We start from the raw sequence: 57671 nt of genomic DNA, 5'->3' as shown, positions 1-57671 counted from the left end.
TTGTGTATAGGATGTTAGCAATGGGCACCATACCTTTAACTCTTTAGCAGAGTGAGGGTCAGTGCTGGCAGGTTTTAACTCTGTCCCTCTTCACGGTAATTCATTAAGGGACAGAGACCATGCTTTTTAAATCCGGATCAGGCAAAGAGTCTGACTAATGGGGACAGAGCTTTCATTCATTAGCGCGGCTGGGGACAGGGGCTTAGCATTTTATGGTGACAGAGACCTTTTTCATTCAGCAAATCACTCTTTTCCATTAAACTAATGAAAGAACACAAAATAAGGAATCCTATTAAATACGGGGTGTTAAAAATGGAATTAAGACAGCTGCGTTATTTTCTCGCTGTAGCAAAACATAGAAATTTCACGAAGGCAGCTGGGATCCTCCTTGTATCTCAGCCGGCTCTTAGCAAAATGATCAGAAGTTTAGAGGAAGAACTTGGCGAAAAGCTGATTGAACGAACCAATAAAGTGACTGAGCTTACAGATGCAGGAAGAGTTGTATACGAGTATGCGGCGAATATTTTAAGCCTGACGGAGGATTTATCCCGTTCTCTAGAGGATATGACAGATTTAAGAAGAGGCGAGATTTCAATAGGGATTCCCCCGATTATCGGCAGTTTGTTTTTTCCTAGGGTGCTTGCTGCGTTTCATAATGAATATCCCAATGTGAAAATTGATATTAAGGAATACGGTGCCAAAAAGGTGGCAGAAAGTATTCTGACGGGAGAAATAGAAATAGGTGTCGCTGTTATTCAAATGATCAGCCTGGAGGATTTTGAAGTCTATCCTATTGTGAAAGAGGATATGGTTGTACTGGTGAACGAGAACCACATTCTAGCTAAAAGGGACAGTGTAGCTTTGAAGGACCTCAAGAATGAGGAATTCATTTTCTATAATGAAGATTTTGCTCTTTTTGAGCTTGTCAGGCAGCATTGCATCAGTGAAGGCGGCTTTGAACCGGATATTCTTTTTCAAAGCTCCCAGTGGGATTTTATGTCGGAGATGGTGGCAGCTGGAATGGGAATTACAATTCTTCCCCAATCCATTTGCAACAGAGTGCAGAACCGTTCTGTTGTCCAGGTTGCCTTAAAAGACACCACGCTTAAATGGAAGCTTGCCATTATTGCTGCAGAAGGCCGGTATGTATCACATGCCAGCAGAGCTTTTATTGATTTTCTGATAGAAGGAAAGAAATCGTTGCTCCCCCAGCATAACCAATAGTTATCGCATGCATAATAATTATGTATTTCACGAATATTTAATTGTGTAGTACAGTTTATATTGACATTCAATACAGGAGAATCCTTATGAACGGCCGCCATCAAGTTGGTATGGATAATTAATGGAATACACAGATACATCAAATAAAGAAATTTCCACTCATTTAAAAATAGTGGAAGACCTGTAAGATATTGCTCCGGACGTTGCCGACATGATTATCGATTTCGACAAGCGAAGTATATGCAAGAGAAGGATTGACAAACATGCACTTGTTACGATCTCTTCATTGGTTAACAGGGTACTAAACCTCAGCTTAAGCTTCATTTAAATACAGGACTTACAGCTGGTATAACAAGAAAAGAAATTGTTGAGTCCATTATTCAGCTGATTCCTTATACTGGTTTCCCAAGAGTGCTGAATGCCCTTAGAGTTGCCAATAAGGTACTCGCTCAACGAGAAGAACAAACAAACTAAATGAATTTGATAAGAGGCCTTATCGGGCTCTTTCCTTTTTTAGGAGGAAAAGAATGAAACTCCTCATCATTATTGCCCAAGTAATTTTGATTAACTGTTTTTTCCTGCTCGGCATGCTTATCAATCATATGAGCGGTCTCCCAATACCATCAGGCATTATCGGAATGATTTTGCTGCTGGCAGCCCTGTATTTAAAAATCATTAAACTTAAGTGGGTGGAAATGGGAGCATCCTGGCTTCTTGCAGAATTGCTTCTATTCTTTGTGCCTTCTGCTGTAGGAGTCGTCCAAATACATGATTTGTTCAGCACGCTCGGGCTAAAGTTCCTGGCTATTATCATCATCAGCATAATAATTGTCATGGGTGCCACTGCCTACACAGCAGAAAAATTATATGAAAGGCGAATGAAATAACATGACGCTTTTATTCACAGCTTTAACCTACTTCATCTATATATGGACAAAGCGGATTAACGGCAAGTACAAAAGAATTTGGACTCATCCTCTTATTTTGTGTCCGGTTGCACTCATCTGCCTGTTAGCTGTCTTCCGATTTCCAGCTGCAGAGTATTTAACATCTTCCCGGCTTTTGACTGATATGCTTGGACCGGCAACCGTTGCTTTTGCCATTCCTATCTACAAACACAGACATTTAATAAAAAAATACTCATCCATCATTTTATTCAGTGTTGCTGCGGGTTCAATCGCGGCTATCATCTCTTCTTACTTTATGACCTTTCTCGTTAAGGCAAGTCCTGAGTGGATATTAAGTGTTCTTCCCCGTTCAATCACTACTCCTATTGCGATTGAAGTTTCAAAAGGAATCGGAGGGCTTCCTGCCTTAACAACGGTATTTGTGATTATTACAGGAATCGCAGGCGGAATAATTGGTCCGCAAGTCATTAAGCTGCTATCCATTCGTTCCCCTATAGCGAAAGGGCTAATGCTTGGTATGGCAGCGCATGGCGTAGGAACCTCCAAAGCTATGGAATATGGTGAGCTTGAAGGAACTTTCTCAAGCCTTTCTATGATCCTGGGTGGATTTATGACTCTTTTATGGTCCTATTCCCTTATACCTATGCTGATAAAGGTATTTTCTTAATAAAAGGCTGTTTTCGCAAAGATTATTGCTAATAGTATGGTCTTATAACGCGTATAAAGATTAGCATCGTCGCATCTTTTCTTAAAATACGCGGGGTATTCATGCTCTATATTCACTTAATTGCATGAAAAAACAACAAAGTTTAAGATAAAAAACTGACCTATGTTTCCCGCATCAGATCAGTTTTATCTTTTTACTTACTATTCCGCAAAAACATTTAATTCTAATAAACTTTTTATTTCGGACAAGATCTTTAAAAGCCTGCCAGAATAAGCTTATCTCTACATATTTAGTGGATCTTGATTAAAATTTTCTGTTATTTTCAAATAAAACTATTGACTCGAAATATCATTATTCTGGCTCCAGTGTTCGCCTCTCTATGGGTGAAGCTCGGCAGCCGCCAGCCCTCTACACCTAAGAAATTCTCGCTTGGTCTTTTGTTCGCTGGATTGTCATTTTTGATCATGATTATTCCTGCTTATATGAATGGTACAGATTCTCTAGTAAGTCCTATGTGGCTTGTTCTAAGCTTCCTGCTCGTTGTAATCGGCGAGCTTTGCCTTTCCCCTGTTGGACTTTCTACAACAACAAAATTGGCGCCTGCTGCATTCTCAGCACAAACGATGAGCCTCTGGTTCCTTACAAGTGCTTCCGCACAGGCAATCAACGCACAAATTGTACCTTTGTATAATGCCAAAACAGAGATTGTATACTTTGGAGTGATCGGTGGTCTTTCCATTGTACTTGGCATTCTGCTGCTTTTAGCTGCGCCTCGTATTTCTAAATAATGAGAGGGATTCTATAATTCTTTTTTAAAAGGGCTGCGGCCGCTAGTCAAAAGACTTGCGGAGGCAGCTCTCTTATTCATTTGAGGTAAATAAAAGCCATCCGACGGTGTGTCAGATGGCTACAGGGGGCTAAGAGGAAAAAGGAAGAATAATTTTGGCTCTTGTTCCTTCAGCGGAACTCTCTACTACTTCGATATCTCCAGAATGCAGCTTCATGATTTCCTTGCTTACTGCAAGACCAAGGCCCTTGTTCTCTTTCTTTGTTGTAAAGAAAGGAGTAAACAAGTGCTTAAATACTTGCCGGTCCATTCCTATGCCGTTATCTTCAAGATAAATTTCAATCGCTTTTTTGCTTAACCGGTAATACAGTTTGATTTCATTGGCACAATCGCCATCTCTTTCCATACACGCTTCAAAAGCATTTTTTGCAATGTTCAAAAGAACTTGTGAAATTCTCTTCGTATCAACTTGTATTAGGGGATTTTGAAAGTTAGCTATATAGGAGAACGTGCAGCCGTATTTCTCAGCTTCATTTTTCGTATGGAGAACCACTTCGTCCAGAAGCTGGGACAATTGAACTTTTTCTTTATTTAAAAGCAGAGGATAATTATCAAAAAGAAATTCAAATAAAATATCATTCGCCCGGTCCAAGTCGGAATAGCCAAATGAGTTGCCTTCCATTTTGACTAAGTGAGGTTTAACCTGATTGAAAAAACCTTTTATATTACCTGAGTTTCCTGACATTTCCTTTGATATGTTCGAAGCCAGATTCTTAAAGGTACTTAAATTCTCTGGAACGGCAGTAATTTCTCTGAGTTTTTTCAATGATTCTTCCAGTTCGGCATTTTTTTCCAAGAGGGATATGTTTGCATCAATTAAATTCATCTCGAGATTTTTCATTGCGTTATAAACTGGTTCTAGTGATTCCTCTTTATTAACACAGAAAATATGAATGAGATCCTTCGTTTCGTATTGAACGTAGAGATCAAATAAGCATAATGTTTTTGTTTTAGTCTTCAGATTTAATTCAAACTTTGATATGGAAGGTGTATCCAGAAGGAATTTTATAGCTTTTTTCTTGCTGCCGATTCCTACTATATCAAGAAAGGAAATCGCTTCATCAAATTCGAGAAACGTCTTTCTTGAGACAGCCAGAATGTTTAATTTTCGATCCACCAAAAAATAAGGAAATGGGATCTTTTCATATTTATTACCCACTAATTGCGTTTCCATGCTGAACAGCCCCTGTATTTATAATGAGCTCTTCCAGTTGAGACAGATCCTGTATAATCATCACATTTGGAGGACAATGAAATTCTAAATCATAATTGGAAGCAAGTCTTCCTCCTACCATAATCGTCGGAAAGAAGTCAAGTTTTTCCAGTTCATCAATATATTTTGAAATGAGCGGCAAATAGTATGCGATATTGGCCGAAATGCCAATAACTTCAGGCCTGAATTTTTCAGCAAATTCCACAGCATGCTGAAGCGGCAGGTTTGCCCCTAAACATTTTGTCTGCCAGCCACTTTCCTCAAAAATATTGGAAGCAATCTGGATGCCAAGATCATGCTGCTCTCCTTCTACACAGAAAAACATGGCTTTTCTTAAACCTGCTTTGCGCGTAAAAGAGTTTCTCTTCATTGTTTTATATTGCTTATAAATAAGAAGATTTTTGCACACTTGTGAAGCTACGTGTTCTTCGGCAACGGTTATCGCATTTTCTTCCCACTGTTCCCCAATATAATACATGGCTTCTTTCAGCGCTTCATAAAATCCTGAGCCTCTTTCCTTCTCTGGGAATTCTTCTGCTAAATACTCCCACACCTGGTTTACTCTGCCGCCCAAAAGCAGATCTCCCAGTTTTTCTATTTCTATACCCACACTATCACCTGCCTCTATATTTTTGAAATTTTATGTTAACTTTTCAGCTAATTAAAGAGTAACATAATTTCAAACCAGAATAAACGGCAATCTGGGGAATAACACACATATAAGATTTCACTCTGCCCTGCATATATTGACTCTTATTTCTGCCTATTTTCACATATTTTTCATTAAATGACAAAAGATAAACTATCGCAATGTTGAACGGATAAACTTCATAAAAAGGTTTTATCAGAGAAACTAAATGAAAATCTCCATTTACTGGATCTTTAGCTCCATACATTTTGTTGAGACTGCAAGAAGCAATACCGCCCTTGTCAGAAGAAGGTTACGAACATCGGAACTAAAGCTTGAGAGCTTTACTGTCGGTGAGTACTCGCATACTAAAGTCGAAGACATGTATCTTGAAAACAAAGCAGATAAAAAAACACTTCAGACAATCAGACAAAGACTGAATTCAACAGTAAACAACATTGTCATTGAATCCGGATACATTGAAAAAATACTGCAAGACAACCAGACGATACTTTTCCCGACCATAAACCATACGGAAAGACCTGATGAAGCAACTGGCAGTCTGCTGGCTGGCCGCATCGCCATTTTTACAGATGGCACCCCTTTGTCTTGCTTGTTCCGACAAGCTTACATCATTTTTTCTATTCGACAGAGGATCAATTTCGGAAAATCTTTGCGTATTTTGAGGTTTGCTGCGTTTTTGCTCTCTCTTTTGGCACCGAGTCTTTATATTGCCATGATGAATCACCATCAGGGGCTTATTCCAACTTCACTTTTAATAAGTCTCTATGATTCTGACAAACTCATAACAAATTACATAAGAAAAATTACTTTTATTAACCTCGAATATATTTCTTCGTTTCTCCTGCTGCTAGCTCTTGGACTTTTCTATATGATCAAAATGAGAAAGAAAATTCCAAAGTAAAACCCCGGGAATTCCCGGGGTTTTACTTTATTTATGCCGACATCCGCTTCTCTGCAGCCACGGCAGGGTCTTCTGCTTTTTTTGCATTCTTTATTTTTGGTACAGGTATGAAAAAGCTGCTGAAAGGAATGAATTGAATAATCCGTATGCCTGCAACTGCAATGAGAAGGACAGCCACGAACATGACGGCCACATATTTCATATCCCAATAGCTTTGAGGCAAGTGTCTCGCCATTAGATAAAGAATCAATGGATGTACTAGATAGATTCCCATGGAATATTGTCCAAGAATGACCAATGGCTTTTTGATCACAGCCCATTTAGATAGAAAAGGATAGATTCCGACTACAGCTAGTGACAGCAAGGGAATATTTATTAAGTTGGAGATTCTGCGGTTTGAGACATAGCCATTCAATGTGTACTCCACAATCGCTCCTGCGAAAATGGCAATTGAAATGAAGAGCATGAGCCATTTCCGTTTTTTCGTTAGAGCGACAATGCCTTCCCAGTAAAACGCCATAAAACCGCCAAACGCAAAATAGAAAATCCAGATCGGCATAAAGGATTTGCCTCCGAGATAATCACCCAGCGGACCTTCAATGTTCGGATGAAATCCATAAAGTTTATAGCTGATGATAAAGGAAATGAAAGCAAAGACTAAAATAAGCGATTGAGTCTTAAAAATCTTTTGGATAATTGGAAAAATAATATAAAATTGCACAACAATCGCGATAAAGTAGAGATGGTAAAACGCATTTCCGCTTAAAATGGTGCCTGCCTCTTTCCAAGGATCTGCAAATTCCCATTTTTCATAGTAAAATCGCAAATAGCGGTATATGGCACTCCAAAGAAGAAAAGGAATTAAAATCTTTGAAATACGCGTTTTCAGGAAATAGCCTAATTTGAACTTCTTCCTTGTCAGAGGATAAAATAACAGAAACCCGCTGATCAGTGCAAAAATTGGTGTTCCGAATCTTCCTATCTGATTAAGGAAGTACGTAAAGCTGTTGTATGTATCATTGTTCATCGCGGAGTTCGTTGCAGAGACATGGACGCCAACCACCATCAAGCATGCTATTGCTCTTAAAAAGTGAATCTCAAATAGATAGGTTTTCTTTTGGCCTGTTTCGGATTTAGCCATCTTTTTTCATCTCCTCTCCTTTACTTTCTTTTTTCGAATCCTCTCTTATTTTAAAGAGAAATAAAGGAGATATGGGGGCAATTATGGAAAACTGTCCATTGGTCTCGGTTTTTAAAAGGGGACATATGCTTCAGTAACAGGGAAATGAAAGCGCTTTTCCTTTACACATCAGAATAAGGATATAGTCCCCTTTATTAAAATAAGATTAAAAATAAGTGAAAAAGTCGTATTTTGCAGATTAAAGGAAAATGAGGATGATATTGGTTAATTTCGAGCGAAAGAAGAATTAAGATTTAGTCATCTGTCTATTCTAAAGATTGTTCAACAAAAAAGAAGCAAGAACATCCGCGATGTTCTCGCCTCTCATTTACAATATTTTGCGTCTTCCTTTTCTCGTAAGGGCATAAACTAAATATAAAATAAACCCAATAACACTTCCGGAAATAATCGATCCGATGAATACAGCAGCAATTTCCTGCAAGCCTGCTGGACTTTTAAGCTGCGTTAAATGGAAAACGAGGAAAAGTACAGAAGGGACAAGCAGCCATACATAAATTTTTTTCATGATGTATCTCCTTTTAAATACATCTATTTTATCTTATTTTCAATTCATTTCTCAAACTTTATTATCCAAAATAAAAGATTTATCTTGCCTAAATCAGATAGGATTATTTGTTTTCATATTCTAAAATTTGACCATATGAAAAACGATGACAAAGAAAAGTAATCTATGCTGCATTCTAAAGCAAGTCGGAGATGGTGCAAGCCAGATGAAAAGGGATAGATAAAAAAAAATGAAGAATTATAAACGATGCTTCTTATCCAGAGAGACGGAGGGACTGGCCCGATGATGAATCTTTCATTACCTTAAAAGGGATTTGGCTCAAAATCAAACCAAACTTATCGGATTTATAAAAGGCTGTTTTCTCAGAGATTGTTGCTGTTCATAAATGCTTTTATCACGCATTTTAACTTGCTTCGAGGCATCTTTTCCTAAAGTTTCTGCAAAATCAAGGTCCTCCAGCTGAAATTTAGAGTGTGAAGCAACAAAGTTTAAGAAAAGAGCCTTTTAAAAAGCCTCTAAAACCTATTTACCAATTGCTTACCGATCTGTTTTCTGAAACGTAATGCTTTTCACACCTTCTGTTTCTGTATCAAATTCCACCGTAACATAAAGGCCGTATTCTTTGCCGTCTTCTCTCATCCATAGCTTGAACTTTTCTTTTGCCGTGCGAAAACCAATTTTTTCTCTACCTATATGAAGATAATCAACAATTTCTGCTTTTGGATATTTTTCTTCTGTCTTTTTTAGTGCAATTCTGGACCATTTTGCATATTCAGGGGGCCTGGTCTCTGTAATTACCGGTTTTACAGCTGCAGTACCGGGGGACTGACAGAGCATGTTCAGACAAATAATCCACGTAATCATGGACAGTTCCCTCCCGTTTTTTTATTAGGGTGTTTTCGCAAGGATTGCTGCTATTCGTATGCTTTTAGAAAACGTATGAAAATAGGCTTCGTGCATCTTTTCTTAAAATTTCCGCCTAACTGGAAGGTATATTCAGTAAAAAGAGGCGAGAAAACTGCAAGGTTTAAGAAAAGAGCCTTTCTATATATTTACATTTGTATTCTTGTTAGGAATTTATCTAAATAGAAAAGATCCTTTATTAGTGTGGCACTTTTCCTTTAAAACATGTATGAATCCTTCAATGCGCTCAATTTCTCAATTAATTGAAAATTAACCGTATACCTTTCTTTTTAACCATGCTATACTTAAAAAAAGATTGATAATGATTCTCATTATTAAAGGAACGATGCACATGAACTTATATCAATGCCCAAAAGGCACAAAAGCTACGATAAAAGATCTTCCGCAAACAGATGATCTCACATACAGACGTTTTGTCTCACTTGGAATGAACATCGGCTCAAGTATTTGCCTGAAGCAAAAATCAGCTTTTGGCGGTCCGTGCATCGTTGAATGCAACGGAAAATGCATTGGGCTTAGAAAACTGGATGCCCTTCGAATTGAGGTTGAAAAAAGATGAATACCATCGCCCTTTTAGGAAACCCCAACACGGGAAAAACAACTTTATTTAATGCATTGACGGGTTCCTACGAATATGTCGGAAACTGGAGCGGTGTAACAGTTGATAAAAAAGTAGGCCAATTAAAGCAGAATGCGGGCCAGATTGTTGATCTGCCCGGTGTATATAGCTTAAATCCCCTTTCGAATGATGAAGCAGTTGTATCCAGATACTTACTGTCAGAAGAATTTGACGGGTTCCTGAATGTTGTAGATGCCTCGCAGCTAGCTCAAAATCTGCACCTTACTCTGCAAATGCTTGAATACGGCAAGCCTGTTACGATTGGTTTAAATATGATCGATGTAGCAAAGCTCAGAGGAATAAAAATAAAGCACGAACAATTAGGAAAACTGCTAGGCGTTGAAATTGTTCCGGTCATTGCCAGAAATGAAAAAGGCTGTAAGGAGCTTGTCGCCTCGTTAGGTAAATGGAGCAAAGAACAATCCTTTGTAATTGACTATGGACAAGAAGCGGAAACCATTCTTTCTGAAATGATGGTGCTGCTCGAAAATACCGAACATGCCAGATGGAAAGCTATACAGTTTATCATCGGCAACAGTGAAATGGAGAAGCATCTATCAAAAAATCAGCATTACAGCCAATTACAGGAACTGCGAAGCACGCTGTCGTCTTCTCTCAAGCAGCCTCCTGAAGCTTATTTTCACCACCAGCGCCAGCTGAAAATTGATGCACTGCTTGAAAAAGTCCTTACATATAGTGCACAGGAAAAAACAGCTCTTTCCGAAAAGATTGACCGGATTGTAACGCATAGATTTCTTGGAATTCCGATTTTCCTTGGAATCATGTATCTTGTGTTTCAGCTCACGTTTGCATGGGCCGGTACCCCGCTTTCTGATCTTTTGGATGGAATCTTTAATGGGACCTTAAAGGATTGGGCGCTTGCTGGCCTTTCAGCCGTTGGTGCATCTGAATTTATCAAAGCACTTGTAACAGATGGTATTATTGCAGGAGTCGGCGGAGTCCTTGTCTTCCTTCCGCAAATCTTTGTCCTGTTTTTCTTCATCTCCTTGCTTGAAGATTCAGGGTACATGGCAAGAATCGCGGTTGTGATGGACAAATTTATGGAGTATTTCGGTTTGAACGGAAAAGCATTCATCCCAATGATCATCGGGTTTGGCTGTAATGTGCCAGGTATCATGGCGGCAAGGACGATTGAGCAATCAAAGGAAAGGCTGCTCACCATATTGGTTACTCCCTTCATGTCCTGCTCAGCAAGACTTCCAGTTTACGCCTTGTTTGTAGGAGCCTTTTTCGACCAGAATCAGGCGCTTGTTGTTCTCTCGCTTTATGTACTCGGTATTGTACTGGCACTCGTCATTACAAAAATCCTTTCCATGACGATGCTGAAGGAAGAGCGTTCCTTCTTCGTTATTGAACTCCCCCCTTATCGTCTGCCGCAAGGAAAAACACTACTGCGCAGCACGTGGGATAAAGGAAAAGGCTTTGCACGAAAAGCCGGAACTTTCGTTTTTGGAGGTTCCGTTGCCATTTGGCTCCTGACTTACGCAGGACCAGGGGGATTGAATGTATCAATGGACCACAGCTTCCTTGCCTTGATTGGAGGTTTGCTGATTCCAATCCTTGCGCCAATCGGATTTGGCACTTGGCAGGCAGGGGCTTCTCTTCTGACAGGCTTTTTGGCCAAGGAAGTTATCGTTTCTACCATGTCCATTATTTATGCCGTATCTGAAAGCGAATTGGGAAAATCACTGCAATCCTTTTATACGCCATTATCAGCCTACAGCTTTATGGTTTTCGTTCTATTATATATTCCATGTCTTGCAACGGTTGCCGTTATCAAACGAGAAACGGGCTCTGCAAAATGGACAGCATTCTCAATCATATACCCGCTCGTCATTGCTTACGGATTGTCCCTTCTGATCTTCCAAATCGGTAGCTTTGCGGGACTCGCTTAATCCATTTAAAAGGTGGTAGAAGAACATGCTCATTAACATACTGATCGGTTTATTGATTTTCGGCTATGCCGGATACACAATCTTCAGGCACGTCCAAAAAAGCAAAAAAGGAAAATGCGCTGCATGCGAGCTGAACAAATCCTGCAGCAAGCAAGTTTGCACCATCCCTGAAATCAAACGTGAGGATGATGGCCATTCGTTATCGAAGCCGAATGCGCTTTAATATAAAGGAACAGTCTTCCAGATGAACCTAGACCTGTCAAGTAGACTTTGTTAAGAAACTGCCTTATGCGGCATGAGTTCGATATTCCACTGAACTCATGCCGTATTTGTTTTGAATTCGGATTTCGTTATGGATTTAGAGACTTCTTCAAAGGTTTCTGGTGAACAGAAGCAGGGCATCTCGCATTGAGATGGCTGAAAAAGTTCTCTACGCATTTGTCTAAGCAGTTGCCTCTGGTAAGTCCATAACTTTCTACTGTTTGAATGTAAGTTGGATTCGTAAACTGGAAGCCTTGATCACTGTGTAAGATGGCTCCTTTTTCGAATCCTTTTTCTTTTAACTGGCGTATGGTTTCCATAACGAGAGTTATTCCTTGATGCTGGCCAATTGTATATGCGACAATCTCGTTATGGTACAGATCCTTTATAGCACGGTCATAAATCCATCTGACAAAACTGTTCGGTAATGGCATTTCTCGAATGCCCTTCCAGATAAAGTTCAACAGCTTGCTTCTTTAAAAGTGTGAAAAGAATTAATTAGTTTTTTCTCCATAAAAAAAGAACCTCCAAGAAGACTACCTAAAATCTTATCACTTCTAGATAAGGGTCAGGTTTTTTTATGTCTATTTGAGAGGTACTATATCACAGAGTAGGCAGGCTTTTTTTCATTCTTTCGGTCTACTCCTGCAATTACATATTTAATGCGATGTTTGTTAATAATTCCCTTAAAAAGATATCTATAAAATATTATATTTAAATTGGCATTTACCTACTTGAAAAAATATATTTTTAGGTTACATTTAGTAAAGTGCCTTAGAAAGGTTTATGCCCTTTTATTAGGGATGATAACTTACTGCAAGGTTGTCTGAAAAGTACAGGATTAGGGTATTAATCCACAAACACAGTGTAAGATCTTTTTTAAGCAATTCATTATGGTGGTGAACATTTTGTATTCAACTCTAAAAAGAATATTGATCGGGAAGCCTTTAAAATCCAATCAATTGGCAGAACAGCGGCTGAACAAGCTGAAAGCCCTTGCCGTATTATCCTCTGATGCTCTTTCTTCCGTTGCTTATGGAACAGAGCAAATATTGATTGTATTGGCCACCATAGGTTTTATCGCCTTCTGGTATTCCATACCAATCGCAATTGCCGTTTTGGTGCTGCTAACCGCCCTGATCTTTTCTTATAGACAGGTTATCTATGCTTATCCTCATGGCGGCGGAGCTTATGTCGTATCAAAAACAAATCTTGGCGTCACTCCTGGATTGATTGCCGGCGGCTCTCTTCTTGTCGACTATATATTGACTGTAGCTGTTAGTGTGACTGCAGGAACGGATGCTATTACATCTGCATTTCCTTCACTGCATGCTCATAGGGTTGCCATCTCGGTCATTATGGTTATTATTATTACAATTCTAAATTTAAGGGGTTTGACGGAATCTGCTACATTCCTTGCCTACCCTGTTTATTTATTTGTTGTCGGACTTATTATTTTGATTTTATTCGGCATCTTTAAAGTCGCAACAGGTCAGGTGCCTCCTGAAACTCATGCACCCCTAGGAGCAGCCGTTCCAGGGATCAGTTTATTCCTCTTATTGAGAGCATTTGCATCAGGCTGTTCAGCTTTGACCGGTGTTGAAGCGATCTCAAATGCAATACCAAACTTTAAAGAACCGGCACCAAGGAATGCAGCCAACACCCTTTTAATGATGGGCGGTTTGCTGGCTATTCTTTTCACAGGAGTCACTCTATTGGCTTTTTGGTACGGGATTGCACCTAAAGCCGATGAAACAGTTGTCTCCCAGATTGCTTCCGAAACGTTTGGCAGAAACTTTATGTATTTTTTCATTCAGGCATCAACTGCTCTGATTCTAGTTCTTGCAGCCAATACAGGCTTTTCAGCTTTCCCGCTGCTTGCCGTTAACCTTGCATCAGACAGGTATATGCCTCGTATGTTCCTTTTAAGAGGTGACAGACTTGGATACTCGAATGGAATCCTGGCCCTTAGCATTGGATCCATTATTCTCATAGTCGCCTCAAACGGTCAGACAGAGCAGCTGATCCCGCTTTACGCAGTTGGAGTATTTATACCTTTTACTCTTGCTCAGACAGGTATGATCATTAAGTGGTTAAGGGAAAAACCGAAGGGCTGGGGCTTTAAGCTTGCAATCAACCTGCTTGGCGCGCTTATAACAGCAACGGTTCTTGCTATTTTCTTTATAACAAAATTCAACCAAGTATGGTATGTGCTGCTGTTCCTGCCTGCGATCGTTTTCTTGTTTAAACGGATTCATAGGCACTATGATGATGTTGGCCAGCAGCTTCGTATTAATGCAGAGGAAAAAATACCCCCTATAGAAGGGAACGTCATCATTGTTCCTGTAGCAGGGATTACTAAGGTAGTAGAGAATTCTCTGAACTACGCAAACAGCATTGGCGACCAGGTTATCGCTGTTTACGTTGCCTTTGACCGTGAAAGTGAAAAGAAATTCGAAGAGAAATGGAAAAAATGGCAGCCTAATGTGCGGCTTGTCACGTTTGTTTCCCAGTATCGAAGTTTGCTTCGTCCGATTGGACGGATTGTCGATGTCATTGATGAAAAAGCAGAGGAATACAATTATGAAGTAACAGTTCTTATTCCTCAATTCATTACAAAGCAAAGCTGGCATTATATTTTGCACAATCAGTCCAGCATTGTCCTGAGAACGTATCTTCTTTACCGGAAAAATATCATTGTTACCACAGTTCCATATCGTTTTACAAAATAAGAAAAGCGCACCGGATCAAATCCGGTGCGCTTTTTCTCATCCTATTTTCCGCATTGGTGGTTTTTGTTCATTCAAGCCGCTGTGTCTTCTTCCATACAGGAAGTAGACAACTAGTCCGATTACCAGCCAGATGCCGAAGAATTGCCAAGTGATTGCCGGAAGCTGAAGAACCAAATATCCGCAAAAAACGAAAGCAAGAATTGGCACGACCGGTACAAATGGTACTTTAAATCCAGTGTTAGAAGCCATTTTATTTTTTCGGATATAGAGAATCCCTACAGATACGGTCATAAAAGCAAACAATGTTCCGATGTTCGTTAGCTCTGCCAGCTGTCCAAGCGGGATAAGCCCTGCAAAAATGGATACAGCAACGAATGATACCCATGAAGAAAAAACAGGGGTATTTTTTTCCGGACTGACTCTTGACAACCGCTTTGGAAGAAGACCGTCACGGCTGATGGCATAAAACAAACGAGTCTGTCCATACATCATAACGAGCAGTACCGTTGTCATACCAGCAATCGCACCAATTGAGATGAGCCCTGCTACCCAATCCTGATGGATAAATTTGAGAGCAAATGCAACTGGGTTCGTAACATTTAATTGATCATAAGGAACGATCCCTGTAAGAATGGCTGAAACAACAATATAGAGCACTGTACAAATTAAAAGTGAAGTAATAATACCAATTGGCATATTCCGCTGAGGATTCTTCACTTCCTCAGCAGCAGATGATACAGCATCAAAGCCGATATAAGCAAAGAATACTGTAGCTGCACCGGTTGCAACACCTTGGAAGCCAAACGGCATAAATGGTGTCCAATTCTCCGGTTTTACATACCACACCCCTACAACAATAAATAAGATAACGATTGCTAATTTGAGGATAACCATGAAAGCATTAAAACGTGCTGATTTTTTTGCGCCTTGGGTGATCAGCAAGGTAATTAATAATACAGCAAAGATAGCTGGAATGTTAATGTAGGTTCCATGTGCCGGATCATACGCTCCAGATAAAGCTTTTGGAAGATGGATGCCGAAGCCTTCAAGAAATCCTTGAAAATATCCAGACCAACCTACAGCTACAGCTGAAGAAGCCAGTCCATATTCCAAAATCAGATCCCATCCTAAAATCCAGGCAATCAGTTCTCCGAATGTTGCATAGCTGTATGTGTAGGCACTGCCTGACACAGGTACAGTTGACGCGAACTCAGCATAGCATAGCGCCGCAAACACACAGGCAATGGCTGACATCACAAAGGAAATAACAAGTGCTGGCCCAGCATGTTCAGCCGCAGCTACTCCAGTCAGGACGAAAATCCCTGTACCGATAATTGCTCCGATTCCAAGCATCGTTAAATCAAATGCACCAAGCTCTTTTTTTAACGTGACGCTTTTCTGGCTAGTCTCTTTAATTAACGTTTCAATCGATTTTTTTCTAAATAGTGCCATAAACATCCCTCACCTGCTTTTACATAATATTCTGAAATCTCAAACTATACTTTATAGGAATAATTTAATCGTTCTAGGACGAAATTGCAAATGTTTTCTGGAAATTTATTAAATATATTGTTTCATACGGAGGAATCTAATTCCAGTTTCTTCAATTTTATGGACAGTTCGTCACTTAAGCTCAGTAAATGTATTTTTGAAAATATTGGAATATATCTTAATACTATTAAAACGTTATGCACATTCCTGCTCCCTAAACCACTTCTTTCTGGTTTAACTTCTTTGATAAAAAGGAACATTAATACTATTACCAGAAAGAGAAGGAGCTGTTATTGGATGAACCAGCAAGAATTAAGAGATAAAATTTTAAGCATAATTGATGAAAATAAAGTCGGAACTTTGGCTACTGTAAAAAACAACAAGCCTCACTCCCGCTATATGACTTTTTTTAATGAAAGCATGACTCTATACACACCAACAAATAAAGAAACACATAAAACAGAAGAAATCGATGAAAACCCAAATGTGCATATCCTGCTTGGATATGACGGAGAAGGTGTCGGAGATACGTTCGTAGAAATTGAAGGAATAGCATCCATTAAAGATGATAATGAAACCAAACACAAGCTTTGGAACAAGAGCTTGGAGCCATGGTTTGAAGGTCCCGACGATCCTGAATACATCGTGCTTGAAATTAAGCCTTCTAAAATTAGACTGATGAATATGAAAGATAACTCTCCTCAGACATTGGAAATGTAATGAAAAGCGCTGGACAATGGGCCAGCGCTTTTTTAGTTATGGCATTTTGTTCCCGTTTGGATAGATTATACAGAGATTTGCATAGATAATCTGAGGTTTTGAGTAGATTCTGATGGATTTTGGATAGATTTTCTGGAAATTTGGATAGATTTTCTGGAAATTTGGAGAGATTTCTGCCTTAAAGGTCCCGGGCTCGATTAATCATTTCCTTTTCAGCCGAAGCCAATACTTCCGCACCCTTTTTAAAGCCCTTCTCTTATACTCTGCTTCAAGTAATGAGCCGCTAATTCAGGATAATCTTCAATCTCTAGTTTCCCCTTCTCACTTATCGTATAAGAGCCCCTGCCTAATTTCAGAAACCAGCCATAATAATTTTTACCGAGAATCGAAAGCGTTTTTTCTCCTGTCCCCATTTCCCTCAAACCCTTTGGAGACAGAGGTCCGTACTGGTTCAGAAGAGCAGCAATATGGATGCATTTCTCTTTATAGGCAGTGAGAATCTTTTTTTTGCTGCTGCCGCCGATATTATAATCGCCGTTCCGCCCGCTGATTTCATCCAAAATCTTTTTTCTTTTTAGCTTGCTTCGCTGCATGCTTTTCTTGCGGTCAAACGGCTCTGGAGAAATCACAATTTCCATACTGGTTCTGCCTTTACTGAATGTCACAAGTATAAGTCCAAGCTCAAGCCGTTTGATCAAATGGCAAATATCATGCCACTTCTTTGAACGGCGGCTGTATTTTGGTTTCGGAATGGCGATATAAACAAGATCAGTGATTCGCTGCCTTTGAGTAGCTTGAACAAGCAAATCAATATTCAAGTTAAGTTTCAGCTCAATGATGACTAATTCATCATCCTTTAAAGCTGTGACATCACAATGGTTAACTTCCCCATTTACTGCAAAGCCTTTATTCGTAAAATACTTTCTGACAGGTTCATATAATTCTGTTTCATATCGCTTTTCTTTCATAACTGTCCCTCTCACCTTCTTGTAGACAGTATATCATTTTCATTTCTTTCAAAGCGTTACGATCCGTACAAATGTTCAGCACGTTGGCAGAATCTGCTTCATGGCTTCTTTTCTTAAGGCTGTTTTCGCAAAGATTGTTGCTATTCGTATAGTCATAGACCACGCATAAAGATTAGCTTCGTGGCATCTTTTCTTAAAATTTGCAACTGTATTCTTGCTCTTTATTTACTTAAATGGATGAAAAAACAACAAAGTTTAAGAAAAGAGCCTTTCTTAAAGCTTGAGCCCATATCATATTCAGAAAAAGAACCTGCTCGACTGAACAGGTTCTCCCCTTCTTACATCATCGCGTCCAAAAATTCTTTCGTCCGCTGTTCCTTTGGATTTTCGAAAAAATCCCTTGGATGACCAACCTCGACAATTCTTCCTTCATTCATGTAGACAATCGAATCGGCAACCTCTCTGGCAAAGCCCATTTCATGCGTTACAATGATCATAGTCATGCCTTCTTCAGCGAGTCCTTTCATCGTTTGAAGCACCTCTCCGATGAGTTCCGGATCTAGAGCAGATGTAGGTTCATCAAATAGCATGATGTCAGGGTTCATGGCCAGGGCTCTTGCAATGGCAACACGCTGCTTTTGGCCGCCGGAAAGCTTGTTCGGATACACATCTGCTTTATCCTCAAGTCCAACTTTTTTCAAAAGCTCCCTAGCCTCCTGTACAGCCTTATCTTTAGGTGTTTTTTTCACTTGAGTCGGTGCTTCTATAACATTTTCGAGAACAGTTTTATGAGGAAACAGATGAAAGTGCTGGAATACCATACCGATTTTCTGACGGACCTCATCAATTTTGTGAGTAGCCTTTGTCACTTCTTTACCTTCGATGATGATCTTGCCATTATCTTTTTTTTCAAGGAAGTTCAGACAGCGAAGCAATGTGCTCTTTCCGCTTCCGCTTGCCCCGATCAAACAGACAACATCACTTTCCTTTACTGTCATATCCACATCCTTCAGCACATGCAGCTTCCCGAAGGATTTATTCAGCTTTTCAACCCGGATCATTTCTCTATCGCTCAATTTCCTTCCCTCCTATTGATCACTGATGGCCATGCGTTTTTCAATAGCATTCACAGCGAGTGTCAAAATAGCCACAAGGATTAAGTAATAAACCGCTACAATCAAAAGATAATTCATTTCATCGAAGTTATTGGAACCGATTGTCGTTGCAACGTTAAAGAGCTCATTCATCGAGATGAATGCAGCAAGCGAGGAATCCTTAAGTCCAATAATAAACTGGTTTCCAAGGGGCGGCAGCGCTCTGCGAAATGCTTGAGGCAAAATAATTCTGCGCATCGTTAAGCCTTTTGACATTCCGAGCGACCTTCCTGCTTCCATTTGCCCTTTATCAATCGACTGAATTGTACCGCGGAAAATCTCAGCAATATAGGCCCCATTATGAAAAGCAAGAGCAAGCGAGGCTGCCCAAAAGTCAGGCAAAAGGAATATTCCGCTGATGCCGAAATACAAAATAAAAATCTGAACAATTAACGGTGTCCCGCGGACAAGGTAAATGTAAATGTCTGATATGTATCCAAGCACCTTAAACTTGGAAAGCTTTAAAAAAGCAAAAAAGAGTCCGATAACAATTCCTACAAGGATTGAAACCACTGTCAGTTCAAGCGTAAGCAGCATGGCTTGAATAAAAACATCCTTGCTTTCAATCAATGTTTGAAAAAAATGCGAAAAGCTAGGCAAATTTCACAGCTCCTTTAGGTTATTTTTTCTCATTAGGATCTTTCGTAATATCTTCACCAAAATACTTTTTGCTGATTTTAGCCAGGGTTCCGTCTTTCTTCAGCTTCTCAATCGCTTCATTCACCCGTTTTAGAAGCTTTGGATTATCCTTTGGCAAAACAACTGCCTGTGCACTGCGCTCTATCAGCTGCTGTCCTTTTACTTTGAATCCTTCTTGGATAGAACTGCGCCCTGTAACAAAGTCTGTTATTACGGCATCATGCCTGCCGCTGCTCAGTGCCTGAAGTGCTGTAATATCACTGTCATAAACCTTCACAATCCCGGTATACTTTTTCGCAATATCCGCATAAGTGGAGCCCTTTGCAGCCGCTACTTCTTTCCCTTTTAAATCATCTACTGTTTTAATGCTGCTTCCAGGTCTCGTGAAAATCTGCGGACCGGAATAATAGTATGGTGTCGAGAAACTTACTTGCTTAGCCCGCATTGCATTAATGGTATGGCTAGCCACAGCTGCATCAGCCCTGCCTGTTTTTACTCCTTCTACGATCCCTTTGAACTTAATTCGCTTCGGTACTGGCTTTAAGCCAAGTTCCTTCGCAATTGCTTTCCCGACTTCTACATCAAACCCTACCATCGTCATATCATTTTTCACGTAGCTGAACGGCTTGAATTCTCCTGATGCTGCAAAAACAAATTCTTTCTTATTGATTAATTTCGATCCATCAGAAAGCTCATCTTTTTGCGCACAGGCTGAAAGTAAACTAACGAGAAAAATGATTGACAGAATCAGCTTTATACCAGCCTTCATGCTCGTCCCCTTTCTTGCAGGTCTTGTAAAATCCCGCTAAAAATGAATGAAAATTATGTATATTCAGTTTGGGTTTTCGATACCCTATTTTCCAGAATTGTAATCATTAGCATGCCTTTAAAGGTGCAAATTAGGGATTTTCACCCATATCGTTTCAGCAATAATACGGCTTTTTAATGATTGCGCTTTCAAATTCAACTGCTATGATGTTTATAGAAACGTTTCGACAAATAAACGTATCGGGAGTGGACCATTTGAAATTGCAAAAAATGACCATGTTGATTGCTCTGTTTAGCTTTGTGCTTTCCCTCACTTTTACGCCTTACGTTTCTGCTTCAGGAGATCAATGGAAAAAAGATGATGCCAGTCTCAGAAGCATCGCTAAAAAGACTTATTCCTTTTTCAAAGATTACACCGATCCTTCAACAGGGCTTACCTCAGATACAATCAGATATGAGAAAAGTGGACTGACAGAAGCTAAGCATACTTCTCCTACCAATGTCTCTATGTATATCATGAGCACTGTTTCAGCTGATCAGCTCGGGATCATCTCCCGCAAAGAAGCTGTATCCAGAATTCAAAAAACGTTAAAGACCTTGGAAAAATTAAAAAAGTGGAACGGGCTTTTTTACAATTGGTATAATACTGACGGTTCGCTGAAAACCGACTGGGGACAATTTATTTCTCAAGTTGATAATGGGTGGCTGTCCGCAGGATTGATTGTTGCCGGTCAAGCTTATAAAGAACTTAGGGGCGAAACATCACTTCTTGTAAAAAACATGGATTATTCTAAGCTATATGATCCTGCGATCGGTCAATTTTTCGGAGGATATGACGTTGCCAAAGGAGAAATGACGGCTCATCATTATGGCCTGTTTTACACAGAACCTCGCGTTGCAAGCTATATTGCAATCGGTAAAGGAGATGTACCAAAGGATCATTGGTGGAAAATGTACCGGACGATGCCTCCTGAATGGGACTGGCAGTCTCAGATTCCTTCTGGAAAAGAACAAACATATGATGGGGTTAAGGTTTTCGAGGGACATTACAGCTACAATGGGATAAGCTTTGTACCAACATGGGGTGGCAGCATGTTTGAGGCATTAATGCCAAGCCTTGTGTTAAAAGAAAAAGAGCTTGGAAAAAAAGCGCTAGGATTAAATAATGAACGATACGTTCACATGCAAATTCAATATGCAAAAGAAAAAGGATATGCTGCATGGGGCTTTTCTCCAGCAGCGACCCCTGACGGCTATAGTGAATTTGCAGCTACACCGCTTGGAACATCCGGATACAAAGATGATGGCACCGTAACGGCACATGCTACTTTCCTAGCACTTGAGTATGCTCCAATAGAAGCGAAAAAGAATATAAAAGCCCTACTAGCTCTTGATTGCTATGGAAAATACGGCTTTTACGATTCTGTCAATGTGAAAAGCGGCCAAGTGGCGAAAGCCTATCTTGCCCTTGATCAAGGAATGATCTTGACATCAATCGCCAATTACATGAAACATGGAGTAATTCGAAACTATTTCCATCATGATCCGATCGGACGAAATCCTGAGGAGTTATTGAGGAAAGAAGAATTTTCTATTCAATAAGATAGGCAGAATGGGCAGGGACGCTTATTAGCGAACCTGCCTCTTTTTTCTAGGCTCTTTTCTTAAACTTTGTTGCTTTCTCATCTATATTAGATGATTCCGAACCAATATACCGTTGTGAATTTTAAGAAAAGATGCCACGAAGTAAGTCTTAATACGTGTTCAAGGATAGTACGAATAGCAACAATCTCTGCGAAAAAAGACTTTTTCTAATAATGCCATCAGAAAAGCTTCCCTTTTACAGAGAAAAAGCACTTATAGAGGTATTTACTGTCCAATTATAGAGTCCTTCTGTCTAAACACTGCATTGTACTTCCGGAAAACTATTTACCGGCCAAACTAGCGCTTTTATTGCCTAAACCCCTTTTACAAATATACTCAAATAAAAAAGCTGTATCCCTAATAGTCTAGTCTAATGGGGATACAGCTTTTTCGCATTTATTTCATCCCTGAAATGTTATATCCATCAATGATATGCCTTTGGAAGAACATGAAGATCACAATGATCGGTACTACCATGAACGTGGAGCCAGCCATTTGAAGGGCGAAGTTGCCGCTGTATTGGCCTTTCAGCAAGGATAGTCCAACAGACAGCGTATAGAGACTCTCATCATTTGCAATTATTAATGGCCATAAGAAACTGTTCCAGCCTGCGATAAACGTTAATATGCCTTGTACGGCTAGGATCGGCTTGGACATCGGCAGGACAATCTGCAGGAAAACACGGAATTCGCCCGCTCCGTCAAGTCTTGCTGCTTCCAGGAGCTCTTCCGGAATGGTCGACATAAATTGCCTGAAAAGAAAGATGCTAAAAGCTCCAACTAATCCCGGCAGAACGATCCCCGCCATTGTATTGACCAGATGCATCTGATTTAAAATCAAGTAAACGGGAATCATCGTTACTTGGCCGGGAATCATCATTGTAGCCAGTACTAGATAAAAAAGCTTTTCTTTCCCTTTAAACGAGTGCTTTGCAAAAGCATAGCCTGCCATGGCATTTAAGAAAAGGCCTGCAAAGGAACAGAGCACAACGATAATGGTGTTTTTTAAGTAAACGGCAAAATTCATATTCTCAAATAAATTGCGAAAGTTATCCAATGTGAATTCTTTGGGCCACAAAGTGGGCGTCAGCTGCATAACCTCATTTTCCGTTTTAAAAGCGGAGAGAATCATCCAGATAAAAGGAAGAGCAAAAAGCAAACCGCCCAGTGTTAAAATAATTCCTGCTGTCCATTGCTGAGCACGCCCTGTTCTTACTTTGGGTGCGGACTCACTTCGAATGGGGGCCATTGTATTCGGAAGGACCTTCGTCTTCATTTAAAAAACCTCCCCTTCTTCATTAATAATCCGATTCTTTCCGGCTGAACCTGAACTGAATCAAGGTGATAATGATGATTGCTATAAATAAAACAAATGACCCTGCTGCAGCGTAACCGAAATTACTTTGCTGGAAACCATTACGGTAAATAAATAGGGCAACAGATGTCGTACTGTCTAGCGGACCGCCCTTTGTCATAACGAATGGCTCTTCGAAAAATTGCAGCCAGCCGATCATCGTCGTTATTGAAACAAAGAAAATCGCATAGCGGAGGAGCGGGAGTGTAATACTGACGATCTGTCTCCAGCCGTTTGCTCCGTCAAGCTCAGCTGCTTCGTAATACGTTTTTGGGATGCCTTTAATGGCTGCCAGAAAAATAATCATATTAACCCCAATCGCCCGCCACAAGGCAAGCAAAATCAGGGATACTTTCGCCATAACAGGATCCGTCAGCCAAGGAATTCCCGGCATGTGGAGAAGTTTAAGGAGATAGTTAAATAGTCCAAACTGCGAGTTATAAAGAAAGCTCCACACGACAGCCACTGCCACAACGTTTGTAATAGAAGGCATGTAAAAAACAGTCCGAAAAACTTGAAAAATCTTCGCTTTTCCGAAGTTGATCAATAAGGCGATGGCAAGGGAGCAAATGATGACAAAAGGAACGCCAAATACAACGTAAAACAGCGTATTGAGAATGGATTTCACAAATATCGGATCCTTGAACACGTCCAGGTAATTTTGAACACCAATAAAATGGATACTTGCCCAATCCGCAAGACCAGCGAGATTGATATCCGTAAAGCTGATGACAAGTGCAACTGCAATTGGTATAAGCGAAAACAGTGTAAGCAGGATAAGGGCTGGTGCAATGAAGAAATATGGAGTTTTATTGCTGACAATACTTTTCATGAAAATCCCTTCCTTCATTTCCATGCTGGATGTAGTTTTTTAATATCTGCCGGCCGGGTTTAGTTCCCGATAATAAGAACATGAATCTAACCGTTCTTAAAAATCAGCCAGCAGGCTGTTTTACGCCTGCCAGCTATTTTTTATTGGCAGCCTATTTATTAAGCACCTCTTCTGCCTTTTGGTTAAAAGCATCCATTTCTTTTTGAGGATCTGCTCCACCGCGGTAGATCTTTTCAAAGCTTGTTAAGTAGGCTTGAGCAATGGGTTCCCACTGCTTAATAACCGGCATTGGCTTTGCATTTTCCATTTGATCACCCAATGTTTTATAATCCGGGTTCTCTTTTAATGAAGGATCTTTCCATGCTTCTTTAGCTGCCGGAAGGGAATTTGTCATCTTCATCCACTCAATTTGTGTTTTTGGCTTGCTCATGTATGCAAGAAATTTGAGAGATGCTTCTTTATTTTTCGTATATTGGAAAACAGATAAATCCGATCCTCCAAGAGCTGAAATATTGTTTTCCTTTTTAGGAAGGACTGCTGTTGCCCATTTCCCTTTCAGCTCAGGCGCCTGGTCATTAATTAGTTTGATTGACCAAGGACCGCTGATAAACATTGGAAGAATTCCGTCCCCTTTGAAAGCCTGAAGAATATCAATGTCTAAATCTTTTGGTGCTGACCCATTTTTATAAAAGCTGTTCAAATAATCGACTGCTTCAACAAATTTCTTTTCATTAAACAATGGCTTGTTCCCTGAAAGAAGCTCTGAACCATTCTGGCGTGCAAACATAAAGGAGAGAGACTGTTCTTTTGCATCAAGACTGATACCATATTTTCCTTCCCCTCGATTTGCAAGCTTTTTAGCTGCATCACTCAGCTCTTCCCATGTTTTAGGAGCTTCGCTATAGCCAACCTGTTTCAACAAGTCTGTCCGGTAAAATAATACGCGAGTATCCACGTACCATGGCACACCGACAACTTGATCATTTACCTTTGTTGTCTCTACCGATCCGCTGTAGTAATTATCTGCTCCAAGCTCAGGATACTTCTTCGTATAAGGAGTTAAATCCATTAATGCTTTCGCTGAGGCAAATTCCGGAATCCAAGTTGTCCCCATTTGAACTACGTCTGGGCCGTTTTTAGAGGCCACTGCTGTCAAAAGCTTATCATGTGCTGTTTCCCATGGAATGGCCTGAACCTTCACATCAATATCAGGATTTTCTTTTTTGAAATTTTCTGCAATTTTTGGGAGTGACTTTGCTTCCTCTCCCATTCCCCAAACCGTAATCGTCGTTTTGCCTGAGCTTGCAGAATTGGATGAACAGCCTCCAAGCAAGCTTGCGGCAAGCACGATACTGCAGCTAATAGCAGCCATAAATTTCTTATTCACTTTTACTCCCCCTATAAAAGATGGTGAAAAATCCTCTTTTGGTGTTTCGTTTCGATTTCAAAAATAATTTCTTTCTTCCAAGCCATTAAAAGCCCTTTTTTACCATTTGCTGAAAACTTTTTGTAGAAACGTTTCGACAGGGTAATTATATGTCACGTTGTAATCGTTTTCAATATTTATTTTTTTTATTTTTTTTATTTTTTTATTTTCTTCTGCCAATCCCCCTGTAAACCCTAATATAATCAGTTTTTCTGTGAACAAGAGAATAACACTGAATGAAGTCTCATTGACTCCCTTTATGAAAGCGTTTATAATCCAGATGAACAATTTATCGAAACGTTTCTATAAATCATTGCTGAAGCTTCCTTTCTTTACCCTTTCAAATTTAGAACGGAGGATGAACACATGCCATTATCTAAATTCCAACCCTTACTGAATGAAATGACTCTTACAGAAAAAATCGCCCAGCTTGTTCAGCTTGCTGCTCCTTTCTTTAAAGGTTCAAAAGATGAAGGGCAAATAACAGGCCCTCTTGCAGGTCTTGGCCTGTCTCAACAAACAGTGAAAGACGCAGGCTCTGTTTTAGGCACATCCGGTGCTGAGGAAGTGATCCGTATTCAAAAGGCCCATTTACAGGAAAACAGGCATGGCATTCCTCTCCTTTTTATGGCGGACATCGTTCATGGCTACAAAACCATTTTCCCTGTGCCAATTGCAATAGGCTGTTCTTTCGATCTTGAACTTGCTGAAAAAAGTGCTGAAATAGCTGCAAAGGAAGCAGCAGTGTCTGGACTTCATGTTACATTTGCGCCAATGGCGGATTTAGTCCGGGATCCCAGATGGGGGCGCGTCATGGAAACAACCGGGGAAGATCCCTATTTAAATAGTGAATTTGCAAGAGCTTTCGTTCGCGGGTTTCAAGGACAGAATCTCTCTCTGGAATCCAGCCGTGTGGCAGCCTGTGTGAAGCACTTTGCCGCATACGGTGCAGCTGAAGGCGGAAGGGATTACAATACGGTGAATATGTCAGAACGGGAGCTTCGGGAATCCTATCTTCCAGCCTACAAAGCAGCCCTTGATGAGGGCGCTGAGATGGTAATGACTTCCTTCAATACAGTAGATGGCATTCCTGCTACTGGGAATAAAAACCTGATGCGTGACCTGCTGAGAGATGAGTGGCAATTTGATGGAATCCTTATTTCAGATTGGGGCGCTGTCAAAGAGCTCATTCCGCACGGAGTTGCCAAAGACGAAAAAGAAGCGGCAAGAAAAGCAATCGAAGCTGGTGTGGATATCGAAATAATGAGTGCCTGCTATGCCCTGAATCTGGAGAACCTTGTTTTAGAGGGAACGATCAATGAAGCTCTGATCGATGAAGCCGTTCTTCGTATTTTTACCCTGAAGGATAAACTTGGCCTCTTTGAAAATCCTTACCGTGCTGCGGATCCAGAAGAAGAAAAGAAAGTAGTTCTATCAGATGAAAACCGCGTCTATGCCAGGACACTTGCTGAAAAATCATGCGTTCTTTTGAAAAACGATGGTCTGCTGCCGTTAAATGTTTCGAAAAAAGTGGCATTAATCGGCCCCTTCTCAACTAGCGGTGATATCCTTGGTCCCTGGTCCTGGATGGGCTCAAAGGATGAGGCCGTCACTCTCTATGAAGCAATGAAAACAAGGCTCAGCCACCCAAATCTCATAACAGCACAAGGCTGTGAAATTCATACAGGGTCGGAAGAACAGCTGGCAAAAGCAATCGAAGCAGCAACGAATGCTGATATCATCCTCCTTGCTCTTGGCGAAGCATCTGAGATGAGCGGTGAAGCTGGCTCAAGAACGAGTATTCAACTGCCGCAGGTTCAGCTTGAGCTGATCAAAGAATTGAAAAAGGTAAATAAGCCGATGGCTGCTGTTTTATTCAATGGCCGCCCGCTTGACCTGCATGTCATTGTTGAAAACACAGACGCTATTCTTGAAGCATGGTTTCCCGGCACAGAAGGGGGTTCCGCCATCGCAAACCTTCTTTTTGGAGATTCCTCTCCTTCTGCCAAGCTGACCATGTCATTCCCTTATTCCGTCGGACAGGTTCCTGTTTACTATAATTGCTATAATACCGGACGGCCGAAAGATGCTGTAGACGCTCAGGAACGTTATGTATCTCAATATCTGGATAGTCCTAATGAGCCTTTGTTTCCTTTTGGATTCGGCTTAAGCTACACAACCTTTCATTATGAAAATCCTTCACTATCATCTTCTGTAATGAATGAAAATGATACTATTGAGATTTCCGTAAAGGTAACAAATACCGGTGATGCTTCTGCGGAAGAAATCGTGCAGCTTTATATACAAGATGTATCTGGTGAAGTAGTAAGACCTTTGAAGGAACTAAAAGCATTTCAGAAGATATTTCTGCAGCCTGGCCAGTCTGAACAAGTGACGTTTCAGCTCATAGAAGAACAGCTTCGCTATTATCATTCCAATTTGAATTTTGAAAGCGACCCAGGGAATTTCCATGTTTATATTGGCGGAAACAGCAGAGATACTCTTTCTCTATCATTTGAGTTAAGGAAAAAAATGGAGGGGAAAATCAATGACAACAGCAATTCAATCAAAATATCTAATTAAGGCTGGAGATGTTTGTTTTACTTTCCTGAAAAGCGGAGATCTTTTCGAGGCGGCTCATCAATCAGTCATGATCAATCAGTGGCTTTCAAACCCGATCGATGGATCATTAAATAACCTATATGTAAGAATTCATACAGCTTCAGAAATCAGAGCCTATCCTATGCTCGGTTCAAAATCGGGCAGCACTTTTCATATTCAAGACTCACATGCGATATGGAAGGGAATGGTGGAAGAGATCAGCTATCAAGTTACCTTCAGCATGACAGAAGCAGGCATATGGTTTTGGGAGGTCGAGCTTGATGCAGAAGGGATAACGGCTGATATTATATATGGACAGGACTTGGGTCTTGCTCACCGCGGTGCTGTTAGAACGAATGAAGCCTTTGTCTCCCAATATATTGATCATCAGGTTTTTCAGGATGAAAGGAAAGGATATATCGTTTGTTCAAGGCAGAATCAGCCGCAGGACGGCACGTTTCCTTACCTGCAGCAGGGCTCCCTTACTCAAACGATTGGCTATTCAACAGATGGCTTTCAGTTTTTTGGACTTTCCTATAAAGAAACCAATGAACCGGAAGCGCTGAAAAGAACATTGCTTGCGAATGAAGTTTATCAATACGAATTTGCCTATACTGCCCTTCAATCCAAACAGGTTGATCTCAAGGGAAAAACACAGTTTGTTTTTTACGGATTATATAAAGAAGATCATCCAGAAGCGATCAGGACGGCTGAATATGAAACAGAAGTATGGAAAGCATGGAAGGAAATCTCAGTTAAAAATAACACTATCCTTTCAGCTTCTATAAACGATTCAGCTTCACAAGTGTCCGTTTTAAAAACTTATTCCATAACCCCCGAGGAACTGGATCTGTATTTCCCTTGCCGTATTCAAGAAGAATGGCAGAACGGAAAATTGCTTTCCTTTTTTACAGAAACCTATGAACATATTGTTTTTAAAGAAAAGGAACTGCTGACAGAACGTCCTCATGGTCATATTTTGATGAGTGGCAACAATATCAGAGAGCCTGAAAAAACGATGACATCCACTTCCCATATGTATGGTATTTTCAATTCACAGCTTACTGTCGGAAACACCTCCTTTAATAAAATGCTTTCTAATCAGCGGAACGCATTGAATATTATGAAAACGTCCGGACAAAGATTGTACGTTGAGATGGATGGAAGCTTTTATTTACTGGGCTTGCCTTCACTCTTTGAAATGGGTTTTAACTATGCCCGCTGGTACTATAAAACAGCAAACGATCTGATTATCGTGACGAATACCTCATCTGCAGAGCTGCCTGAAATCCAGCTGGATATCCGTTCTGCGAAAGGCTTGGAATATCGTTATCTCGTAACCAATCAAATGACAATGAACAATAATGAATACGACGCCTCTTTTCAAATAAAGAAGGAAAACGGCACGCTCATCATTCAGGCTTCAGAAAAGTCCGAAAGTGCTTCTGTTTATCCTGATCTAACTTACCTGATGAAGGTTTGGGGAACAGAGTTTGAAGTGATCCACACGTCTGATTTTGACGCTTCATCCGTATTTGCTTTTCAAACGGATACTTGCAGAGAATGGTCTGTTACCTTTCAGGGGCAGTTGGACCAAAAGGAGCCCCTCCCTCTTGTCTGCCTCTCTGCGCTTTCTGAAATTGAAAGCTACAGAGAATTTTTGAAAAAAACGATGAACGGCTTTCGTCTCACACATCCTTCAGAAAACGTGGAAAAGGTAAACGTGCTTGCCTGGTGGTATACACATAATATGCTGGTTCACTATTCTGTCCCTCACGGACTGGAGCAATACGGCGGTGCGGCATGGGGCACCCGCGATGTTTGCCAGGGGCCTGCTGAATTTTTTATGGCCACTCAAAATTATGAAGCTGTCAGGAATATCATCAAAACCATTTTCTCTCATCAGTACGAGGATAATGGAAACTGGCCGCAGTGGTTTATGTTTGACCGTTATGCTTCCATCCAGCAGGAGGAAAGCCATGGGGACATTATCGTCTGGCCTTTAAAGGTGCTTAGCGATTACCTTCTGGCAACAGACGACAGCAGCATTCTGCATGAAGATGTTCCATACACAGACCGAAAAACTTTTCAGTTTACTGAAAAAACGGTTTCCATATATGAGCATGCAAAAAAGGAAATTCAGTATATAAAAGATCATTTTCTGCATAACACACACCTTTCCATGTACGGAGATGGCGACTGGGATGATACCCTGCAGCCCGCAAATGCCGAGCTCAAGCAATATATGGTCTCAAGCTGGACAGTTGCGTTAACCTATCAAACAGTGCGGCAGTTTTCACAGGCATTGATTGACATAAACCCTCAAGAGTCAGCTCATTTAATGGAGCTTGCCTCCTCCATCAAGGATGACTTTACAGCATATATGCTGAATACTTCTGTCATTCCAGGATTTATTTATCTGAAGGATCCTCTGGAACCAGAGCTTATGCTGCATCCAGAAGATACAAAAACAAAGATTCAGTACCGTTTGCTTCCTATGACAAGAAGCATGATCGCGGAGCTCCTTTCAAAAGAACAGGCAGAAGCCCACTATCAGCTCATAAAAGAAAAACTGTTTTTCACGGATGGGGTAAGGTTAATGAACAGGCCTGCAGAATACAGAGGCGGTGTAAGCACCCATTTTAAACGGGCAGAACAAGCAGCAAATTTTGGCCGGGAGGTTGGACTTCAATATGTTCATGCGCACATCCGGTATGTAGAAGCGATGGCAAAGCTCGGTAAAACGGAAGAGGTTTGGAACGGGCTTGAAACAATCAACCCTGTTGGAATAACAGGGACAGTAAAAAATGCTGCACTTCGCCAAAGCAATGCCTACTTTAGCAGCTCTGACGGAAAGTTTCCAACCCGCTTGGAGGCTGAAAAAAACTTTGAAGATCTGAAAAATGGAAGTGTTCCTGTCAAAGGCGGCTGGCGTATCTATTCAAGCGGGCCAGGCATTTATTTGAATCAGCTGCTATCGAATTGCCTTGGCATCCGGTTTGTAAATAGGCATCTTGTTCTTGATCCGGTTCTGCCTGAAAATCTGAACGGGTTACGATTCTCATACACTCTAATGAAATACCCAGTGCAAATTGTGTACCATTTGAATAAAACAGGATTGAAAAGAGTCTCCATCAATGGCCATGCCATTCAGTATGATTTCACAGAGAACCCTTACCGTGAAGGCGGCTTGCTGATCAAGGAAGACATTCTTTCAAAATGGTTAAAGCCTGAAGACAATTTGATTGAAATTGATTTATAGGGTTGAATTAGCAATAATTGTATAATAGAAGAAAGAGCGTTTTAAAAGATAGGAGAGAAATCTGTGGTAAGTATTAAAGATATCGCCAAAAAAGCAGGTGTTTCCATCTCAACGGTGTCTTATGCCTTAAATGGCAGCACAAAGGTTACAGAGGAAACCTGTGCGAGAATTTTAGCGATAGCAAAAGAAATGAATTACATTCCAAATGCGGCAGCACGGAACTTAAAAAAGAGAGAAACAAAAATTATCGGGGTGTTTTTAACCAACTACAGCGGAGCTTTTTACGGCGAATTGCTCCAGGGCATGCAGGAATTTCTCTCACAAAAAGGCTACGATCTGATCGTTTGCTCAGGAGAACAATCCCACCGGATGCTCCCTGAACGGATGATTGATGGCGCTATCGTTCTCGATGAAACCTTCAGTTCAGAAGAGCTGCTTTCCCATGCTGATCGGGGACATAAGCTAGTGGTGCTGGACCGGGAAATCCCGCATCCTAATATTAATCAAGTCTTACTCGATAATAAAGCGGGTGCAGCACTTGCAATGGATTACCTTTTGGAAACAGGACTGAAAAAAATTTACGCCGTTACAGGTCCTGCCGGTTCTTATGATTCAAACCAGAGGCTAAAAGCAGCAAGGCAGGTAGCCGATCGGTATCCGCACATAGAATTTACCGAGATCCCTGGAGATTTCAATAAGCCATCAGGTGAAAAAGCCGCTGAACAGATTGTAAAGGAAGCAAGCGGAACAGTCGGGGTTTTTTGTCTCAATGATGATATGGCGATTGGCATGTATAACTTTCTATCTGAAAGCAGCTATGAAATTGGAAGAGACATTCATATCATTGGCTTTGATAATATTGAAGTTTCCCGCTATGCAAAGCCCCGCCTCATGACCATTGATTACTCCAAAAACAAGTGGGGTGCTTTGGCTGCTGAACAGTTACTAAAGCTGATCCATAATGAGCCTGTTGAGCATGAACGGATTTATGTCTCTCTTATAAAGGGAGATTCTGTGCAGAAAATATAAAACCAGGACCGGTTTCCTATGAAACCGGTTTTTTCTTCTCTCTTTTAATATCCTTTATTTTCCAGTAAAATACAAAAAGATTTAAGTTGCTGTCCCTAGTTTTCTATAGGACAGAAGACCTTTCCCTCAATTTCCAGTTACGTATGAAATTCAAAAAGGCTACAACGCAGAGGATACAAAGACAGACGGAAAGCTGTATATCCAATTAACAGGCAACCCAAAATTACTGCTCCGCCCCTATTCAAAGGATGATTTTTTCGTCAAGGAAGTGCCGACAATGATTCAGTTCAAGGATCTTCAAAATGGAAAATACCAAACAATGAACCTAATCTGGACACGATTCAAGAAGAATTCAACAGAATGCAGAAAACCAGCCAAACTTGCGGCTGGTTTTTTTTACATCCAAGCCTAAAGAACCATTTTTCGTTCTTCGGCAGGAAGCTCCAAAAACACAACCTCCCTGCCTCTGTCCATTTATGGAAAAAAATACTATAATAACAGCAATTCAGGAGGTGCATCATGCATATCTTAAACATTCTGCTTATTTTGGGTTCGGTTCTATTTTTGCATTTCATTATTGAGAGGGCAGTGAGAAGACGCCTGCAGATTGAAAAAAAACAGGGTTTTGCAAGCTACGAGCACGTCAATTCTTTTCATCGGCTGGTCGAATTCATTCTCATTCTGCTATATTTCGGGGCTGGCACTATAGCAGCAAACTCTTCTCATCCCATAACAAGCCTATATACAACCATGATCTTATTCTTTATTTCTTTACTCAGCTTCAGGGTATATATGGAGTGGAAAATAGACCGGAAATCCAAGCAATATCTTTTAACACTCTCCAACTCTGTCTTTTTGATCAGCTTTGCAATATTGCTAAAATGGACCACGCTCGATTTTTTCTTTTAATTTTAGGCTCTTTTCTTAAACCTTGTTTCTTTTTTGCTATATAAATGAATTTTGAACCCTTATATACCTGCTGATTTTAAGAAAAGATGCAGGCGAAGCCTTTCTTAATGCATATTCATAAATTCATAGCAACAATCTTTGCGAAAACAGCCTAATTTAATTGGAAAACCAGCCAAAAACGGCTGGTTTTCTGCTTTTAAGAATTAGCAGTCATCGCTTAGTTCGCAAGTAAAATATGTAATCTGATGATATTCCTTTGTATCCAAGCTGCCGAATCATTGTTGCTGTATTCCCCCTATGATACGTTCCGTGGTTGCATAAGTGACGAACCACTTCGTCTATATGATTCTTAAATTGGGTTCCTTCTGAGTTGAAGTAGATAACCTCTGTTAGCTCGTCATAAAATTCATCAATATAATGGACCATTTCCTTATTCAGAGCACTCAAATCTTGAATGGCAACCCCCGTATTCCTAAATTCGGAATCTCTTTTGCCATTTTGCATCTGCGCATTCAATCGGCGGAACCATAGAGAATCAACCATATAGATATGGGCAAATACGGCAGATATAGAAGAAAAGGTACCCTCAGCTTCTTGTAAAAAAACGTTTTCTGATAGCTGGCTGATATGATTTAAGATTTTCATATTGGCCCATTGATGATAATCCAATAATTCAAGAGTTAACTTTTTCATTTATGCGCCACTCTCCCTCAGACAATTAGAATCCGCTCCTTCTCTCAATTGATAATAAACACCATTAAGATCTGGAAAGGGTAAATCCTTTAAAAATTGATTCCTCCCCTCTCTTTTCATTCTATGTAGTTTGATAGTTCAATAAGATTTAAATCAGGATCTTGTATATATACGGATAGAATTTCCCCTTTGGCTCCCGTCCTTTTCACAGGGCCTTCAACCAGATCGATCTGCATTAGTTTCAAGTGTTCTATTACCTTATCGATGGGTACCTCTGTTATAAAGCATAAGTCAGCTGATCCAGGAACTGGATTAGAAGCTTTAGGCTCAAATTCTTTACCGGCTTCGTGCAGATTTATTTTCTGGTCTCCAAATGCCAGTGCTCTCCTGTTTTCAGAGAAAGTTATGGGTTCCATCCCCAGGACATCCTGATAAAATCGACAGGTTAAAGAAAGATCTTTAACTGTTAAAACGATATGATCCAGCCGCTTCACGTTCATCTATTTTCCACCCCATTCCCATCAATATCATACTTCCATAGGGAAAAAATGTAAATTTTTAAACCTCATAAGTTAATTGGAATGGACTAAAATAGAAAAGGGATGTCGATGTTTCTCATTTTATTAACCTACAATGCTCCCTAAGAAAAAGTAGACAAGATGATTGAGGCCTATACAGCAATTCTTGATAAGTACTACAGCCCAGTTTAATTCTAATAATCTATCTAAAAGAGCATTTCTGATTATTGCCCCAGCCAGGTGATACAGCTTTTCACACCAATTCAAGCATAATGGAAAAAGAACGCCGCTTTTTCCTAAAGCACCCAAGATCAATCGAAAGCGCTATAATAAAAAATCTCCTCTTCTTTTTCAGCAAATCCTTCCTCACTAGCATAAATAAAACCAGAATAAAGCAAATAATCTATTAGCGCCACGCCTTAGTTTCCAGCAAGGCAATCTTAACATGTCCTTTCTTACCGAATCCCATTAATTTCTGAAGTCTGTTTAAATGAATTGATTTTCACTGGCGGAGCAATGGTTAATAGGAGCTCCATAATCTCGACTGCCTCTTGATTAATAGATTTCATAGCATCTGTGAATTATAGGAATATAAACTAATTTTTCAGTTGAGAAATTTTCCATATTGATGCAAAATTAGTTGTAAATATGTATTTAATTTGGAGAGCTAGAATGGAAAAATTTATTGATTATTATAATATTTTAGGTATTAAAGTTAATGTGCCTAAACAAGAAATTAAAAAAGCGTATAGAGAGAGATCTAAAAGATATCACCCGGACGCTGGTGGCAGCAATGAAGCTTTTTTACTGCTGAAAAAAGCTTTTGATACTCTGTACGATGATTTGGAAAGAATTAATTACGATAAAATTTATTCAACTTATAAAGAACGGAAGACGAACCAAGAAAAAGAATTCAAACAGGATAGTAGTTCTAGAAACACTAATCAAAGAGAAGAAAGTCAAGGAGAAGCTCAGCCAAAAAATAAAAATCAATATAGGCATACAAATCAAAGTAATCCTTCACCACCTCCACGAGGTAAAAAGAATATAAAAATTTGGCGTCTTGTTGCGATTATATCTATAATTATAAATTCTTTATTACTAGCTAACCTATTAAGTTTTAATAATCAAAATAAAAATAGTGCTTTATTAGATAAGAACATTAATCTAGAACAACAAGTGTCAGACACATTAAGTGATTTCAGAAAACAAGGTAAAAAAATAGATGAATTAAAATCAAAACTTACAATCACAGAAAGAAAAGAAGGACCTGAAAATAACGTAGAAACTACAACTGTTTATGCATCTAAAGATAATACAGAAGCTGCAGCAGCTGATATATTACCTGAAGATAAAACAAAAACTACAACTGTTAATGAACCTAAAGATAATTCAGAAGCTGCAACAGTTGATATATTACCTGAAGATAAAACAAAAACTACAACTGTTAATGAACCTAAAAAAGAGATTGTATCAAATAGTAATTATTTTACACTTGGTTCTTCCAAAGAAAATGTAAAAAAAAGAATGGGAACACCGGACTCTATAATTGAAGATGATCATTGGGGATATGGGTTATCATCTATTGATTTTGATAATGGTAAAGTTGTTGGATGGAACAATATAAGTAATAACTTAAAAATTAAAATACGAAAAATAAATAAAAACCTAACAACATTTTCATTAGGTAGTTCGTATCATGATGTAGTAGATGTAATGGGAACACCGGATACAATAATTGGAGATAATTATTGGGGATACGGGTTATCAAATATTAATTTTGATAATGGTAAAGTTGTTGGATGGAACAATATAAGTAATAACTTAAAAATTAACTAAGAAAACTTTTTTGTTTGAGGCATAAAAAGAGGCAAACATTTAAAAAAGCCTAAGTATCCAATACTCAGGCTTTCATCATTTCTGCCGCCTTTTTTAAATAATCAATTTGGAGTTTGTGCTGGTCGATAATATTTTAAAACGTAATCTTCGTTAAATCGTTCATCTCTATAAATTGTGTTTTGATTTTTTGTCCTTCTTCCATTTGTTCCATCTTTGCCTTCAGCTCATTGATTTGTTCCTCAATCGCTTCCTTGATATTATTAAGATTCGCCTCAGGATTCGGAAGGTTAAGCATCGATAAGCCTGAATATAAATGAACAGGCAGATGAATAGAAGGAACACGAAAGGAATCTACTAATAATTTTTTATACTCCTTTTCTCCTTCATCTGTTATCTCATAAATGGCTTTTGAACGATGCCCGGTGGATTCTACATTGGCTACTTTGACCAGTCCCTCATTTGCCATTTTTTTTAGCGCATGATTGATGGATCCTGGAAGAATGCCGGCCCATTTGTCTACTTCACTTACTTGCATCAGCTGCTGCAATAACCGGACATTGCTTTTGTACGTAGCATCCCTAAACCATTAAGCGTGTCATATTCCACCTCAACTTTAAATATTCAATGTTTAGTATTTTGGTATAACACTTATTGAAAGTGATGTAAAATGCTTTCAGTTTACAAGCTGGTTCGATCAAATTTAAAGAAGCAATGAGAATATCCCTTAGATAGCATCTGCGGTCTTGAAAAGCTGACCCCATGCTTTTTAGGATGAAGCAAATCTCCCCATAAATCATCCAAGCTGCAAAAAGCAGGCATAACTTCAACGGCATCATGGGAAAGGAAGAAATCAAAGAAGAAACATTTTTTTACATGCAAATGATATTAATCCATTTTATGTAAATAGATACGTTGATTTTTTTAAAAAAATGCCGGCTGCTTGCAGATGGCTAAGCAGCCGGCACTTTTCATCAGGCCAGAATCTTGTTCTCCTCTTTCCGGAAGAACGTCTTCATCGCATGAAATACGTCGGCTTTTTGCTTGAGGATGTAGTAGCGGAATCTTTCGTGTTCAATGTTCTTATAGGCGGACATTAAGGTGGAGTGGCGGTTGTATTGGTTCACTTCTCCGTATCCAAACAGGCTTGATACTTTGATAAGTTCTTCAACAAGTTTCACACAGCGGGCATTATCAGAAGTCAGATTATCACCGTCTGAAAAGTGGAACGGATAAATGTTAAAACGGGATGGATCATATTTTTCACCAATGATATCAAGCGCTTTTCGGTAAACGGATGAACAGATTGTACCGCCGCTTTCTCCCTTAGAAAAGAAATCTTCCTCTGGCACAACCTTTGCTTCTGTATGATGCGCAATAAATTCTATATCGACCGTTTTGTATTTCGTTCTAAGAAAACGGGTCATCCAGAAAAAGAAGCTTCTCGCCATATACTTTTCCCAAATCCCCATACTTCCACTTGTGTCCATCATGGCAAGGACAACAGCCTTTGACTCCGGTTTCTCAACTTCATTCCAGGTTTTAAACTTTAAGTCCTCCGGATAGATTGGATGAAAAGCAGGCTTGCCTGTCATAGAATTGCGCTTAAAGGCCGTCATCATGGTTCGCTTCTTATCAATGTTGCCCATAAGGCCAGTTTTCCGAATATCATTGAACTCAATGTTCTCAACTGTATTCTGATCCATTTCTTTCCGCTCAAGATTCGGCAGCTCAAGCTCTTTAAACAGGGCTTCCTCAAGCTCCATCATCGAAACCTCTGCTTCAAAGTAATCTTCACCTGCCTGGTCCCCTGCACCTTGCCCTTTCCCAGGACCTGCTTGAGGCGATCCGCCATCCCGGGCGACTACATCACCGACTTTGCTTTCACCGTCTCCCTGGCCAACATGTTTGTTTTTATCATAGTTGTAGCGGATTTTATATTCATCCAAAGAACGGATAGGTATCTTAACAACACTTTTCCCATTGGACATTACAATGCTTTCCTCAGTAATAAGGTCAGGTAAATTGTTCTTGATCGCCTCCTGAACCTTTTCCTGATGCCGCTTTTGATCATCATGGCCTTTACGGTGGAGGGACCAATCTTCGTTCGAAATGATAAAATTGCCACCATTTCCTTTAGACATATCCCTTTCCCCTCCAAACTTTATTTATTTTTTAGGCTCTTTTCTTAAATGTTTTAATTCCTTATGGCAGCTTATAAAAAAGGTTTCTTTTCAAAAATATAAGAAAAGATTCCGCGAAGCTAGTCTTCAGCACGAATGATACATTATTACAGAAATACAACTTTTTCAGCTTTTACTTACATAAACTCTAAACATGTGGAATTGCTTTGGCTGGACTAAAAATTCATCACTTTATACTTTTTCATAAAAAATTTTAAAAAAAGATACACATAATTGCTCATTCATGCATAAAGTAAATTTGAGTGATTAATTACCGGTGACTCTTTTTTGAGATTACTCTATCCTATGCGCGAACTAAGGATAATTGACAAATAATTTCGAAAAATGGGCAGAGCCGATTGAATTTAGACAAGTCCCCATGCTGGGGTTGCATGAATGGACAAGCTATGTAAATAGAAACTTGGTCAAGATGATGAAAAAGAGTCCTCTTCCACAAAAACCACTTTGTTAAAGTGGCTTTAACAAAGTGGTTTTTGATAAATATGGATTTTATTGAATAAAAAAACAGTTCTCTGAGGCTGCAGTGTGATCTGCAGAAGGCTAACTGTCCAGATCCTCCTCCTAACTGTCCGAAACCCGCGTTTAACAAGCCTTTCTCCCTCTTTCACAAGCCGAAACCCCTTTCTAACAAGCCAAACACTAGATTTAACTGTCCACCCCCAACCCCAGATCATGAGCCATCCCCGAATATTCATCCTACATCGTTTTCCAACACCCCCCATGATCAAAATAATAACCCCCTCCGGAATACGGAAGGAGGTTACTGATTGATCCTTACTCTTTATAACGGTCCGCTAAACGTTCAATATCGCTGACTCTTTTAACCTTTTGATCGGTTTTCATATGCTCAGCCTGCTGAGAATAATCATTATTTTTCTGATCTTCCTTCAGCTTCTCATTTTTCTCTTTATTGTCTTTATCTCTTTCTAACATGAGCTTCACCTCCGAAGTATCTTACAGGGTTGTTTCCCTTTCTGCAGAGGAATAAACAAAAAACGGGCATTTCTGCCCGTTTTTAAGTCACGCTATCTGTTTAAGAGACTGCCTACATAGCGGAGGAGATCGTTGGCAGAGGTTGAGTTGTAGCCGTGTTCATCAACGAGTCTTGCAACAACCTCATTGATTTTCTTAAGCTGCTGTTCATCCGGCGTCTTGGAGGACGTCGTAATTTTGACAACATCCTTCAGATCAGCAAACAGTTTTTTCTGAATCGCTTCACGGAGTCTTTCGTGTGAATTATAGTCAAAGCGCTTGCCTTTTCTGGCATAAGCTGAGATCCTAATAAGAATTTCCTCGCGGAACGCTTTTTTCGCATTTTCAGAAATGCCGATCTGTTCTTCAATGGAACGCATAAGTTTGTCGTCCGGATTCATTTCCTCTCCTGTCAGCGGATCGCGCAGTTTATTTTTGTTGCAATAAGCTTCAACGTTATCCAAATAATTATCCATCAGTGTTTTCGCTGATTCTTCATAAGAATAAACAAATGCCTTTTGGACTTCCTTCTTCGCAATATCATCGTATTCTTTACGGGCGACAGAAATGAAGTTCAAATACCTCTCGCGGTCTTCGTTGGAAATCGACGGATGCTGATCAAGCCCTTCTTTCAGAGAACGCAATACATCGAGCGCATTTATAGAAGGAATTTCTTTTCTAATAATAGTAGAAGAAATCCGGTTGATGACATAACGGGGATCAATTCCGCTCATGCCTTCATCCTGGTACTCTTTTTTGAGTTCTTCGAGATCCACCGTATTGTAGCCTTCAACGCTCTCGCCGTCATACAATCTCATTTTCTTCACAAGATCAATATCGGCACGCTTTGCTTCCTTAAGACGCGTCAAAATAACAAATGTTGCAGCGACCTTCATCGTATGTGGAGCAATATGGACATCTGCCACATCACTTTCTGAAATCATTTTCTGATAAATGCGCTCTTCCTCTGAAACTCGCAGGTTATATGGAATCGGCATCACGATGATCCGTGAATGCAGGGCTTCATTCTTTTTATTGGAGATAAATGAACGGTATTCCGTTTCATTCGTATGGGCAACAATCAGTTCATCTGCTGAAATTAGAGCGAAGCGGCCGGCTTTAAAATTCCCTTCCTGTGTTAGAGACAATAAGTGCCAGAGGAATTTCTCATCACATTTCAGCATTTCCTGGAACTCCATCATTCCGCGGTTTGCTTTGTTCAGCTCGCCGTCAAAGCGGTATGCGCGCGGATCTGACTCTGAGCCGTATTCAGCGATTGTGGAGAAGTCGATGCTTCCTGTCAAATCAGCAATATCCTGTGATTTAGGATCTGATGGACTGAATGTTCCAATCCCCGTTCTTTTATCTTCAGAGAAGAACACGCGCTCAATCATGACGTCTTCGAGCCTTCCTCCGTATTCCTTTTCAAGTCTCATCATATTTAAAGGCGACAAGTTTCCTTCTATGCGGATGCCGTATTCTTTGTAAAAGTCATCTCTTAAATGATGCGGGATAAGGTGAAGCGGATCCTCATGCATCGGGCATCCTTTGATCGCGTACACAGCGCCTTTGTCCGTATGCGTGAATTTTTCCAGTCCTCTTTTCAGCATGGTTACAAGGGTTGATTTCCCTCCGCTGACAGGTCCCATTAAAAGCAAAATCCGCTTTCTTACGTCAAGCCGTTTAGCAGCCGGATGAAAATATTCTTCTACAAGACGTTCAAGCGGTCCCTCCAGTCCAAATAGCTGCTGATCAAAAAAGGAATATTTTTTAACACCGTTTACTTCATCAATACCTTGTTCCTTGATCATATTGTACACTCGTGAATGAGCTGATTGTGCCACCCATGGTGATTCCTTCAGGATTTCCAGATAGTCAACGAAGGTTCCTTCCCACTTTAAACGTTCCTCATCTTCTCTAAACTGCTCGATTTTTTTTAAGATATCCATAAGGACCTCCTCTTACTTACATTTATACAATCTATGTAGGGACACTGGGTTAAATTCTATATTTTGAAGACAGCTGACAATTGAAAATAATTGGAAAACAGGATTCACAGCGCTTACAAGATCGTATATAATGAGGCTAACCATAATAAGAGCCCGGTCCCTAACTATTTGTGTCCGGCAAGACATCATTTAAAAAGGCTATTTTCGAAAATGGTCAAAACAGCCTAAAAAAGCCCTACTGGAGGAAAAAGAATGACAGTATTTCTGCTATTATTTATTTGTCTGACTTTCCTTGTATCCATTTTAACTGCAGGCTATGATGACAAGCCTGGCCTCAAGAAAAAAAAGCTATAAGAAAAGCAGCCTCCGGAATTGAGGCTGCTTTTCTTATAGCTTTTTAAGCAAGTCGCGGTAATTTTGCTGTCTTAATGCTTCGTAAACTAGAATCGCTGCAGTATTTGAAAGGTTTAATGAATGCACATTTTCCGTCATTGGCAAACGCAGGCAGCGTTCCATATTTTCTTCAATCAGGCTTTTTGGCAATCCAGTTGTTTCCCTGCCGAAAACAAAGAAATAGTCCTTCTCAAGCTCGCTGTAATCAAAGCTTGTATAAGGCTTTTCCCCGAACTTTGTAATGAGAAAGAACTCTCCCGACGGATATTTCTCAAACAATTCTTCAAGTGAATCGTAATAATTTATATTCACATATTGCCAATAATCAAGTCCAGCGCGGCGGAGCATTTTGTCATCTGTGGAAAAGCCAAGCGGCCGGATCAAGTGAAGGGTTGTATCCGTTGCGGCGCATGTGCGTGCAATATTCCCTGTATTGGCAGGAATCTCTGGCTGGTAGAGTACTACATGCAGTCCCAAAAATGTCACCTCATCTAAATTTTCGTATGGAGATTATCTTCGCGGCATCTTTTCCTAAAATTATAAGCGTTTCTCTCGGTTGGATAAAAAATTTGCCCTTCATATTATAGCACTCTTAGGAGGAGTGCGTACTGTCCCGCAAATGATAAAATTTGTATTTTATATTGGTTGTATAAGCGGTGGAATCCTCATACGACCAATACCTCATTCTGCTGTTATACGTGTTGGCATTCACAAGCGGCATATTGTCCGAATCCTTTGCAACGATAATGGTCGTATGATCAAAGCGGCCGTCTCCCTGAAAGTCATAGCAGATCACGTCCCCTTTTATCAGCTGCTCAGGTGAGGACACTTCCGTTGCCGTCAGTCCTTTTTTGGAATACGCCATGTATGTTTTCATCGAATGGGCAACTGTCCAGCTGTAGCTCCAGTTCTTCGACTGCATCCACCAGCCCTTCCCGCGACCGGGATATCCATGCATTGGTGCTTCTCCTGCATGAAGGCATTGGGAGATAAAATTTGTGCAATTGTCGGTAAAACTTTTGTACTTTGGATTCTCGGTATTCCAATAACGCTCGGCATATTGAATTGCAGCCATACGGTCATATTCAAATTGCAGCCGTTCCTCATAATCCGCTTCAAAGGCAACTGTCTCTTCCATCTCAGGCTTTGGCAGCACTGCATCTTCCACAAGCTCGTCGCCATCGAAAACAGCCCTTCTTTTCTCCACAATTTCCTCTAGGTAAAAATTATCCTGATCCTTATAAAAAAGCTGGTTATGACCGTCGTAATAAATCGCCTGAAGCCTGTCTTCCTGATCCAGATCAAGCTCCGTAATATTCACCTTCACAATTCCTTTCACCGCATGAATTCCGCGGCGGTCCATCACTTGGATTTTGCGTTCCAGTATCTCAAGATCTCTTAGAGAAATGCTTCGGTCTGCTTGTCTTCTGTTTATCAAATATTCCAGTCTGTCATTTGTTCGCTTCTGCAGTTGTTCCTTCAATTCATTTCACCTGCCATATCGGTTTTACTTAAACCATATGAGTGAAACAAGTCTCATTAGTATCAAGGTTTTGCGAGAAACGCCATTCCTTTTTCAATTTCAGCTATTACAGCTTCATCCTTCTCTGCTTCCATCGCTCTCTCAAGCCTTACTTTCGACTCTTCCCCGCCGATTTTTCCAATGGCCCATGCCGCGGTTCCCCGAATAACAGGTCTTGGATCTTCTTTCATTAATAAGTACAAATCAGGAAGGGCTGTTTCATCCTTAAAGTGAGCGAGAGCAATAATCGCATTTCGCTGAATCGGCTTTTTTCCTCTCCAAGAGCCTGATACAGGACCAAACTTTTCTTTGAACTCTCTATTAGAAATCTTCAAAAGAGGCTTAAGCTTCGGTTTCGCGAGTTCAGGATCCGGCTTCATTTCCTCGTGCAGCAGAAAATCCTTCCCCTTATTTTCAGGACAAACAGTTTGGCATGTATCACAGCCGTACAGCCTGTTTCCGAGCTTCATCCTGAATTCCTCCGGCAAAAAGTCCTTCGTTTGCGTCAGGTAAGCGATGCACTTTTGAGAATTCAGCTGTCCTCCCTGTACAAGTGCTCCAGTCGGACAGGCATCCACACATTTGCTGCATGTGCCGCACTGGTCCTCCATCGGCTGATCTGGTTCAAAGGGAATGTTCGTCACGATTTCACCTAGATAGACGTATGAACCGAATTCCTTCGTAATGATCGCGCAGTTTTTCCCGCTCCAGCCGATTCCCGCTCTTTCAGCAACTGCCCTGTCGGAAAGCTCGCCTGTATCAACCATCGATTTCACGTTTGCCTCAGGCAGTTTTTCTTCTATAAATGCTTCAAGATTTTTTAGGCGGCCGCGGAGAATATCATGGTAATCACTTCCCCACGAAGCGCGGCAAAAAATGCCTCTTCGGTCTTCCTTCGTGCTTTTTGGGGGATTTTTAAGCTTTGAGGGATACGCGAGGGCAATTGATATAATGGAGCGTGCTTTTGGTAAGAGGAGCGACGGATCCGTTCTCTTTTCAATATCCGGTTCTTCAAAGCCTGACTGATACCCCAGTGCTTCACTGACCTTCAGCCGCTGCTTTAAGGATTCAAACACATCTGCACCGGCAAAACCGATTTTATCAATTCCGATCGTTTTGCTGTAGGCAATGATTTCTTCTTTTAATGCTGCATAATTCATATTAGTAGCCTCCTTTCTCTCTGTTGTAAAAAACGTCTTCCTCTATGATAAAATAAAGCTTATCTAAACTGGGAGGGTAATGTATGGAAATCTCGATTGATCGTAAAGTAAAGGAATTGATCCCCGATTTTAAAGTCGGAGTTCTTACCTATCATCATATCGAAGTCGGAAGTTCACCTCAAATGCTCAAAGGGCGCTTCCGTTTGTTTCAAGAATCACTTGTCCTTGATCTTGAAGGTATGGAAGTGAATTCGCTTCCGGGCATTTCAGAATGGCGCGATGTTTTCAAAAAAACAGGTACTGACCCTAACCGGTATCGGCCAGCAAACGAAGCTTTATACCGCCGTATTCAAAAACAGCAGTTTTTAAACCCTGTTCACTCAGCTGCAGATGTAAACAACTTCTTTTCATTGCGTTATGAAATTCCTCTTGGCATCTATGATCTGAATGAAATTAATGGAAATGTCACGATAACAATCGGTGATGCCGACTCAAGCTATCCTGCCATTAACGGCCGTGATGTAAGCATGGGAGGTAAATTGCTTTCAGCTGATGACATCGGCCCCTTTGGCAGCCCTTATGTGGATTCAAAAAGGACAGCATGTACAGAAGAAACAACCAAGGCTCTGCAGATTGTTTACTTGAAGCCTTCAATGAAGGAAGAAGAAGCAAACAAGCTTTTGCGGTCTCTGTCTGACATGTTTACTCAAGTTCATGGCGGAACATCAGACATTCAAATCATCCGATAACATAGAAAAAAACGCAATGCTTCGTTTTCAGGAGAAACGGAACACTGCGTTGTTACTGAAATTATGTATGGAGCGGGTGATGGGAATCGAACCCACGACATCAGCTTGGAAGGCTGAGGTTTTACCATTAAACTACACCCGCATTTGTTGACAAAGATTATTTTATCAGATATTTGAATGTTATGCAACAATAATTTAAAAAATCCTCCAGATATAGTGTCTGGAGGATTTTTATAAGGGTTTTTCTCAAATGTTGCTGCTATGAATGCTAACTGGCACCTTATCCTTCAGCTTTCCTTCGTCACCAAGAAGCGTCACATGCTTCATTTCAAACTGAGTCGGCGATTCAAGACCAGCCGCTGCAGCCAAATTGAAAAGACCTTCTCTTAAGGAAACGACATAATTGCACACCCTGTATTTTTTCTCCTCAATACTCAGCGCTTTTTGAAGCTTTGGATCTGTTGTCGCAACGCCTGCCGGGCAGTTGTTCGTATGGCAAACCTGAGCCATAATGCAGCCGACACTCATCATCATTCCTCTTGCAATGTTCACGAGATCGGCCCCTAAAGCAAGGGCAACAGCGATTTTATCCGGTGTCAAAAGTTTCCCGGAAGCAAAGATTTTCACGTGCTCCCGAATCCCGTATTTTAAAAGCGTTTCATGAACGATAGGCAGTGCCTGATGAATCGGCAGTCCCGTAGAATCAGCCAATTCCTGAAAGGATGCTCCAGTTCCGCCTTCTCCTCCGTCCACAGTGATAAAGTCCGGAAAGCTGTTTTTCTCTTTCATTTTTAGAAAAAGATCCTCAAGGTCCCCTCTATTGCCAACGACGATTTTCATTCCAACCGGTTTACCGCCAATTTCCCGAAGCTCTTCGATAAAATGAAGCAGGCTCTCTGCATTAGGTAAATGCTCAAACCGGTTTGGACTGTCAACCGTTTTCCACGCCTCCACATTTCTGATTTTCGCGATTTCCTCTGTTACCTTTTTACCGTCAAGATGGCCTCCGCGCACTTTAGCTCCCTGCGCCAGCTTTAGCTCAAAAGCTTTAACTTGCGGAATGCTGCTCTTTTTCTTAAATTCCTCGTAGGAGAAGTTACCTGCCTTATCCCTCACACCAAATAATCCAGGTCCAATCTGGCAAATAATGTCCACATTTCCCTCCAAGTGAAAATCTGACAAACCGCCTTCCCCTGTATTCATCCATGTTCCGCCTGCCATGCCAAGCCCTTTTGACAATGCAGTGATGGCATGGTCGCCGATCGATCCATAGCTCATCGCCGACTGGCCGACGAGACCTTTTACGTGAAAAGGCATCCGTGTACTCTTTTCCCCGATCACAATTTCATCTTGTTCAGAAAGATAAAATGGCTTAATCTTCTGATCCTCTCTGTGCTCCTTCCTGTTAAAAAGCTTTTCCTTATCAATGCTGTAAACCTTTGTATCGATAAGCGGCTCCTGGCGAATTCTAAGCTCCCTGGCTTGTTTTGGAAAAAGAGAATTGTTTATGTAATATCCTCCTTTATCAAAATCCCGCTCCGATCCGAATCCCATCGTCCGGCTATTGTATTTGCCGGCTAACACCACATTCAAGTAATCACGTCTTGAAAATGGTTTTCCTTCATTATCATTGTTATATAAATATTGGCGAAGCTCAGGCCCCATTTTTTCAATAATGTAGCGCATTTTCCCGAAAACCGGATAGTTCCTTAAGATCGCGTGTTCCTGCTGTCTCTCATTCTGAAAAAAGAACCACGCGAACATACCTACAATTCCGATTAGTGAAAGCAGCACCAGCCCAATCAGAATAACTGCCGCAATGTCTGCAATACTCATTCTCTTCTCCCCCTTAAGATATATCTTTAAGGAATGATTTCCCTTTCAGCTGTTCCGTTAATCCTGCATGGGGGAGGAAGTTATAACCAGGAGTTAAAATTCATTTCATTTGCCTGTAAGCTCTTCTTTCTGCATATTCTCAAATTGTAATGAAATCGCATCATATATATCCCAGGTTTTTCTTTTGCATCTAAAGGGAATCTATTAATTACACTTATAAAGAATCGAAAGGAGTGGTGATAATGGAGCTTACCCGTTCAAGAGCAGGAGGAGCGGTCGCTGAAAAAGCATCATACGAAACAAAGCCTTGGATTCGCCGTATGGGCCGCGCAGGATATATGGCCCAGGGGTTTGTATTCGGTCTTATCGGAATTCTTGCTTTTATGACTGCCATCGGCGCAGGAGGAGAAACAACGGACACAAAAGGCGCCCTTCAATCTCTAAAAGGAATGCCGCTCGGAGAAGTTCTTCTATGGCTGATTGGAATTGGATTGTTCGGTTATGTGATCTGGTCTTTTGTGAAAGCCATTAAGGATCCGGAAAACAAAGGAAAAGACACCAAAGGAATTGTTACCCGCATTGGTTATGGTATCACAGGTATTATTTATGCAAGTATCGCATTCACTGCTATCAAAACAGCTTTAGGCTCAAGCGGTTCAGGCGGCAGCAACGAACAATCCATGTCAGCTCAAATGCTGTCTCATCCTTTTGGAAAATGGATTATCGGAATCGTTGGACTTATAACACTTGGATACGGGGTTTATGAATTTATAACCGGCTACAAAGAAAAATTCATGAGTGATTTCAACTTAAGCGACATGAAACCGAAAGAAATAAAAGCAACGAGAAGATCCGGTAAAATCGGTCTTATTGCACGAGGCATCGTCCTTGCGATGGTCGGATTCTTCTTGATCCAGACAGCCGTTACAGCCGATCCGGATAAAACTAAAGGGCTTGATGGCGCTCTTGCTGAATTGTCCAATCAGCCATATGGCCACTGGCTGCTGGGTGCAGTGGCACTCGGGTTGATTCTGTATGGTATTTACGGTATTTTCCGCGGAAGATATGTGTATATGGGGTATGGAGGGAAATAACGTTTAGAGAGTCTGATCGATCCAGGCTCTCTTTTTATGTTCTTCCCTGATCAGTAATGAAGCAGGCTTCCCAGCGAATGGGCTTAAAAAAAAGGCCGATTGCTTGAGGAAGCTAAAAATTGGGATATTATAAGTGGTTTGAAAACAGCGGGGGTGGCTTGTTCTGGGAGGAGTGGGACAATATTAATCGGGAGCTTTTTGGGAGTGTTTGTGGGGTAATGGTAAATAGTAAAGAAGACTACTATACGATGAAGTCTTCTTTTAATCAGGCACTCCAATATAATCTCCTGCCCTGGCTTTTAAAATATCAATTAAGTCCTCGTCCATATACCCGTAATCGTCAGGGATATCGAGATTATAGACTTTCTGGTTGTTTAATATAACACCGAATTTATCTTTCATCCGTCTCATATGCTTTTTCTCCATAAATATACAGTCCGCCCATCCAATGTGGCCGCTGCTCACTTTACCCCTAGGCCCATCTTCTGTTCCAGCTGACCTTCCCATCGTATCCGTTAAAATGGTTGAATACTTTCTCTGCTGTCGGGCTTCGCCATTAATTTTTGCTGCAAATAAATAAAATCTTAATGTGATTTCCTCCTATACTTTCAAAAAGGTTCTGAATACCAAATTAGTTTAGCAGTAAAAAAAGAAGGATTCCACCGAATCCTTCTTTTTTAACCTTAATTAACTTTTGAAATAGTACCATCATTTTCTTCAAGCTTCCTGGAAAGTACAGGATCATCCTGAACGTCTTTCCTCGTAAAAGTCATAAATCCTATCAGGACTACTATAATTATGGTCATCACCAAACTGACAGGTCCTTCTCCAACGCCTAAACCGCCCTTGCTATGAGGAGAAGAAACCCAATCCGAAAACGACGCTCCAACAGGACGTGTCATAATGTAAGCAAACCAGAACGTGCCAATCTCATTCATGCCAATCAGCTTGTAGCCGAGTGCCGGAATAGCGAGCAATACCGCAAATACTATACCTGACGAAAAATAGCCCAAGTTCAGAGTTGTCGCAGTCATATCTCCTGCAGCTGTACCAAGTGCGAACGTTGCAAGTACAGCAGCCCAGTAAAAAACCTCACGCCTGCGGGTATTGATGCTGTGTATAGAAAGAGTTCTCTCTGCTTTATGCCAAACTGCAAAAATCACAATAAGGGCAAAGGCAAAAAAGACTGTTGATACAACATAGGAAATCCCTAGAACAACATGTACAATATCAGCTGCCATTGTACCGAAGATACTGACCATTACAACAACCAGCCAGTAGATCCAAGGCACATACCGTTTTGCTGAGAACTGGAGGAGCAGCGAGCCTGCCAAACATATTCCTCCTGCCCCTACCGCAATGATAGGGTCAATGTGCTTCACCAAGTAATCGGAGAACACCTCACCCATTCCAGTTGTCAGCAGCTTTATAATCCAAAAGTAGATTGTAATTTCCGGAACTTTAGATAGAAGATATTTTGATGGATTACTATTTATTTGATTTGATATCGTTTTATTCATAAGCAAGCTAAGCTCCTAATGATTGCCCTTGTACCGGGACAACTTTATTTTTGTTACGATGTGTTCAATTATCCATTCTACTGGTTAAAAATGAAAAACTTCTGTGAGTCAAATAAAAGTTCTTTCATCTGTAATGAAACAAGTACAAGTTTTTTCACAAACATCGAGTAGGAGGGAGTTATTAACTCCCGACCTCTCACACCACCGTACGTACGGATCCGTATACGGCGGTTCAATTTTATTCTAGGCATGTACTTTCATGTAGTGTTGCACCCCAGAGACTAGCCCAAATGCAGCTAGTCTCTTGTTTGTTATGGTCATGGTCAGAATCCACGAGTAGGCAGTGCGAGCTGCCCCTTTGCTTGTGTGGCTATTTTTGTATGCCTCAAGTCTGTTCATCCCCAATTTGATCAGGTTCTTGCGGCGATTCTTAGCTGTCTTCCATTTCTTCCATATGCACATTCTAAGTCGGAATCGTGTATGGGAGTCGATGTTTTCAAGGAGCTTTTTCATATAACCTATTTTAAAGTAGTTGATCCAGCCTCTGAGTAGTTGGTTAATCCGCTCAACCTGATACTTCGTATCCACGCTCCAATTCTTCCTAGTCAATTGTTTTAGTTTATACTTAATGTTTTCCACCGCCTTTTGATGCGGTTTCGTTTTGTATAAATCTGTTTGGAAGTCTCTAAAGAAGCCAAAGCCCAAGAACTTCATATTGGGATCATTCGGTTTGGTGATTCTCGATTTGTTGGCGTTGACGATGAGACCTAGTTTCTCTTCAATGAATCTTGTCACAGATCTCATCACCCGTCTGGCTGCCATTTCACTCTTGACCATGATGATACAATCATCTGCATATCTCACGAACTTTAGCCCGCGGTTTTCAAGTTCCCGATCTAGTTCATTGAGCATTATGTTGCTAAGTAGAGGAGATAAGTTTCCACCTTGTGGTGTTCCTATTATGGTTTCTTTGTACTCATCGTTTATTTGGACGCCGCTTACTAGGAATTTTCGGATGAGTGATATAACATCTCCATCGTCCACCGTTCTTGAGACGAGGTTCATCAGCCGGTCGTGGTGGACGGTGTCAAAGAAACGTTCCAGGTCTATATCTACAATCCAGTCATAACCATCGTTCATGAATTCCAATGCCTTCACAATAGCCATTTCAGCATAGCGATTTGGCCTGAATCCGTAGCTATTCTCACTGAATCCCTTATCAAATATAGGGGTGAGGACTTGTGCTATGGCTTGTTGAATGACTCGGTCGGTTACGGTCGGTATCCCTAAAAGTCGAACCCCGCCAATTGGTTTGGGGATCTCTACTCTTAGTACTGGTTGGGGTTGGTATTTCCTTTGTCGGATTAGACGGATCATTTCATCCTTGTTCTTCACCAAATGTTTCTCCAGTTCTTCCACATTCATTCCGTCGACCCCGGCAGCACCCTTATTTCGTTTTACTTGTTTAAATGCTTGGTTAAGGTTATCTCTATTGAGAATTTCCTCTAATAAATTCCTTTCGTACATGCCTGTTATTTCCTTTCCTTCTCGTAGAGTCGGTATCCACTTTCTCGCCTTTCGCCAGTGGTCTATTTCCTCTCCCAATCGAGATTTCTATAACGATAAAATTGTTCAGCCCTTCGCTCCTTCTAACTTTCATTAGATATCTTTACTACTACGGCTTCTGCTGACTTCTCATGATCCAGTCCTGTATCACTACAGGATTTTGGTGTAGACCCATGAGATCTCCCCAGTTAAGGTGCGAACTCTTTCCCTCCATCTATCTGCCATATATACAACGTATGATACAGTAGCTATGGGACTTTAACTTCTTTTGCAGTCTTATCCTCATACGTTGCCTCTTATATGATTTCTGTTCGTCAGACCAGAGGTTTGCCTCGAGCTTCCTTCAGATTCCACGTCACCATGGACACCCTTGCTTTTGGCTATGTACTTACCGCTACGTAAGGTCGTACTCGGGACTTTCACCCGTTAGAGTTCGCCCATGCTGGGCGAACAAAAAGACCCCGGCTTCATGCCGAAGTCTTTCTTCTAGGAAGATTCCCCTTTTAATCCTTCGTAGTCAGTTTGATTTCATAGCTCTTTCCATCATGATTGGACGAATCTATATGGATGAGTGCCTTTTTACTGGATACAGATGTTTTTACCCCTTCACTTTCTTCCAGTACACTAGGATGTGGAAGGTCTATTTCCAGCTTCATTTTATTTAGCCGTAAGGTAGGATCTGAAACGGCAATCGTTACCGTGTTTCCGTCACTTTTCACAAGAATGGATGCTTGGTTATAAGAAGATAGATTGGCTGCCGTTGTCTTTTTATCACCAAAGAAATTGAATCCTTTTAGCTTAAGTGCTGTATTCTCAACGGCATGAACATTTTCTGTATTGGCCAGTATTTTTATAGTTGGCTTATCAGCATATTCTTTCGTTTTGGCTTCATCAAAGTTCGGAAGAATCACATACGCATATTTTGCTTGCTGTGGATTTTTTCCGTGATCCATTCCTAATGTAAAATAATTTTTTGTAACCTTTGTGTCAGGGTTGGATGTACGGACTTTCTGCAGACTGTCTGTTACGGTATTTTTAGAAACATTGATTTCAGAAGCCTCTGGAAAGTAGTACCCTGCTTGAGTTCCTTTTCCATCTGTTTTAAAGTTAATCCATTTTAAGTTGTATTCTCCATTAGCCGGATTGAATAATTTCTCATTTTCATAAGTCTCTCCAGCAATAGTACTTGTTTCGTTTGTATCAAACATTCGATTATCAATCGTTGAAATAACATCTCTCCCCAATTGATCCCTTATATTCGAACCCATTAAAACAATTTCATCATCAAACATAAAGACTGATTTATTGGCATCTGCGTTTTTATATACGACAAAGTCATCTGGTAATATCCCAGCCTGCTTATCCTTATAGCCGATTTCATCTCCAAGCTGAATTCCCGATATCCCATATTTACCAAGCTTTACCCCGCCTGAATATTGATTGGTGCCTGCCGGAAAATACACATATTTGTTCTCAGACTCTGAGGAGACATCAAAATTTAATGGATGGTTCGTATTTTCATAAAAGAGCTTTCCGTATAACTCGGGAATGGTTTTTCTCTCTTCTACTGGGACAGTTGTTCCTGGAAGCTTAAGAGGGTCTATTGTGGCTAAATAATTAGCTCCAAATGATTTTGTTTGATCTCTCCCTGACAAATACAAATAGTAGCCGCCATCACTTTGAAACCATGGCATTAAATTTTCTCCGCTCATATATTCATACTTGCTGATTCGATCAGAACTTCTTGAAACCGCGAAGGCGTAGGAATTTCGAATATGAACGGTTTTATCCATCATATTAAAATTATAGTGATCATCATCAATTAAATTTTTAGGAGCTACATTAGGATCCTGCATGATTTGATTGAAGTCAGCGATTGAGCGAAGAGAACTAAACGACCCAGTAGAAAAATTTCCTTTTATTGAAGAAACGATATATTTAATATAAGATTGCATCTCTTTACGATCAGTATCACTAAGGTTTCTGCTCAAATCAACAATTGCTTCAACAATATTATATACATCCTGATATCCAGTGCCTGTCCTTGAAACGGCTCTACCCTTAACTATTTCCATCATATAGCCCTCAAAAATAACGGGTGCAAAGCCTTTATAAATCCACTCTTTTACAGTCGGCACCAAAATTTCTTTCGGATCATAAATACTGCCGTTAAGAATATTCATCGTTTGGATGATGCGATTTAACAATACTTTTCCATATGAACCTGTATAGGCAACCGAAGCATGCTGGATAAAAGAACCGTCATCATAAAATCCGTCGGTATTACCATTAATGAGATGATTAGGATCAGTCGTTTTAAAAACAGTCATGATATTGTCTACTGCCTTTGTTACCCTGTCTTCGCTATCAATCAATGCACCTTGTATGATTCGATTTGTTGCAATATCCGCAAGGTTGGCACCTCTATGAAAGCGTGATGCTAAATCGATATCCCCATTTTTCCCGTTCCTCAAGTATTTGTCTATTGAATCAATATAAGCATCTATCAAATAAGGTTTATAGCTTTTGATTTCATCTTCCAAGAGAAGCAGCGTTTTAGTGATGCTCGTTGGTATGCCAATCTCCCATGCATACCAATTTCCATAATATCCTTTTTCCTGATTCTCAAAGAAGTTGGTGTAGAGCCAATCAAGGCCATCGATTACTTTCTTAATGGCTTCTTGATTATTGTATAAATTGACTCCGCTTAACCCCGGTCTTTTATAAGTTTTCGCAGCAAGAGCTATTTGATATAAATACAAATAAGAATTGCTTAAATTCGTTTCATTCGTTCCAAGCGGAGTGTCCTTAAATAATGAGGTCTCCTCTCCATTAACTCTGTTTTCTAAAGGAATAAGGGAAGATAGACGTGAATTAGCTGTATTCTGGACGGAATTTATTTTGCTATCGAGCATGGGACTGCTGTTTAAACTTTCATTTCCTGCAAGATAATCTTTGTAATTCATTTTCAATTGATTCATTTGAGCAGCAGCATCCTCAATACTTATATTCTTACCATTTAATTGTACTGGGTTTGGCTTTGCAAAAGCGTGGACAGCTGAATGAGATTCAGAGATTGGAAGCGTAAGGAAGGCGGTCAATGTTACGGAAGAAACTATTAACTTATTATAATTCTTTTTCAATACGACACATCCTTTAAAATTTTTAAAACGAAAATCAACACTTTTCGAATTATGCCGGATTCTAAAGGTGTGCTTGCCTATTTAGTTGTGTAGAAAATTCGCAGGGATAAGAGAGATGATTGCAGGCAAACGGTGAATCTAAGTTAAATTTACTACCTTTTGTCATAATTTGCAAGCGTTTTCAATATTTTCCAAGAAATTTTTCCCAGTTGCTAGTTTCACACAAAAGGCAGTTGGCAAAATAAATCGACCTGCAAAATGGTTCTATCGGAAGTCGATTGAATACCAAACCAAAAAATCAGTGAAACTTGCTGCTCTAGTATAGTACACTATCTTTTTAAAGGAACATCGCCGTTTTCTGACTGTGGATGGGATGCATACTCCGATGTTTTCTTTCTCGAAGGCTTTACAAGCCTAATAAACAGCTTTACAAGAAGTACAGCGACTAAGATCAAGAGGATAATACCAACTGCATAGCCAATAAAATGTCCGATTGCATAAGAACTCATTTTGAATCATCTCCTGTTAAATAATCGAGTAAAAATAATAGCGGATTTCCTTTTACCTTTTTAGAATTCAGCTTTTAAGTGAATAACTATTCTTTTCCTTATAAAATGAATGAAAGACACTCCAGCGGATTATTTTTAATCACAAAAAAATCACTTCTCACAACGTGAGAAGCGATTTTTAACGGTTATGATACCGGTGGCCGGGGTCGAACCGGCACTCCAGAAGGAACACGATTTTGAGTCGTGCGCGTCTGCCAATTCCGCCACACCGGCATAGTGGGCATTTGGTGCCGAGAGCCTGACTGAATTGTCAAGGCGATTTTACAACCGCAGGATGTTTTATCCTGTGTATTCCAATTTATGAACCTCTAAGAAGGTTTAAGATATTGGAGGCGGCACCCGGATTCGAACCGGGGGTAAAGGAGTTGCAGTCCTCTGCCTTACCACTTGGCTATGCCGCCAGCACTCGTTGGAGCGGAAGACGGGATTCGAACCCGCGACCCCCACCTTGGCAAGGTGGTGTTCTACCACTGAACTACTTCCGCATTTGCACCAAATAATTGGTTTCTGTATTAGCCTATGCAGCAATCAGAAATTGTTGCTTGGCATTTGAATGAAAATGGCTGGGCTAGCTGGATTCGAACCAGCGCATGACGGAGTCAAAGTCCGTTGCCTTACCGCTTGGCTATAGCCCATTGTTATGCTGTTATGTAAGGAGTGATTAAATCCATTATGTTTAAAAATAAATAATGGGGCGATTGATGGGAATCGAACCCACGAATACCAGAGCCACAATCTGGCGTGTTAACCACTTCACCACAACCGCCATAATTTAATTGGCAGGGGCAGTAGGAATCGAACCCACACCGGAGGTTTTGGAGACCTCTGTTCTACCGTTAAACTATGCCCCTATACAAATGGTGGAGGGGGGCAGATTCGAACTGCCGAACCCGAAGGAGCGGATTTACAGTCCGCCGCGTTTAGCCACTTCGCTACCCCTCCGTATGAAAAACAGTGCCGGCAAGAGGACTTGAACCCCCAACCTACTGATTACAAGTCAGTTGCTCTACCAATTGAGCTACACCGGCAAATAGTTAAGTGATACTATTTTAAAATGGTGGCTCGGGACGGAATCGAACCGCCGACACATGGATTTTCAGTCCATTGCTCTACCGACTGAGCTACCGAGCCATATAAAATGAGTGATACTATTAAGTTCCTTCTTGCTGGCAATCGCCCAAATCTTAGGATGTTTAGCCAAGCAGCACTCGATTTGTGCGCTGAAGCATCGCTTCGCAGCTTATTCGAACGTGCTCTACCGACTGAGCTACCGAGCCATCTAAGTTTCTGCTTCCACTAAGCTTCGAATCTCTTCGTCAGCTAGCTTCATCGATCGCATCCTCACGTATTTCATATACGCTCCGGTGCTCAATCAGTCGCTTCCTCGACCTTCTCGCTTATTGAAACCCTCTTACATTTTACTTAATTCTCATTTGAAAATCAATGGCGGTCCGGACGGGACTCGAACCCGCGACCTCCTGCGTGACAGGCAGGCATTCTAACCAACTGAACTACCGGACCATTTGGTTGCGGGGACAGGATTTGAACCTGCGACCTTCGGGTTATGAGCCCGACGAGCTACCAGACTGCTCCACCCCGCGATAATATGCTATTTCACTCAAGATCAAGAGTCCTGAGTGGTGGAGGATGACGGGATCGAACCGCCGACCCTCTGCTTGTAAGGCAGATGCTCTCCCAGCTGAGCTAATCCTCCATAATTACGGCTTTTGAAAGCGGCGCATTTCGTTGTCATCTTCGCTCACTCACATCCTCACGTACTAAGGTACGCTCCAGTGTTCGCTCCCTCGATTCCTACAACTGCTTGCTTCTCAAAACCCTCGTCTCTATTGAAAGAGATTTAAGTGCTACAGCTGCTTGATGAGCTGTTTTTCTTGCTGATTGGCTTTTAACCGTTTAAGTTTAAGATTGGTGACCCCTACGGGATTCGAACCCGTGTTACCGCCGTGAAAGGGCGGTGTCTTAACCGCTTGACCAAGGGGCCATTAAAAGTATTATGGCGGAGAGCGGGGGATTCGAACCCCCGATACGCTTATGACGTATACACGATTTCCAATCGTGCTCCTTCGGCCACTCGGACAGCTCTCCATAATGGCTCCGCAGGCAGGACTCGAACCTGCGACCGATCGGTTAACAGCCGATAGCTCTACCACTGAGCTACTGCGGAATAATCTTATCTTGCCCGGCGATGTCCTACTCTCACAGGGGGAAACCCCCAACTACCATCGGCGCTGAAGAGCTTAACTTCCGTGTTCGGTATGGGAACGGGTGTGACCTCTTCGCCATCATCACCAGACAATTTAAAAAGTGACAAGATTAATTATATAATTTTAGAGAGAAAAATCAATACTTTTTTTGAAAAATTATTCTCTCAAAACCAGATAACACAGTTCACAAGTTTTCACAGGAGAACACTTCCGTGTTCCTTCTTTTGGATATCACATTAGGTTAAGTCCTCGATCGATTAGTATCCGTCAGCTCCACGTGTCACCACGCTTCCACCTCGGACCTATCTACCTGATCATCTTTCAGGGATCTTACTTCAAATGAATGGGAAATCTCA

Annotated in this window: 47 protein-coding genes, 16 tRNA genes, 2 rRNA genes and 2 pseudogenes; 19 read left to right on the top strand and 48 right to left on the bottom strand. The window is 40.7% G+C overall.

The window, feature by feature from the left end:
* Positions 1 to 312 precede the first annotated feature (312 nt).
* The 5 genes and pseudogenes from ACOT8F_RS03080 to ACOT8F_RS03060 form a co-directional block, all read left to right on the top strand.
* Positions 313 to 1224 (top strand): LysR family transcriptional regulator, encoded by a 912-nt coding sequence (locus ACOT8F_RS03080; protein ID WP_421650091.1) that lies wholly within the window; start codon positions 313 to 315, stop codon positions 1222 to 1224.
* A gap of 86 nt (positions 1225 to 1310) precedes the next feature.
* Positions 1311 to 1698 (top strand): annotated as a pseudogene (locus ACOT8F_RS03075) (carboxymuconolactone decarboxylase family protein).
* A 53-nt stretch (positions 1699 to 1751) separates the two neighbouring features.
* Positions 1752 to 2111: a CidA/LrgA family protein gene (locus tag ACOT8F_RS03070; protein WP_421650090.1), complete on the top strand. Its 360-nt coding sequence runs from the start codon at positions 1752 to 1754 to the stop codon at positions 2109 to 2111.
* 1 nt (position 2112) lies between these two features.
* Complete coding sequence (locus ACOT8F_RS03065) at positions 2113 to 2799, top strand: LrgB family protein (protein ID WP_421650089.1); 687 nt, start codon at positions 2113 to 2115, stop codon at positions 2797 to 2799.
* Positions 2800 to 3146: 347 nt separating this feature from the next.
* A pseudogene (locus ACOT8F_RS03060) lies at positions 3147 to 3587 on the top strand (POT-type proton-dependent oligopeptide transporter); the annotation flags it as partial.
* Between the two features lie 129 nt (positions 3588 to 3716).
* Here ACOT8F_RS03060 and ACOT8F_RS03055 read toward each other — a convergent pair.
* A complete protein-coding gene (locus ACOT8F_RS03055; RefSeq protein ID WP_421650088.1) occupies positions 3717 to 4820 on the bottom strand; it encodes an ATP-binding protein in 1104 nt (367 codons plus the stop codon).
* On the bottom strand, positions 4798 to 5469 hold the full coding sequence (locus ACOT8F_RS03050) for a cobalamin B12-binding domain-containing protein (RefSeq protein ID WP_421650087.1): 672 nt from the start codon (positions 5467 to 5469) through the stop codon (positions 4798 to 4800). Before ACOT8F_RS03050 ends, ACOT8F_RS03055 begins: the two co-directional genes overlap by 23 nt.
* 247 nt (positions 5470 to 5716) lie before the next feature.
* Between ACOT8F_RS03050 and ACOT8F_RS03045 the strand changes: the two genes are divergently transcribed.
* Positions 5717 to 6412 carry a spore germination protein gene (locus ACOT8F_RS03045; protein ID WP_421650086.1) on the top strand — a complete coding sequence of 232 codons (696 nt, stop codon included), beginning with the start codon at positions 5717 to 5719 and terminating at the stop codon, positions 6410 to 6412.
* 31 nt (positions 6413 to 6443) lie between these two features.
* Here the strand turns inward: ACOT8F_RS03045 and ACOT8F_RS03040 are convergent, their stop codons facing one another.
* The 3 genes from ACOT8F_RS03040 to ACOT8F_RS03030 form a co-directional block, all read right to left on the bottom strand.
* On the bottom strand, positions 6444 to 7553 hold the full coding sequence (locus ACOT8F_RS03040; RefSeq protein ID WP_421650085.1) for an acyltransferase: 1110 nt from the start codon (positions 7551 to 7553) through the stop codon (positions 6444 to 6446).
* 367 nt (positions 7554 to 7920) lie between these two features.
* The gene (locus ACOT8F_RS03035; protein ID WP_421650084.1) at positions 7921 to 8118 is read right to left on the bottom strand and encodes a hypothetical protein; all 198 of its coding nucleotides are present in this window, start codon (positions 8116 to 8118) and stop codon (positions 7921 to 7923) included.
* A 537-nt stretch (positions 8119 to 8655) separates the two neighbouring features.
* Positions 8656 to 8982, bottom strand: coding sequence for a DUF3889 domain-containing protein (locus tag ACOT8F_RS03030; protein ID WP_421650083.1), 327 nt, complete (start codon positions 8980 to 8982; stop codon positions 8656 to 8658).
* A gap of 391 nt (positions 8983 to 9373) precedes the next feature.
* On the opposite strand from ACOT8F_RS03030, the gene ACOT8F_RS03025 reads away from it, so the two are divergent.
* From ACOT8F_RS03025 to ACOT8F_RS03015, 3 genes are read left to right on the top strand one after another with little or no spacing between them, the layout of a single operon-like run.
* Complete coding sequence (locus ACOT8F_RS03025; RefSeq protein ID WP_421650082.1) at positions 9374 to 9601, top strand: FeoA family protein; 228 nt, start codon at positions 9374 to 9376, stop codon at positions 9599 to 9601.
* Complete coding sequence (gene feoB, locus ACOT8F_RS03020) at positions 9598 to 11577, top strand: ferrous iron transport protein B (RefSeq protein WP_421650081.1); 1980 nt, start codon at positions 9598 to 9600, stop codon at positions 11575 to 11577. Before ACOT8F_RS03025 ends, feoB begins: the two co-directional genes overlap by 4 nt.
* Positions 11578 to 11602: 25 nt before the next feature.
* Positions 11603 to 11800 carry a FeoB-associated Cys-rich membrane protein gene (locus tag ACOT8F_RS03015; RefSeq protein WP_421650080.1) on the top strand — a complete coding sequence of 66 codons (198 nt, stop codon included), beginning with the start codon at positions 11603 to 11605 and terminating at the stop codon, positions 11798 to 11800.
* A 127-nt stretch (positions 11801 to 11927) separates the two neighbouring features.
* Here the strand turns inward: ACOT8F_RS03015 and ACOT8F_RS03010 are convergent, their stop codons facing one another.
* Complete coding sequence (locus ACOT8F_RS03010) at positions 11928 to 12272, bottom strand: hypothetical protein (protein WP_421650079.1); 345 nt, start codon at positions 12270 to 12272, stop codon at positions 11928 to 11930.
* A 474-nt stretch (positions 12273 to 12746) separates the two neighbouring features.
* Here ACOT8F_RS03010 and ACOT8F_RS03005 point away from each other — a divergent pair, with 474 nt between their 5' ends.
* Complete coding sequence (locus ACOT8F_RS03005; protein ID WP_421650078.1) at positions 12747 to 14570, top strand: APC family permease; 1824 nt, start codon at positions 12747 to 12749, stop codon at positions 14568 to 14570.
* Positions 14571 to 14606: 36 nt separating this feature from the next.
* On the opposite strand, the gene bcaP is transcribed toward ACOT8F_RS03005, so the two are convergent.
* Positions 14607 to 16022 (bottom strand): branched-chain amino acid transporter BcaP, encoded by a 1416-nt coding sequence (gene bcaP, locus ACOT8F_RS03000; RefSeq protein WP_421650077.1) that lies wholly within the window; start codon positions 16020 to 16022, stop codon positions 14607 to 14609.
* 336 nt (positions 16023 to 16358) lie between these two features.
* Here bcaP and ACOT8F_RS02995 point away from each other — a divergent pair, with 336 nt between their 5' ends.
* The gene (locus tag ACOT8F_RS02995) at positions 16359 to 16781 is read left to right on the top strand and encodes a pyridoxamine 5'-phosphate oxidase family protein (protein WP_421650076.1); all 423 of its coding nucleotides are present in this window, start codon (positions 16359 to 16361) and stop codon (positions 16779 to 16781) included.
* 242 nt (positions 16782 to 17023) lie between these two features.
* On the opposite strand, the gene ACOT8F_RS02990 is transcribed toward ACOT8F_RS02995, so the two are convergent.
* The 4 genes from ACOT8F_RS02990 to ACOT8F_RS02975 all read right to left on the bottom strand — a co-directional run bounded on the left by ACOT8F_RS02990 (position 17024) and on the right by ACOT8F_RS02975 (position 20311).
* Positions 17024 to 17749 (bottom strand): DUF2161 domain-containing phosphodiesterase, encoded by a 726-nt coding sequence (locus tag ACOT8F_RS02990; RefSeq protein ID WP_421650075.1) that lies wholly within the window; start codon positions 17747 to 17749, stop codon positions 17024 to 17026.
* A 338-nt stretch (positions 17750 to 18087) separates the two neighbouring features.
* A complete protein-coding gene (locus tag ACOT8F_RS02985) occupies positions 18088 to 18825 on the bottom strand; it encodes an amino acid ABC transporter ATP-binding protein (RefSeq protein ID WP_421650074.1) in 738 nt (245 codons plus the stop codon).
* 12 nt (positions 18826 to 18837) lie between these two features.
* Positions 18838 to 19503: an amino acid ABC transporter permease gene (locus ACOT8F_RS02980; RefSeq protein WP_421650073.1), complete on the bottom strand. Its 666-nt coding sequence runs from the start codon at positions 19501 to 19503 to the stop codon at positions 18838 to 18840.
* A gap of 19 nt (positions 19504 to 19522) precedes the next feature.
* Positions 19523 to 20311 (bottom strand): transporter substrate-binding domain-containing protein, encoded by a 789-nt coding sequence (locus ACOT8F_RS02975; RefSeq protein ID WP_421650072.1) that lies wholly within the window; start codon positions 20309 to 20311, stop codon positions 19523 to 19525.
* 245 nt (positions 20312 to 20556) lie between these two features.
* Here ACOT8F_RS02975 and ACOT8F_RS02970 point away from each other — a divergent pair, with 245 nt between their 5' ends.
* Complete coding sequence (locus ACOT8F_RS02970; protein WP_421650470.1) at positions 20557 to 21912, top strand: glucoamylase family protein; 1356 nt, start codon at positions 20557 to 20559, stop codon at positions 21910 to 21912.
* Between the two features lie 438 nt (positions 21913 to 22350).
* Here ACOT8F_RS02970 and ACOT8F_RS02965 read toward each other — a convergent pair whose 3' ends face one another.
* The 3 genes from ACOT8F_RS02965 to ACOT8F_RS02955 form a co-directional block, all read right to left on the bottom strand.
* Positions 22351 to 23202, bottom strand: a complete 852-nt coding sequence (locus ACOT8F_RS02965; protein ID WP_421650469.1) for a carbohydrate ABC transporter permease — start codon at positions 23200 to 23202, stop codon at positions 22351 to 22353.
* A gap of 49 nt (positions 23203 to 23251) precedes the next feature.
* A complete protein-coding gene (locus ACOT8F_RS02960) occupies positions 23252 to 24139 on the bottom strand; it encodes a carbohydrate ABC transporter permease (protein WP_421650071.1) in 888 nt (295 codons plus the stop codon).
* Between the two features lie 151 nt (positions 24140 to 24290).
* The gene (locus ACOT8F_RS02955) at positions 24291 to 25526 is read right to left on the bottom strand and encodes an extracellular solute-binding protein (protein ID WP_421650070.1); all 1236 of its coding nucleotides are present in this window, start codon (positions 25524 to 25526) and stop codon (positions 24291 to 24293) included.
* Between the two features lie 405 nt (positions 25527 to 25931).
* Between ACOT8F_RS02955 and ACOT8F_RS02950 the strand changes: the two genes are divergently transcribed.
* From ACOT8F_RS02950 to ACOT8F_RS02935, 4 genes are all read left to right on the top strand, one after another.
* Positions 25932 to 28148: a glycoside hydrolase family 3 N-terminal domain-containing protein gene (locus ACOT8F_RS02950; RefSeq protein WP_421650069.1), complete on the top strand. Its 2217-nt coding sequence runs from the start codon at positions 25932 to 25934 to the stop codon at positions 28146 to 28148.
* Positions 28114 to 31428, top strand: a complete 3315-nt coding sequence (locus tag ACOT8F_RS02945) for a GH36-type glycosyl hydrolase domain-containing protein (protein ID WP_421650068.1) — start codon at positions 28114 to 28116, stop codon at positions 31426 to 31428. Before ACOT8F_RS02950 ends, ACOT8F_RS02945 begins: the two co-directional genes overlap by 35 nt.
* Before the next feature lie 63 nt (positions 31429 to 31491).
* Complete coding sequence (locus tag ACOT8F_RS02940) at positions 31492 to 32457, top strand: LacI family DNA-binding transcriptional regulator (RefSeq protein WP_421650067.1); 966 nt, start codon at positions 31492 to 31494, stop codon at positions 32455 to 32457.
* A gap of 519 nt (positions 32458 to 32976) precedes the next feature.
* The gene (locus tag ACOT8F_RS02935) at positions 32977 to 33366 is read left to right on the top strand and encodes a DUF4181 domain-containing protein (RefSeq protein WP_421650066.1); all 390 of its coding nucleotides are present in this window, start codon (positions 32977 to 32979) and stop codon (positions 33364 to 33366) included.
* Positions 33367 to 33576: 210 nt separating this feature from the next.
* On the opposite strand, the gene ACOT8F_RS02930 is transcribed toward ACOT8F_RS02935, so the two are convergent.
* Both ACOT8F_RS02930 and ACOT8F_RS02925 read right to left on the bottom strand, forming a co-directional pair.
* Positions 33577 to 34059 (bottom strand): DinB family protein, encoded by a 483-nt coding sequence (locus ACOT8F_RS02930; RefSeq protein WP_421650065.1) that lies wholly within the window; start codon positions 34057 to 34059, stop codon positions 33577 to 33579.
* A 116-nt stretch (positions 34060 to 34175) separates the two neighbouring features.
* Positions 34176 to 34559: a VOC family protein gene (locus ACOT8F_RS02925; RefSeq protein ID WP_421650064.1), complete on the bottom strand. Its 384-nt coding sequence runs from the start codon at positions 34557 to 34559 to the stop codon at positions 34176 to 34178.
* 690 nt (positions 34560 to 35249) lie between these two features.
* On the opposite strand from ACOT8F_RS02925, the gene ACOT8F_RS02920 reads away from it, so the two are divergent.
* Positions 35250 to 36416, top strand: a complete 1167-nt coding sequence (locus ACOT8F_RS02920; RefSeq protein WP_421650063.1) for a J domain-containing protein — start codon at positions 35250 to 35252, stop codon at positions 36414 to 36416.
* A gap of 133 nt (positions 36417 to 36549) precedes the next feature.
* Here the strand turns inward: ACOT8F_RS02920 and ACOT8F_RS02915 are convergent, their stop codons facing one another.
* The 8 genes from ACOT8F_RS02915 to queG all read right to left on the bottom strand — a co-directional run bounded on the left by ACOT8F_RS02915 (position 36550) and on the right by queG (position 44613).
* Positions 36550 to 36951 (bottom strand): PadR family transcriptional regulator, encoded by a 402-nt coding sequence (locus ACOT8F_RS02915; RefSeq protein WP_421650062.1) that lies wholly within the window; start codon positions 36949 to 36951, stop codon positions 36550 to 36552.
* Between the two features lie 143 nt (positions 36952 to 37094).
* A complete protein-coding gene (locus ACOT8F_RS02910; RefSeq protein WP_421650061.1) occupies positions 37095 to 37295 on the bottom strand; it encodes an L-2-amino-thiazoline-4-carboxylic acid hydrolase in 201 nt (66 codons plus the stop codon).
* Between the two features lie 92 nt (positions 37296 to 37387).
* Positions 37388 to 38557 carry a sporulation protein YhbH gene (gene yhbH, locus ACOT8F_RS02905; RefSeq protein ID WP_421650060.1) on the bottom strand — a complete coding sequence of 390 codons (1170 nt, stop codon included), beginning with the start codon at positions 38555 to 38557 and terminating at the stop codon, positions 37388 to 37390.
* Between the two features lie 834 nt (positions 38558 to 39391).
* Positions 39392 to 39550 carry a hypothetical protein gene (locus ACOT8F_RS02900; protein WP_421650059.1) on the bottom strand — a complete coding sequence of 53 codons (159 nt, stop codon included), beginning with the start codon at positions 39548 to 39550 and terminating at the stop codon, positions 39392 to 39394.
* A 92-nt stretch (positions 39551 to 39642) separates the two neighbouring features.
* A complete protein-coding gene (locus tag ACOT8F_RS02895; RefSeq protein WP_421650058.1) occupies positions 39643 to 41538 on the bottom strand; it encodes a PrkA family serine protein kinase in 1896 nt (631 codons plus the stop codon).
* Between the two features lie 387 nt (positions 41539 to 41925).
* Positions 41926 to 42408: a tRNA (uridine(34)/cytosine(34)/5-carboxymethylaminomethyluridine(34)-2'-O)-methyltransferase TrmL gene (gene trmL, locus ACOT8F_RS02890; protein ID WP_421650057.1), complete on the bottom strand. Its 483-nt coding sequence runs from the start codon at positions 42406 to 42408 to the stop codon at positions 41926 to 41928.
* A 115-nt stretch (positions 42409 to 42523) separates the two neighbouring features.
* Positions 42524 to 43414, bottom strand: coding sequence for an amidase domain-containing protein (locus tag ACOT8F_RS02885; protein ID WP_421650056.1), 891 nt, complete (start codon positions 43412 to 43414; stop codon positions 42524 to 42526).
* Between the two features lie 62 nt (positions 43415 to 43476).
* On the bottom strand, positions 43477 to 44613 hold the full coding sequence (gene queG, locus ACOT8F_RS02880) for a tRNA epoxyqueuosine(34) reductase QueG (protein WP_421650055.1): 1137 nt from the start codon (positions 44611 to 44613) through the stop codon (positions 43477 to 43479).
* 83 nt (positions 44614 to 44696) lie between these two features.
* Here queG and ACOT8F_RS02875 point away from each other — a divergent pair, with 83 nt between their 5' ends.
* The gene (locus ACOT8F_RS02875; RefSeq protein WP_421650054.1) at positions 44697 to 45362 is read left to right on the top strand and encodes a B3/B4 domain-containing protein; all 666 of its coding nucleotides are present in this window, start codon (positions 44697 to 44699) and stop codon (positions 45360 to 45362) included.
* Positions 45363 to 45430: 68 nt separating this feature from the next.
* Here ACOT8F_RS02875 and ACOT8F_RS02870 read toward each other — a convergent pair.
* Together ACOT8F_RS02870 and ACOT8F_RS02865 are read right to left on the bottom strand one after the other, a co-directional pair.
* Positions 45431 to 45504, bottom strand: a tRNA-Gly gene (locus ACOT8F_RS02870).
* A 104-nt stretch (positions 45505 to 45608) separates the two neighbouring features.
* A complete protein-coding gene (locus ACOT8F_RS02865; RefSeq protein WP_421650053.1) occupies positions 45609 to 47198 on the bottom strand; it encodes an FMN-binding glutamate synthase family protein in 1590 nt (529 codons plus the stop codon).
* A 242-nt stretch (positions 47199 to 47440) separates the two neighbouring features.
* Here ACOT8F_RS02865 and ACOT8F_RS02860 point away from each other — a divergent pair, with 242 nt between their 5' ends.
* Positions 47441 to 48292 carry a DUF1206 domain-containing protein gene (locus ACOT8F_RS02860; protein WP_421650052.1) on the top strand — a complete coding sequence of 284 codons (852 nt, stop codon included), beginning with the start codon at positions 47441 to 47443 and terminating at the stop codon, positions 48290 to 48292.
* Positions 48293 to 48553: 261 nt separating this feature from the next.
* Here ACOT8F_RS02860 and ACOT8F_RS02855 read toward each other — a convergent pair whose 3' ends face one another.
* From ACOT8F_RS02855 to ACOT8F_RS02750, 22 genes are all read right to left on the bottom strand, one after another.
* Complete coding sequence (locus ACOT8F_RS02855) at positions 48554 to 48703, bottom strand: hypothetical protein (RefSeq protein WP_421650051.1); 150 nt, start codon at positions 48701 to 48703, stop codon at positions 48554 to 48556.
* 272 nt (positions 48704 to 48975) lie between these two features.
* Positions 48976 to 49812, bottom strand: a complete 837-nt coding sequence (locus tag ACOT8F_RS02850) for a COG4705 family protein (protein ID WP_421650050.1) — start codon at positions 49810 to 49812, stop codon at positions 48976 to 48978.
* A 243-nt stretch (positions 49813 to 50055) separates the two neighbouring features.
* Positions 50056 to 51339: a group II intron reverse transcriptase/maturase gene (ltrA, locus tag ACOT8F_RS02845; RefSeq protein WP_421650049.1), complete on the bottom strand. Its 1284-nt coding sequence runs from the start codon at positions 51337 to 51339 to the stop codon at positions 50056 to 50058.
* Between the two features lie 542 nt (positions 51340 to 51881).
* The gene (locus tag ACOT8F_RS02840) at positions 51882 to 54521 is read right to left on the bottom strand and encodes a polysaccharide lyase 8 family protein (RefSeq protein ID WP_421650048.1); all 2640 of its coding nucleotides are present in this window, start codon (positions 54519 to 54521) and stop codon (positions 51882 to 51884) included.
* A gap of 329 nt (positions 54522 to 54850) precedes the next feature.
* Entirely contained in the window at positions 54851 to 55030 is a 180-nt protein-coding gene (locus tag ACOT8F_RS02835; RefSeq protein ID WP_421650047.1) for a hypothetical protein, read from the bottom strand.
* A gap of 191 nt (positions 55031 to 55221) precedes the next feature.
* Positions 55222 to 55303, bottom strand: a tRNA-Leu gene (locus ACOT8F_RS02830).
* Between the two features lie 114 nt (positions 55304 to 55417).
* Positions 55418 to 55491: transfer RNA gene (locus tag ACOT8F_RS02825), tRNA-Cys, on the bottom strand.
* 9 nt (positions 55492 to 55500) lie between these two features.
* Positions 55501 to 55575: transfer RNA gene (locus tag ACOT8F_RS02820), tRNA-Gly, on the bottom strand.
* 75 nt (positions 55576 to 55650) lie between these two features.
* Positions 55651 to 55725 (bottom strand) — tRNA-Gln (locus ACOT8F_RS02815).
* A 55-nt stretch (positions 55726 to 55780) separates the two neighbouring features.
* Positions 55781 to 55856 (bottom strand) — tRNA-His (locus tag ACOT8F_RS02810).
* A gap of 11 nt (positions 55857 to 55867) precedes the next feature.
* A tRNA-Trp gene (locus ACOT8F_RS02805) sits at positions 55868 to 55941 on the bottom strand.
* A 7-nt stretch (positions 55942 to 55948) separates the two neighbouring features.
* A tRNA-Tyr gene (locus tag ACOT8F_RS02800) sits at positions 55949 to 56032 on the bottom strand.
* Positions 56033 to 56045: 13 nt separating this feature from the next.
* A tRNA-Thr gene (locus tag ACOT8F_RS02795) sits at positions 56046 to 56118 on the bottom strand.
* Between the two features lie 27 nt (positions 56119 to 56145).
* Positions 56146 to 56221 (bottom strand) — tRNA-Phe (locus ACOT8F_RS02790).
* A 313-nt stretch (positions 56222 to 56534) separates the two neighbouring features.
* Positions 56535 to 56611: transfer RNA gene (locus ACOT8F_RS02785), tRNA-Asp, on the bottom strand.
* 3 nt (positions 56612 to 56614) lie between these two features.
* Positions 56615 to 56691 (bottom strand) — tRNA-Met (locus tag ACOT8F_RS02780).
* A gap of 37 nt (positions 56692 to 56728) precedes the next feature.
* A tRNA-Val gene (locus ACOT8F_RS02775) sits at positions 56729 to 56804 on the bottom strand.
* 213 nt (positions 56805 to 57017) lie between these two features.
* Positions 57018 to 57092: transfer RNA gene (locus tag ACOT8F_RS02770), tRNA-Glu, on the bottom strand.
* 13 nt (positions 57093 to 57105) lie between these two features.
* Positions 57106 to 57196: transfer RNA gene (locus ACOT8F_RS02765), tRNA-Ser, on the bottom strand.
* Between the two features lie 4 nt (positions 57197 to 57200).
* Positions 57201 to 57275: transfer RNA gene (locus tag ACOT8F_RS02760), tRNA-Asn, on the bottom strand.
* Between the two features lie 13 nt (positions 57276 to 57288).
* Positions 57289 to 57404, bottom strand: a 5S ribosomal RNA gene (rrf, locus tag ACOT8F_RS02755).
* A 148-nt stretch (positions 57405 to 57552) separates the two neighbouring features.
* Positions 57553 to 57671, bottom strand: a 23S ribosomal RNA gene (locus ACOT8F_RS02750); the annotation flags it as partial.

Source organism: Chryseobacillus diguaensis (assembly GCF_049220665.1).
Classification (GTDB): Bacteria; Bacillota; Bacilli; order Bacillales; family Bacillaceae; genus Metabacillus_B.
This window is presented reverse-complemented; position numbering and strand designations above follow the sequence as displayed.

What these genes read in the sequence shown, in the direction of transcription:
- ACOT8F_RS03080 (WP_421650091.1), top strand. Translation starts at nt 313, where the DNA reads ATGGAATTAAGACAGCTGCGTTATTTTCTCGCTGTAGCAAAACATAGA.
- ACOT8F_RS02895 (WP_421650058.1), bottom strand. Translation starts at nt 41,538, where the DNA reads ATGGATATCTTAAAAAAAATCGAGCAGTTTAGAGAAGATGAGGAACGT.
- ACOT8F_RS03015 (WP_421650080.1), top strand. Translation starts at nt 11,603, where the DNA reads ATGCTCATTAACATACTGATCGGTTTATTGATTTTCGGCTATGCCGGA.
- ACOT8F_RS02960 (WP_421650071.1), bottom strand. Translation starts at nt 24,139, where the DNA reads ATGAAAAGTATTGTCAGCAATAAAACTCCATATTTCTTCATTGCACCA.
- yhbH (WP_421650060.1), bottom strand. Translation starts at nt 38,557, where the DNA reads ATGTCTAAAGGAAATGGTGGCAATTTTATCATTTCGAACGAAGATTGG.
- ACOT8F_RS02990 (WP_421650075.1), bottom strand. Translation starts at nt 17,749, where the DNA reads ATGAAAGAAAAGCGATATGAAACAGAATTATATGAACCTGTCAGAAAG.
- ACOT8F_RS03010 (WP_421650079.1), bottom strand. Translation starts at nt 12,272, where the DNA reads ATGCCATTACCGAACAGTTTTGTCAGATGGATTTATGACCGTGCTATA.
- ACOT8F_RS02925 (WP_421650064.1), bottom strand. Translation starts at nt 34,559, where the DNA reads ATGAACGTGAAGCGGCTGGATCATATCGTTTTAACAGTTAAAGATCTT.
- ACOT8F_RS02945 (WP_421650068.1), top strand. Translation starts at nt 28,114, where the DNA reads ATGACAACAGCAATTCAATCAAAATATCTAATTAAGGCTGGAGATGTT.
- ACOT8F_RS02860 (WP_421650052.1), top strand. Translation starts at nt 47,441, where the DNA reads ATGGAGCTTACCCGTTCAAGAGCAGGAGGAGCGGTCGCTGAAAAAGCA.
- ACOT8F_RS03025 (WP_421650082.1), top strand. Translation starts at nt 9,374, where the DNA reads ATGAACTTATATCAATGCCCAAAAGGCACAAAAGCTACGATAAAAGAT.
- ACOT8F_RS02850 (WP_421650050.1), bottom strand. Translation starts at nt 49,812, where the DNA reads ATGAATAAAACGATATCAAATCAAATAAATAGTAATCCATCAAAATAT.
- ACOT8F_RS02995 (WP_421650076.1), top strand. Translation starts at nt 16,359, where the DNA reads ATGAACCAGCAAGAATTAAGAGATAAAATTTTAAGCATAATTGATGAA.
- feoB (WP_421650081.1), top strand. Translation starts at nt 9,598, where the DNA reads ATGAATACCATCGCCCTTTTAGGAAACCCCAACACGGGAAAAACAACT.
- bcaP (WP_421650077.1), bottom strand. Translation starts at nt 16,022, where the DNA reads ATGGCACTATTTAGAAAAAAATCGATTGAAACGTTAATTAAAGAGACT.
- ltrA (WP_421650049.1), bottom strand. Translation starts at nt 51,339, where the DNA reads ATGTACGAAAGGAATTTATTAGAGGAAATTCTCAATAGAGATAACCTT.
- queG (WP_421650055.1), bottom strand. Translation starts at nt 44,613, where the DNA reads ATGAATTATGCAGCATTAAAAGAAGAAATCATTGCCTACAGCAAAACG.
- ACOT8F_RS03030 (WP_421650083.1), bottom strand. Translation starts at nt 8,982, where the DNA reads ATGATTACGTGGATTATTTGTCTGAACATGCTCTGTCAGTCCCCCGGT.
- ACOT8F_RS02920 (WP_421650063.1), top strand. Translation starts at nt 35,250, where the DNA reads ATGGAAAAATTTATTGATTATTATAATATTTTAGGTATTAAAGTTAAT.
- ACOT8F_RS02900 (WP_421650059.1), bottom strand. Translation starts at nt 39,550, where the DNA reads ATGTTAGAAAGAGATAAAGACAATAAAGAGAAAAATGAGAAGCTGAAG.
- ACOT8F_RS02950 (WP_421650069.1), top strand. Translation starts at nt 25,932, where the DNA reads ATGCCATTATCTAAATTCCAACCCTTACTGAATGAAATGACTCTTACA.
- ACOT8F_RS03065 (WP_421650089.1), top strand. Translation starts at nt 2,113, where the DNA reads ATGACGCTTTTATTCACAGCTTTAACCTACTTCATCTATATATGGACA.
- ACOT8F_RS02965 (WP_421650469.1), bottom strand. Translation starts at nt 23,202, where the DNA reads ATGGCCCCCATTCGAAGTGAGTCCGCACCCAAAGTAAGAACAGGGCGT.
- ACOT8F_RS02835 (WP_421650047.1), bottom strand. Translation starts at nt 55,030, where the DNA reads ATGAGTTCTTATGCAATCGGACATTTTATTGGCTATGCAGTTGGTATT.
- ACOT8F_RS03055 (WP_421650088.1), bottom strand. Translation starts at nt 4,820, where the DNA reads ATGGAAACGCAATTAGTGGGTAATAAATATGAAAAGATCCCATTTCCT.
- ACOT8F_RS02855 (WP_421650051.1), bottom strand. Translation starts at nt 48,703, where the DNA reads ATGAGACGGATGAAAGATAAATTCGGTGTTATATTAAACAACCAGAAA.
- ACOT8F_RS02975 (WP_421650072.1), bottom strand. Translation starts at nt 20,311, where the DNA reads ATGAAGGCTGGTATAAAGCTGATTCTGTCAATCATTTTTCTCGTTAGT.
- ACOT8F_RS03035 (WP_421650084.1), bottom strand. Translation starts at nt 8,118, where the DNA reads ATGAAAAAAATTTATGTATGGCTGCTTGTCCCTTCTGTACTTTTCCTC.
- ACOT8F_RS02935 (WP_421650066.1), top strand. Translation starts at nt 32,977, where the DNA reads ATGCATATCTTAAACATTCTGCTTATTTTGGGTTCGGTTCTATTTTTG.
- ACOT8F_RS02865 (WP_421650053.1), bottom strand. Translation starts at nt 47,198, where the DNA reads ATGAGTATTGCAGACATTGCGGCAGTTATTCTGATTGGGCTGGTGCTG.
- ACOT8F_RS02875 (WP_421650054.1), top strand. Translation starts at nt 44,697, where the DNA reads ATGGAAATCTCGATTGATCGTAAAGTAAAGGAATTGATCCCCGATTTT.
- ACOT8F_RS03045 (WP_421650086.1), top strand. Translation starts at nt 5,717, where the DNA reads ATGAAAATCTCCATTTACTGGATCTTTAGCTCCATACATTTTGTTGAG.
- ACOT8F_RS03070 (WP_421650090.1), top strand. Translation starts at nt 1,752, where the DNA reads ATGAAACTCCTCATCATTATTGCCCAAGTAATTTTGATTAACTGTTTT.
- ACOT8F_RS02915 (WP_421650062.1), bottom strand. Translation starts at nt 36,951, where the DNA reads ATGCAAGTAAGTGAAGTAGACAAATGGGCCGGCATTCTTCCAGGATCC.
- ACOT8F_RS02930 (WP_421650065.1), bottom strand. Translation starts at nt 34,059, where the DNA reads ATGAAAAAGTTAACTCTTGAATTATTGGATTATCATCAATGGGCCAAT.
- ACOT8F_RS03040 (WP_421650085.1), bottom strand. Translation starts at nt 7,553, where the DNA reads ATGGCTAAATCCGAAACAGGCCAAAAGAAAACCTATCTATTTGAGATT.